Raw genomic sequence first — 57671 nt, forward strand, 5'->3', positions numbered from 1 at the left:
GCCACCACCGACTTGGTGCCCAGCAGCGACGACTGCGAAATGTATTCGTTCATCCAGGCGCCGCCCTGCTTGTTGCCGCGTGCGTACATGTCGGCCAGGAAGATTGCCAGTTGCTTGCCATCGGCATCGAACACGTCGAACACGCGCACGTCCGGGTTGTACACCGGCAGGTCCTTGCGTTCCTTGAAGGTGATGCCGTAGAGCTTGGTCGCGGCAAAGAACACGCCGTTGATCAGCACGTTGTCGAGTTCGAAGTACGGCTTGAGCTGGCTCTCGTCGAAGGCGAAGCGCTGGGCGCGCACCTTGTCGGTGTAATAGGCCCAGTCGCCGGCGCTGATCTTGAAATTCTGCTTGTCGGCATCGACCACCGCTTGCAGGTCCGCTGCTTCCTTCCTGGCGTTGTTGACCGCTGGCGTGGCCAGTTCGGTCAGCAGCTTGTTGACGGCAGCGGTGTCGTGCGCGGTCTGGTCTTCCAGCGAGTAGGCGGCGAAGTTTTCGTAGCCGAGCAAGGTGGCTTTTTCGGCGCGCGCCTTGGCAATTTGCAGCACCAGCTGGCGGTTGTCGAACTGGCTGCCGTGGCTGCCGCGCTCGAGCGAGACGGCCATCAGCTTCTCGCGCACCTTGCGCTTGGTCAGCACGGCCAGCGGTGGCTGGCCGGTGGTGTTGACCAGTGCGACGACGAACTTGCCGTCCTTGCCCTGCGCCGTGGCCGCTGCAGCGGCAGCGTCGATCTCGGCCGCGCTCATGCCGTCGAGTTCTTCGCGGGTATCGACCACCAGCGCCGAGGCGTTGATTTCCTTGAGCACGTTCTGGGTGAAATTGGTTTGCAGCGTGGCCAGCTTGCCGTTGAGCTCCTTGAGCTTTTCCTTGTCGGCAGCGGACAGCTTGGCGCCGGCGCGCACGAAGTCGGTGTTGTAGCGCTCGAGCAAATGCTTCGATTCGGCATCGAGTTTCAAGGTATCGCGCTTGTCATACAGCGCTTTGACGCGCGCATACAGTTTTGGATTCAGGTAGATGGCGTCCTGGTGGGCGGCCAGCTTGGGCGACATTTCGCTGTCGATCGCGTCGAGCTTGTCGTTGGTGTTGGCGCCTTGCAAGTTGCCGAACGTGGTTTGCACGCGGGTAAGCAGCGCACCCGATTTTTCCATCGCCACGATGGTGTTGTCGAACGTGGCGGGCGCCTTGTTGTTGGCGATCGCGGTGATTTCCTTCAGGTGAATCTTCATGCCCTCGGCATACGCCGGCAGGAAGTGCTCATCCTTGATCTTGTCGAAGGCCGGGTACTGGAACGGCAAGGTGCTGGCGGTGGCGAGCGGATTGCCTGCCAGTGGCGCGGTAGCAGGAGCAGCTGCCAGGACGGGTTGCGCAAAGGCGATGCCAAGCGCGGCGGCAACAAGCAACAGGTGAGGACGGGCCATGTCGGTTTCTTTCATTAAACGCCAAGGGAATGCCGGCACGGTGGGGATCGCCCACCAATGCGCAGCGCACAAGCGTTCGATCATAGCAGGGCGGCAAGGAGAACGTCACGGTCAAAAATTGCTGCAGTGCAGTTGATCGGAACGCGAAGCAAATTCCCGAATAAAGATTAGCGCATGAAAATTTTTTTCAAACAAAGCTGACGCGCTGACGCAACACGGATGTGAAAAAGTCGGCGTGGGTAGCGCTCTCATGCGGCGACTTGGCAGACGGCTCCGAAATTGAATTTAGTTTTGGGTATGGCTCGTGGTTTCTTCGTATCGGCCCTTGCACTCGGTGACGAGGAGGACATTGCGACAAACAATATTCACTTCCATTCTCCTTATTAATTTATTCCGGCAACACCGACATAGCACAGAGGAGCGCAGCGCACAGGGCCCAACAGTTGAGGTACCTCATGCGTGTGTTATTGACCATCGGATCTTTAAAAATCACCATGAATTGCTACTTCTTTGATTTTGCTTAGGAGGTTACGCCGTGAATGATTTACTCGAAGACATAAAACCCAGCGGTTATTTCTGCAACCACCGCCAACATGGCCACGCAATATTGGATCACCTGGTGATCGTCGCAATGACAGCAGTGGCTGCGCTCGCTCTCTACACAGTAACGACACAAGTCGTCTTTCATCAGCCATCCGACCTGAGACACGGCGCCGTTAGCTCCATGGGCGACAAGACGACATGCAGGCCTGATGAATCGCTGTCGCCAATACCAGCCTCCACCCCGAGTTGCACCAACTGAGCGAACAGCTCGGCATCCCGTGCGCCTGCATGGCGCTGTTCTCAACCCTCACCAGGAGTAAGACATGTTTGGATTTCTGAAAAAAGCCAAGTCTGCCAACACGGCGCCCGCGCTACCGCCGCTCACCGCTGCCCAGTTGCGACCGCGCATCAAGCATGTCAACTACATCAAGACCCTGCGCGAGGCGGGCGTGCCGCCGGACCAGATTCCCGACCATGCGCCACTATGCGGCGACCTGCTCGTCACTTATGCTTTCGATTTGCCCGACAGCTTCATCATGGCCACGGCCCCGCTGCTCGAGAGCGCCGGCATCGCGCGTGAAGACGCGCCGCGCCTGGCGCGCGAGAACCTGGGCAGCACCTTGCCAAGGGTGTCGTTCCAGACCAGCGACGGTTACGGGATGGCCATGACCGGTGGCGAGCTGGAGGCGTCGCTGCTGGTGCTGAACGGATTGTGGAAAGTCGTGCAGGAAGATATCAGCGGCGAATTGCTGGTGACCGTGCCGCGCCGTAACCGCCTGCTGATGTGCGACAGCGCTCACGGCCACGCGGTCGATGCGTTGCGGGCGCAGACGCTGAAATTTTCGCGCGAAACCCAGGACCAGCATTGCCTGTCCAACCAGGTCATGGTGCGGCGTGACGGTGCATGGTCGCTGTTCGATGCTCATTAGGGTGGACGGCAGGTTGTCGAAATTTTCGACAATAGGACGCAAACTTTTCCGCTTTGGTTTTCAATTACATTCGAACATACTTCGTTTCAGCAGCGCAGAACACAGCGCAGTCCAGCAAACTAACCAATCGAATTTATTGAATATCTTAGGAGAATATATTATGCCAACCGCCATCGCCCAACCAGGTCAAACGCTGCTGAACCCAACCAACCACGCCCTGATCATGATCGATCACCAGTCGCAGATGGCGTTTGCCACCAAGTCGATCGACATGGTTCAGTTGCGCAACAACGTGGCGCTGGTGGCCAAGGCTGCCAAGGAATTCAAGGTGCCGACGATCCTGACCACGGTGGCGGAAAAATCGTTCTCCGGTCCGATCTTCAACGAAATCAAGGCAGTGTTCCCGGATGAAGTGGCGATCGACCGCACCAGCATGAACACCTGGGAAGACCCGCGCATCGCCGACCGCGTCAACGCCATCGGCAAATCGAAAATCGTGCTGGCCGGTCTTTGGACCTCGGTGTGCATCGTCGGCCCGGCACTGTCGGCGCTGGACCAGGGTTTCGACGTGTACGTGATCACCGATGCGTCGGGCGACGTCTCCGACGAAGCGCACGAGCGCGCTGTCGAACGCATGGTGCAGCTCGGTGCCCGTCCGATGACCTCGCTGCAGTACCTGCTGGAACTGCAACGCGACTGGGCTCGCGGCGAGACCTACGACGAAACCGTCAAAACCTCGATCGCCAACGGCGGCGCGTACGGCCTGGGCCTGATCTACGCCAAGACCATGTTCAACGCCTCCGAAGGCCACTGATCGGGTGAGCCGGCCGCCGCACTCAGGAGCGCATCTGCGCCTCGATGCGGCGGTCCGGCAGAAACCAGACCCCGGCGCAGATGATGTACAACGCGTATGCCGCGTACACATGCACGTAGGCCAGCGGAATGGCCAGCAGGTACAGCACCACCGATACCGCGCCCTTGTATTCCTTGCCAACCGCGTTGGCAAGGATATGGTCGCTGGGATTGCAGGAAATCAGGCATTTTTCAAGGATGTAGTAGGCCACCGCCGCAAACGACAGCACCACGCCATACAGCGCCACCGGCAACGGCGCCATCACGTTCTCGCCCACCCAGGTAGTGGTAAACGGAATCAGCGACAGCCAGAACAGCAAATGCAGATTGGCCCACAACACATTGCCGTTGACACGCGCCGAGGCGTGGAGCATGTGGTGGTGGTTGTTCCAATAAATTCCCACGTACACAAAACTGAGCACGTAGCCGAGGAACACCGGCGTCAGTTCCACCAACGCCGCCAGGCTGGCCCCGTGCGGCACCTTCAGCTCGAGCACCATGATGGTGATGATGATGGCGATCACGCCATCGCTGAACGCTTCCAGTCGATTCTTGCCCATGTATTTACCTTTAAGCCACGATGCCGCATTCTAGCGCCGAAAGTGGCGGGCGATCCTCTGTGTAAAGGCAGAGCTTTTGCCTCGATGAGCGATCGGCAAGGTTATTGCTGTCTATCCGGCGCCAGGGTCATGCCACGCCCCTGCTGCTTGGCCTGGTACATGGCGCCATCGGCGCGTTGCAGCATGGCTTCGATGGTGTCGGCGTCGGACAGGCGCATGGCGATACCAGCGCTGTACGATAACTCGAAACCGAGCTTGCTGGGCGCGTGCAGGCGCAGCCAGTCGCGCAGGCGCTGGTCATAGGCCTGCACTGCTGCGATATCGGCGCGGTTGAGCAACACGCAGAATTCCTCGCCGCCATAGCGACAACACAGGTCGCCGGCGCGGCTGACGGCGAGCATGGCCTTGGAAAATTTTTGCAGCGCCAGGTCGCCCACGGCATGGCCACGGGTGTCGTTGATCTGCTTGAAATAATCGAGGTCGAGCATCAGTACGCCCATCGGCTGGCGGTAGCGCACGCTCATGGCGCGGTCGATGCCGGCCTGCTCCAGCCAGGCGCGGCGGTTGAGGGCGCCGGTGAGTCCATCGACGGTGGCCAGGCGCTCGAGCTCACGGGCGGTCTCGTCGCGGTGGGCCAGCAGCACCGCCGCCAGCGACAACATCACCGTGATGTTGGACACCAGTGAAAACACCATGTTGACCATGTGCGGCGCAAAAAAATGGGGAAACTGCTCGGTATAGAACGCGCCCAGCACGCCACGCCAGCCGGTCACGATCATCTGCGCCAGCAGCGAAATCACCAGCAGCCAGCGCCAGCGGCCCACGCGCACTTGCGGGCGCCGGCACAGCGACACCACTACCATGGCGATCTGCAGCGCCAGCAGACCATTGGCCCAGCCCACCCGGAACGGATAATTGTTATAGCCGATGCAGTAACCTACCGTGAGCAGCGCCGCCACGGCCACCGACGCGCGCACCCGGGCCACGCGGCCGCACCACAAATCGAAGGCGGCCGCGTTAAAGACCATGCCGCCGGCGATGGCGGCCATCGACAAGGTGGACAGGGTGCGGTCGAGCAGGCTGAACGGGGTGACTACGCAAGCGATCAACAACAGGTTCCAGCCGGCCGTGTGCAAGCCCATCCCGGCCTGGGCATAGCGGGCGGCCCGGTTCACCTGCCCCATAAAATAGGGCAATGCGATCGCCATGATTGTCAAATTGAGTGTCATGGCGACGAGCAATGAAGAGATGTCTAACTGCATCGAGTCGGGCGGAGAAGGGGGCTGGGTGCGGGATTCGGCCCGCAGTATACCGCACCCAGGCGGCCTGAAGATCGTCGCGTGGACAATTACAACGTTTCGCCCTATGCTGGAAACTTGAACTTTTGTGACATGAGGGCAACATCGATGGAAAATTTCGCGGAACAGCTGGAAACCCTGACGCGCCAGGAACAGGAACTGCAATTTACCGCTTTCACCAGCGATACCGCGCTGGCGCTGGGCCTGAAAGTGATCGAGATCGTGCGCCAGCGCGGCAAGGTCGTCACCGTCAACATCACGGTCAACGGCAAGGTGCTGTTCCACCACGCCATGCAGGGCGCGGCAGCCGACCAGGCCGACTGGATCCGCAGGAAAAACAACGTGGTGGAACGGTTCGGCCGCTCCTCATTCTTTGTCGGCATCGACCACAAGCACCGTGGCGTGGCCTTCGATGAAATCAAGTACCTGCCACCGCAGGACTACGCCGCCCACGGCGGCGCGTTCCCGATCGTGATCAAGAACGTGGGCCTGATCGGCACGGTCACGGTCTCCGGCCTGCGCCAGGCCGACGACCACGCGATCGCGGTCGAAGCGCTGCGCGCAGTCCTGGCGTAGCTCGAACCTGAGTTCGGGGTCAGTGCCGACATTCGGACACGAGCTCGAGGATTAAAGGCAGAGGTCGTGTCCAAATGTCGGCACTGACCCTAATGCCCTCTGACCCTAATGCCCTGACCCTAATGCCGCTGCTAATGCCGCTAAGTTAAGCGGAAAGTCTTAATTTTGTTAGTCTGAAACGTCGTCCCCGCGCAGGCGGGGATCGTTGGCAATTCGACGAATTTCACAGAACTTAGATACCCGCCTTCGCAGCGGTCCGCCGATGCGGTATGACGGGTACGCAGAGCTTGACTTAACGGCATTAGGCACTGACCCCGAAGTTTTTTAGTAGTGCGGGGGCGGTTCGTGCGGCAGTTGGCCGCCGCCGTTTTGCGGTTGGGTGCGCACGTGCTGGATCAGGGCGGCGCATAGCTGTTCGAGCTTGTCGAGCTGCTGCTGTTGCTCGTAAATGCGCTCACCCAGCGATTCCACCAGGTGCTCCTGGTGGGCGATCTTGGTCTCGAGGTCGATGAAGCGGTCTTCGGTATTGCTCACGGCGGTACTCCAGTCTGGGAAGCGGGCATTCTACAGGCAACGGCTACGCGGCTGGCGGCGGCTTTGGGGTCGATAACAGTTCCTTCATGCGCGCCAGCCGTTCCTTCGGCGTGATCACTTCCGACTCCTGCGGCGCGGCCGTGCCTTCGTCGAGCGCCATTTCCTTGATGAACCGCGACGGGTCGCAGTGCACCTGCTCGCCGGCGCGCTTGCGCTTTTTGCACCAGGTAATTTGCAGCGTGCGCTGGGCGCGAGTGATGCCCACGTACATCAGGCGCCGTTCTTCCTGCACCCGCGCGGCAATGGTTTCGGCCGGCGCGTCCGGGTCGCCCTTGTGCGGCAGGATGCCCTCTTCCACGCCGACCAGAAACACGTGCGGATATTCCAAGCCCTTGGAGGCGTGCAGGGTGGACATGCGCACTGCGTCCGGGTCTTCGTCCTGCCCTTCGAGCATCGACATCAGCGCGACCATCTGCGTCAGTTCCAGCACGTTCTTTTCTTCGCCGTCGCGGTCCTTGCCACCGCGGCCGCGTTCCTTGAGCCAGTTGACGAATTCCATCACGTTCTGCCACTTCGACTGCGCGGCGCGCTCGTCGAACATGTCGTACAGGAAGGACTCGTAGTTGATTGCCTCGAGCATGTCGTCAAGCACTTGCGCGGCGTTGTCGCCGCTGCCGCTCGGGCCCGGGCGGCTGGCGCGCGCTTCGAGATTGTTGATGAAGTTGCAGAAGTCGCGCAAGGGTTTCAATTGCTTATCGGCCAGCAGGCCCTCGATGCCGCCCTTGAACACGGCTTCGAACAGCGAACACTGCCACTGGCCCGAGAACGTGCCCAGCGTTTCCAGCGTGGTCTGGCCCACGCCCCGGCGCGGCGTGGTCACGGCGCGGATGAAGGCCGGGTCGTCGTCGGTATTGGCCAGCAGGCGCAGGTAGCTGATGATGTCCTTGATTTCGGCCTTGTCGAAAAAGCTCTGGCCGCCCGAGATCGTGTACGGAATGCGCTCCTTGCGCAGCGCCTGCTCGATCACGCGCGCCTGGTGATTGCCGCGGTACAAAATCGCGTAGTCGGACCACTTGTTCTTGCGCTGGAAATGGTCGGCCGAAATCATCATGGTGATCTGGTCGGCTTCCTGGTCGTCATTGGCCATGCCCAGCACGTTGATCGGCTCACCCAGGCCGTGCTCGGACCATAACGATTTTTCGAACAGCTTCGGGTTGTTGCCGATCACCGAGTTGGCTGCCTGCAGGATGCGCGTGGTGGAGCGGTAATTCTGCTCGAGCTTGATCACCTCCAGGTCCGGGAAATCGGTCTGCAGGGTTTTCAGGTTTTCCACCGACGCCCCGCGCCAGGCGTAAATGGCCTGGTCGTCGTCGCCCACGGCGGTAAACATCGGCTTCTTGTTGATGCCGGTGACCAGCAGTTTGACCAGCTCGTACTGGCAGGTGTTGGTGTCCTGGTATTCGTCCATCAACAGGTAGCGCAGGCGCCGCTGCCACTTGTCACGGATCGGTTCGTTGTTGCGGAACAGTTCCACCGGCAGCCGGATCAGATCGTCGAAATCGACCGCCTGGTACGCCGACAGCGTGGCGACGTAACTGGCATAAATGCGCGCCGACTGCGCCTCGTCCTCGTCCCTGGCGTTTTGCAGCGCCGCCATCGGCTCGATCAGGCCATTCTTCCACAGCGAGATATCGGTCTGGATGCGGCGCACGATCTGCTTGTCGGTGGTAATGGCCAGGTCCTGCACCAGCGAGCCGCAGTCGTCGCTATCCATGATGGAAAAGCGGTCCTTCAACCCCACGCCGTTGGCTTCCTGGCGCAGGATTTTCACGCCCAGCGAGTGGAAGGTCGAGACCGTCAGTTGCTTGGCCTGCTTGGGCTGCTTGAGCAGCTTGGCGATGCGCTCCTGCATCTCGAGCGCGGCCTTGTTGGTGAAAGTCAGCGCGGCGATGGTGCGCGGGTCGTAGCCGCGGTCCTCGATCAGGTGGGCGATTTTCTGGGTGATCACCCGGGTCTTGCCCGAACCGGCGCCGGCCAGCACCAGGCAGGGGCCGTCCAGATAGGCAACGGCCGCACTTTGCGGGACGTTGAGACCGAATGAGGGTTTGGACATGAACGCTAACAGGTGGGGACGGAAGAGCCGCCTATTGTAGCAGCGCCTGCCTCTGACGATCGGCAGAGCGGTTGAAATTGCCGATTGCGTTACCATCTGGGGCTGAACGCGCACTGGCGCCAACTGCTACAGGCTTAGCCATGAAATTTGAACACCTTATCGAAATCAACGACCCGCTCAACCCGCTGCTCGACGCCTTGACGATCGAACAGCTGTGGAGCGGCCTGGTGCTGCGCGCCGAAGCGCCCAAGCTGTTCGTGCCGCAACTGGACGAAGCCATCATCGACGAGCGTACCGACGACAGTTTCCGCCGCCGCCTGCGCTACGGCCAGCTGGTGATCGAAGACCGCGTGCGCCTGGAGCCAATGCAGCGCGTGGTGTACGACGTGCCGGCGCAAAACGAGATCACCGCGTCCACGCTCACCATGAGCATCGAGCAGCCGACGGCGGACACGCTGTACGTGCGCTTCCAGTACGACGACGGCCACGATGCCGAAACCGATGCGGCCAACGCCATGTACGACGAGTTCAAGCGCTCGGCGTACAAGGAGGCCGATATCGATACCGTCGGCATGATCCGCGAGCTGGCGACCCAAGGCCGCCTCGGCGCCACGCTCAATTAAGAGCGCCGAACGGAACCTCCAGAGCCGCGTTGTGGCGCCTTGCCGTACAGTCGTGCTGTCTTCGGCGCTGCACCATGCTCTGAAGGCCCGTTAGGCCCTCTGGATCACGGCGCCGGCGTGCAGTCCACGCACGGATCGTCGTGCTTGGGCTCATTGGCCAGCTCGTGCGCCAGGTGGCGCAGCGCCGTGCGCACACCCTCTTCCACCACCGGATGGTAAAACGGCATGTCCAGCATCGCTGACACGCTCAGGCCCGCCTGTGCGGCCCAGGCCAGCAGGTGGCCGATGTGCTCGGCACGGGGGCCGATCATCTCGGCGCCCAGGAAGCGGCCGCTGCGGTACTCCGCGTACACGCGCAATAATCCCTTGTTCTGCAACATCACCCGGCTGCGGCCCTGGTTCTCGAACGACACCTGCGCCACGGCAAAGCGCCCAGGGTGCGATTCGCACAATTCTTTGTAGCTGGCGCCGGCCGTGGCGATCTGCGGGTCGGTAAACGCGATGCCCAGCGGCGTACGGCGCAGGCCCGGACGCACGTCCGGGTAGCGCGCCGCGTTGTCGCCGGCGATGCGGCCCTGGTCGGCCGCCTCAGGCAGCAGCGGGCGCTCGTCGTCGGCGTCGCCGCCGATGAAAATCGCGCTGTCGCCGCACTGCATGGTGTACTTGTTAAACACCGGCACGCCGTGGTGGTCGCGCACCAGGCCCGTGTGCTCCAGGCCCAGCTGGTCGAGGTTGGGTTTGCGGCCGATGGCCGACAGCAGGAAGTCGAAGTGTTCGGTACGGCTTTCACCGTTCTTGTGCTCGCTGGTGACGGTGACCTGTTCGCTGTGCTGCTCCACCTTGACGACCTTGGTATCGAAGCGCAGGTCGAGCTCGTCCTTGAGCACCTTGCGCGCCACGGTCAGCACTTCCGGGTCGCCCAATTGCGCCACGCTGCCGCCGCGCCCGAAAATCGTCACGCGCACGCCCAGCCGGTGCAGCGCCTGGCCCAGTTCCAGGCCAATCACGCCGGCGCCGGCAATGGCGATCGACGTCGGCAGGTCGTCCCAGTAAAACACGTCGTCACTGGTGATCACGCGCGAACCGGCGCGCCACTCCTCGGGCACGATCGGGCTCGAGCCGGTGGCGATGACCACCCGCTCGGTCTCGACGATGGTGTGCTCGTCGACCTGCAGCCTGGTCGGGCTGAGGAAACGGGCGTAGCCATGCAGCTTGTCCTCGGCCGGATAGTCGTCCACCGCTTCGGTGACGAAACCGACAAACCGGTCGCGCTCGTTGCGTACGCGCGCCATCACGGCGCGGCCGTCAATCTTCAATTCGCCCGCCTGCACGCCAAACGGCGCCGCCTCGCGCACTGCATGAGCGGCGTCGGCAGCCGAGATCAATAATTTGCTGGGCATGCAACCCACCCGGGCGCACGTGGTGCCGAACTGGTTACCTTCGATGAGCACGGTTTTCTTGCCGCCGCTGGACGCGGCGCGGTAGGCGGTCATGCCGGCGGTACCGCCGCCGATGACTGCAACTTCTGTCTTGATAGTTTTCATTATGTGGTTTGCCTTGGGGCTGTTCCGCTTGAAACACGGAAAGTTTGCTTCATGGAAAAATCAATTAGTATTGCTTATCGTTTTAAAATTTTATAAGTACAGCTTATGGGCAACCTCGATTATCGTGCACTGACCGTCCTGGACGCCGTCGTCAGCCAAGGCAGCTTTGAAAAAGCCGCCTTGGCGCTGGGCATCAGCCAGTCGGCCGTGTCGCAACGCATCAAGGCGCTGGAAGACGCGGCTGGCCGGCTGCTGGTCGTGCGCGGCCAGCCAGCCGTGGCCACCGGCCTCGGCCAGCGGCTGGTGTCGCACCACCGCAACGTCAAACTGATGGAAGCGGCGCTCGATATCGATCTCGGCAACAAGATTAGCATGCCAGAGGTGGGATTGGCGGTCGATGCGGCCAGCCTGGCCACCTGGTTGCCGCTCGGTTTGCAGCCGTTGCTGTCGCCGCCCCGTTGCCAGCTCAATATCGAACAGGCCGATCGTGCCAGGGCCCTGCATCTGGTGCGGGAGGGTAGCGTATTTGGCGCCGTTGCGGCGGCAGGCGCCGACGACCAGCCGGTGGGCGGCGGCGCTGCCCCCAGCGTCACGCCGCTGGGCGTGATGCGCTACGTATGCGTGGCCACGCCGGCGTTTGCCGGCCACTGGTTCGGCGACGGCTTCGGACTCGAAGCAGCGCAACTGGCGCCAGCCATGACTTTCGATGCCGACATGACCGCAGGCTTCCTGCGCGACGTGCTCGATTTGAAGGGCCCGTACCCGCACCACACCATGCCGCCCTCGGCCGCCAGCCTCGAATGCATTTACGGCAGCCTGGCCTACGGCCTGATGCCGCTGCCGCAAGTGGCGCGCGCGCTGGCCGAGGACCGACTGGTGGACCTGGCGCCGGGCCGCCACGTGGACGTGATGCTCAACTGGCATGCGTGGAAGCTCGATACGCCTTTTACCCGCATTCTGAGCGAGCAGTTAGTGGCCACGGCGCGGCGGGTGCTGCTGCAAGCTTAAATATCGAGCGGATCGACTTCCAGCGACCACTTCACCCGGCTGGTCTTCATCTCGCGCAGCATTTTCATCCACTCCTTCAAGAACGCCTGCAACTGCGGGCGTGACGGCGACTCGATCAGCAGCTGCGCGCGGTCGACGTTGTGCACGCGCGTCATCGTCATCGGGATCGGGTCGTTGATGGTGATGTTGGGGTGGGCCAGGCAGTCGCGCGCGATGGTCAGAAATTCCAGCGCGGTGGCCAGTTCGCGCGCTTCGGCGCGCAACAGCGCCTGGAACAGGTACGGTGGCAGCGCCGCCTGTTCGCGCTCTTCCAGCAGCGCGGTGGCGAAATGGTCGTAGTCGTGGTTGACCACCGCGCCATACAACGGGTGCTGCGGATAGCGGGTCTGGATCAGCACCTCGCTCTCGCTGCCGCCCTCGGTGCGGCCGGCGCGCCCGGCCCGTCCCGCCACCTGCATCAGCTGCGCGAACAGCCGCTCGCTGGCGCGGTAATCCTGCGAGAACAAGGCGGTGTCCGGGTTGAGGATGCCGACCAATGTCAGTTTTTTGAAGTCGTGGCCCTTGGCCACCATCTGCGTGCCGATCAGGATATCGACCTCGCCCCGGTGCACGGTGTCGAACGCTTCCTGCGCGCTGCCCTTCTTGCGGGTGGAGTCGGCGTCGATGCGCAGCACCCGCGCCTCCGGGAACAGCGCCTGCAAGCCCTCTTCCACGCGCTGGGTGCCGCGCCCCAGCGGTTGCAGGTCGACGTTGCCGCAGGTGGGGCAATGACGGGGGATGCGCAGCTCCAGGCTGCAATGGTGGCAGCGCAGCCGGTGCTCGGGCCGGTGCAGCACCATGAACGACGTGCAGCGCGTGCACTCGCTGATCCAGCCGCACGACTCGCAGCAGATCACCGGAGCATAGCCGCGGCGGTTGAGGAACAACAGCGACTGTTCGCCGCGCTCCATGCGCAGCTTGAGTGCGGCGATCAGCTGCGACGTCAGGCCGTCTTTCGGCTTGTCGCGCTCCATGTCCAGTAGTTTTACCTGGGGCAGCACGGCGTTCTTCACGGCCCGCTCGCGCAACTCGAGCTTGCGGTAGCGGCCTGACTGCGCGTGGTGCCAGCTTTCCAGCGACGGCGTGGCCGAGCCGAGCACGATCGGGATCTGCAACTGCCAAGCGCGCCACACGGCCAGGTCGCGCGCCGAGTAACGCAAGCCTTCCTGCTGCTTGTACGACGGGTCGTGCTCCTCGTCGATGACGATCAGTTTTAAATTGGGCAGCGAGGCCAGGATCGCCAGCCGGGTACCGAGCACGATGCGCGCGCGGCCCTGGTGGGCAGCGAGCCAGTGCAGCATGCGTTCGCCCTCCGACAGGCTGCTGTGCAGCGTGGCCAGCATCACGCCCGGGAACCGCGCACGGATATTGCCCTCCAGCTGGGGCGTGAGGTTGATCTCGGGGACCAGGATCAGGATTTGCGCATCCGGCTCGCGCGTGAGCACCTGGTCGCACGCCTGCAGATACACCTCGGTCTTGCCGCTGCCGGTCACGCCGTACAGCAGCGTGGGCGTAAAACCGCTGGCGCCGCCGATGGCGTCGGCTGCGGCTTGCTGCTGGGCGTTGAGCGGCGGCGGATTGGCGGGCGTGGCGTCGTGCGGCGCCTCGTTCTTGGCCAGCTTCCTGATCGCGCGGTCGAGCGCTACCGTGGTACCCACGCGCAGGTTCTTGGGCAGGCCCGGCAGCGCCACCTCGCCGAGCGGGCGCTGGTAGTAGTCGGCGGCAAAGCCCGCCAGCGCCAGCCATTGCGGCGACAACGGCGAGAGCTGGCTGCGCACCGCCAGCGCATCCTTGAGCTTGGCTTCCGGCACATCGGTCTCGTCGAGCACTTCCACGATCAGCCCGGTCACCTCACGGGAACCGAATTGCACCAGCGCCAATTGCCCGACCAGCGGCCGCGCCTCGGGTTCGCAATGCCAGCGATAGTCGAAAACTGTGTTGAGCGGCGTATCGAGCGCGATGCGCAAAATGCAATGAGGAAAGAGTGCAGTCATGGTGCCGGATTTTATGTGGATAACTTTGTGGACAAGGGAATCTTAACCTACAGAAAGTGGTGACATCACCCATGCAAGCGTGCAAAAACAGGTGAGATCGCTAATTTATTTCCCTTTAAAATCAATCACTTGTAAAATCCGTCATAGAGAGGACTTTAAAACCACTATTTATGCGCCGCTGTGCATAAGTAAAGTAATTAGCACGGAAAGCGCAGCATAAACACGCCCGGCTAGTGAGATTATCCCCAACCATGCGCTAAGTCGCGGTTTACTAAGGCCTTTTATTTTTTATCCACAGTTTATGTGGATAACTTTGTGGAGAATGGCAAAATAACGTGGTCAGCGATTGTGTGCAACCTGAGCTTTATGGTCAATCATGCCTTTCATGACACATATTTTCTGTTTATAAATCAATGACTTGCAATCGACTCCCCAGAGAGGCAAATGGCGGTGCCCGTTATTTTTGCAGTAAAAAAAATTGTGCATAAGTCGGTTTGCTTGCTCGGATGCACCAAGCAAAAAGGGCACGTCCCCAGAGGAAACGTGCCCTTCCCGGGAGAGAACCGTTAGCTGGCGCGCTGGGCCCGGCTATAGCTGTGGACAGCTTCCACCATCACCGACACGCTCTCCGGCGGGGTGAATTGTGAAATACCGTGGCCGAGGTTGAAGACGTGGCCATGGCCGTCCTGCGGCTTGCCAAAGGCGTCAAGTACTTTGTGCACTTCGGCAACAATCTGCTCCGGGTTGGCGAACAGGATGGCCGGGTCGAGGTTGCCCTGCAACGCTACCTTGTGGCCCACCGCAGCGCGCGCGCGGGTGAGGTTGGCGGTCCAGTCGAGGCCCAGGGCATCGGCGCCGATGTCGGCGATCTGCTCGATCCAGTGGCCGCCACCCTTGGTGAAGACGATGGCCGGAATCTTGACGCCGTCTTTTTCGCGCTTGAGCAAGGACACTACCTGGCGCATGTAATCGAGCGAGAAGGTCTGGTAGGCGCCGTCAGCCAATGCGCCGCCCCAAGAATCGAAAATCATCACGGCCTGGGCGCCGGCGTCGATCTGGGCGTTCAGGTAGGCCGCCACCGCCCGGGCGTTGGTGGACAGGATGTGGTGCATCAGGTCCGGACGGCTGTAGAGCATCTTTTTAATGGTGTGGAACTCCCGCGAGCCCTGGCCTTCGACCATGTAGCACGCCAGCGTCCACGGGCTGCCGGAGAAGCCGATCAGCGGCACCCGGCCATTCAACTCGGTGCGGATCTGCGTGACGGCCTTGAACACGTAGTCGAGCGAGTCGAGTTCGGGCGCGCGCAGCGCCAGCACTTCGGCCTCGGTCTTGAGCGGACGCTCGAACTTAGGGCCCTCGCCTTCCACGAAGTACAGGCCCAGGCCCATCGCGTCCGGCACGGTCAGAATGTCCGAGAACAGGATCGCCGCGTCCAGCGGAAAACGGTCCAGGGGCTGCAACGTCACTTCGGTGGCGTAGTCGGGATTGGTGGCCAGGCCCATGAACGAGCCGGCCTTCTGGCGCGTGGCGCGGTATTCCGGCAGGTAGCGCCCCGCCTGGCGCATCAGCCACACGGGGGTGTGGTCCGTCGGCTGGCGCAGCAGCGCGCGCAGGAAAGTATCGTTCTGGAGCGGGGCGAATTGTGGCATGGAGGTCATCAAATGGCGGCGAAAGGATTATTATCGCACTCCGGGTGCGCTTTCGCTGGAAGCTTGCCTCTTTGTTCACCCTTTTTGGAGAAGCCATGACCGCCACGCCCACCATCGCCCCCTACGGAACCTGGACCTCGACGATTACCGCCGAACGCGTAGCGGCCGGCGCCACGCCCATGTCCGGCCTGCAGGTGGGCGGCGCGGATGGCAACGACATCTTCTGGCTGGCCGGCCGCGCGGCAGAAAGCGGCCGCAACGCCCTGCTGCGCCACCACGGCGCCGAAACGCAGGAACTGACGCCAGCACCATTCAACGTGCGCACCCGCGTGCACGAATACGGCGGCGGCGCGTACTTGGTCGCCGGCAGCACCGTGTATTTTTCGCATTTTGTCGATAACCGCCTGTACCGCCTGGCCATCGATGAAGACAACGCCGCGCCAGTGGCGCTGTCGCAGGGCGGCAAGCACCGCTTTGCCGACTTCGTGCTCGATGCCGCCTATGAGCGCCTGATCGGCGTGCGCGAACTGCATGGCGACGACGAACACGCGCAGCCGGTCAACACCCTCTGCGCGGTGGGCTTCGACGGCGTTGAAACAGTATTGGTGGAAGGCGCCGACTTCTACTCGTCGCCGCGCCTCTCGCCCGATGGCCGCACGCTGGCATGGCTGGCCTGGGACCACCCGCGCATGCCGTGGCAGGGCACCACGCTGTGGCGCGCCGACGTCCAGCAGGACGGCACCCTGTCCGCGCCGGTAGAAGTGGCCGGCGGCGCCGAGGAATCGATCTGCCAGCCCGAATGGTCGCCGGACGGCCTGCTGCACTTCGTGTCGGACCGCAGCGGCTGGTGGAACCTGTACCGCCAGCGCTCGGTCGGCGAAAAAATCGAGGCGCTGTGCCCGATGGAGGCCGAATTCGGCGGTCCGCACTGGACCTTCGGTAACGCGATGTACGGCTTCCGCTCGGCCGGCGAAATCATCTGCACCTATATCGACAAGGGCGTCAGCCGCCTGGCGCGCCTGCTGCCGGCCAGCGGCAAACTCGAGCCGATCGCCAATCCGTACCAGGAAATCCGCGAACTGCGGGTGGCGCCCGGCTACGTGGCCATGCTGGCCGGCAGCCCGACCATCGCGCTGGAGCTGGCGCGCATCGACTTTACCGAAGAAGGCGTGGAAATCCTGGCGCAGTCGATCGACGACCTGCCCGACGAAGCCAACCTGTCGGTGCCGATCAACCTCGAATTCCCGAGCAACGGCCGCACCGCCTACGCCTTCTTCTACCCCCCGCGCAACGCCGACGTTGCCGCGCCCGACGGTGAAAAGCCGCCGGTGATCGTGATCAGCCACGGCGGCCCCACCGGCATGGCCGTCAATACCCTGAAGCTGGCGACGCAGTTCTGGACCAGCCGCGGCTTCGGCGTGCTCGATGTGAACTACGGCGGCAGCACCGGCTTCGGCCGCGCCTACCGCGACCTGCTGCGCGGCCAGTGGGGCATCGTGGACGTGCGAGACTGCGTGGCCGGCGCCCGCGCGCTGGTCGAGCGCGGCCTGGCCGACAACGACCGCCTGATCATCCGGGGCGGCAGCGCCGGCGGCTTGACCACGCTGTGTGCGCTGACGTTCCACGACGTGTTCAAGGTCGGCGCCAGTTATTACGGCGTGTCGGACCTGAAAGGGCTGGACCAGGACTCGCACAAGTTCGAATCGCACTACAATGCCTACCTGGTCGCGCCGCAGCCGCAGGCCGAGGCGCTGTACCAGGCCCGCTCGCCGATCAACCACACCGATAAACTCAAGCGCCCGATGATCTTCTTCCAGGGGCTGGACGACAAGGTGGTGCCGCCGCAGCAGTCCGAGATGATGGTGGACGCGCTGCGCGCGCGCGGCGTGCCGGTGGCGTACGTGCCGCTCGAAGGCGAAGGCCATGGCTTCCGCAAGGGCGAGAACATCGTGCGCACCCTGGCTGCGGAACTGTATTTTTACCAGCGCATGTTCGGCCTGCACGACGCAGCCGCGCCGGCGCCGGTTCACATCGATAATTTGCCCGACTGAGAGTCAATGACGTCAATCACCGACACCACCTTGCAGAGTGAATTCGATGCACTGGAATTCAATGAAAAAATGATCCTGGCGCTGCTGGCGCTGATCGGCGAGCCGGTGGGACGCACCGCCATCCTCGACCTGCTCAAGCACGCCCGCATCGAAAACGCCGACGGCAAGCGCTACACCGTGCTCACCCTCGACGACGCCATGCAAAAGCTCGACCGCCTGGCGTTCGTCAGCGTGGTGGTGGGACGCGGCCATGTATGCAATCCCAAGCTGCGCTGGCCTGCCATTCGCGCGGCCATCGGCACCCATGCACTCGACGACCTGTGCACGGCCTACGTGGAACTGGTGCCGCTGCGCCAGACCTGGGGCGGCTACGAGCCGCGCAGCTACCGCGCCGGCATGGCGCTGCTGCGCATGGGCCTCCTGCGCGGTCACACGCCGCAGCAGATCGCTCCCACCCTGGCGTTTTGCCTGAACAGCTACGAAGCGGCGCAACTGCATCCGATCGTGGAAATCTTCGGCCGTCCGTTCGAGCCGGGCATGCTGGCGCGCGTGCACCCGTTGATTCAGGACGATATCCTGGCCATGATGCTGCACAACGCCCAGTACGAACCGCACAGCGCCCCGAACATCCGCGAATTTTGCGCGCTGCACCTGCAACGCCGGCTGGCGGCAAAAGACGATATTGCACCCGAACTGCACCTGGCGCTGGCCGCCGACGCCATCCTCGGCGGCCGCATCGACGACGCCAAGCGCCACCTCGAACGCACCGGCGGCACCACCAGCCAGTACCTGGCCAGCACCGTGGTGCTGTTGCAGGGAGCGGGCAGCGCGGCACTGGCCGGTTTTGACGCGGCCCTGAAAGCGGTGCGCCGCGAGACCGGCAAGCGCAAGCAGCTGTTCGACGGTTTCGGCAGCTACCTGTACCTGGCCGCGCTGCTGCGCAGTGCCGACCCCAAGCACCAGAAAAGCGCGCAAACCTACCTCGAGATCGCGGTACGCATGCCACAAAACCGGGGCAGCGCGATCTTCCAGCAACTCGACATGCTGCGCCAGGTCCGTGCCGGCACCATGACCGCCGACGCCATCGGCAGCCTGGCGTGGGACCCGGACCTGCAAACCCAATTGTTCCAGTGCCTGCTGTTCTACTGGCTGTCGGCGCCGCAGCTCGGTGAGCGCAAGCTGCAGTTGCAGGAACTGTTCGAGCAGTCCGACCGCGCCGGCTTCCATTTCATTGCGGCGCAGGCAGCCACCCTGCTCGGCCACCAGGGCAACGTGGCGATGGCCGAGCGTGGCGCAGCCCTGCGTACGCGCCTGGCGCTGCCCGACCTGTCCGCCTGGTTCGAACGGCAGGAAGGCTGGCAGCGCCAGCTCACGGCGTTGATCAACCTGCAGCAGCCCGAGGGCGCAGCAGTCGCTGGCGCCGGCAAGGCCTCGCGCCTGGTGTGGCTGCTCGAGTACCAGCCGCGCTGGGGCGTGACGGAAGTGACACCGGTCGAACAAAAGCGCGACGCCCGCGGTATCTGGAGCAAGGGCCGCGCGGCCAGCCTCAAGCGGCTGCGCTTCGAGACCGAGGCGTTCGACTTCCTCACGCCGCAGGACGTGCGCGCCACCGAGTCGATCACGGTCTCGCATCGCGGCTATACGTCGAGCGGCATGGCGTATGAAGTCAACCCGCAGCGCGCAGTGGCCGCGCTGGTGGGCCACCCGCTGCTGTACTGGGCCGATGCACCCGACATGCGGGTGGAAATGCTGGCCGGCGAACCGGAACTGCTGATCCGCAAGAGCGCGGGCAACCTGGAAATCCGCCTGCATCCGCCGATTCCCGACGACAGCGCCACCGTGATCGTCACCAAGGAGACGCCCACGCGCCTGCGCGTGGTGACGATCCAGGACGAGCACCGCCGCATCGGCGCCATCGTCGGCGATGCCCTGAACGTGCCGGCCCACGCCGAAGAACAGGTGCTGCACGCGATCCGCTCGATTTCGTCGCTGGTGACGGTGCAGTCGGACATCGGCGGCGCCGCGCCCGACATGGAGCAGGTGGAAGCGGACATGCGCCTGCACGTGCACCTGCTGCCGTACCAGCACGGCCTCAAGATGCAGATCCTGGTGCGCCCTCTCCCCAACGGCGCCTATTACGCCCCCGGCGACGGCGCCGACAGCGTGATTGCGGACGCCGGCGGCAGACCGATGCAGGCGCGGCGCCAGCTGGTCGATGAACGCGACGCCGAACGTGCACTGATCGCCAAGTGCCCGATACTGGAATCGGCCGAACAGGAACACGGCGAATGGCTGCTGGGGCAACCGGCCCTGTGTTTGCAACTGCTGACCGAATTGCAGGAACTGCCGCCGGACTCCATCGTCATCGCCTGGCCCGAGGGCGAAAAATTCCGCGTCACGGCCAAGGTGGAGACCAAGCAGGTGCGCCTGGCCATCAAGAGCAACAAGGACTGGTTTGCCGCCAGCGGCCAGGTGCAGATCGACGAAGACAAGGTGATGGACTTGCGCACCCTGCTCGAACTGGTCCAGAAAAGCAAAAGCCGCTTCGTGGAACTGGGCGAAAACCGCTTCCTGGCGCTGGCCGACGAACTGCACCGGCGCCTGCGCGAAGTCTCGGCCTACGGCGAGCTGACCGAAGACGGCGTGCGCCTACACCCGCTGGCGTCGTTCGCGCTGGAAGAACTGGCCGATGACGTGGGCGGCGTGAAGGCCGACAAGCTGTGGAAAGAGCACCTGGCGCGCATGGCCGAGCAGACCACGTTCGAGCCGGTGCTGCCCACCACCTTGCAGGCCGACCTGCGCGACTACCAGGTCGACGGCTTCAACTGGCTGGCGCGCCTGGCCCACTGGGGCGTGGGCGCCTGCCTGGCCGACGACATGGGCCTCGGCAAAACCCTGCAGGCGCTGGCGCTGATCCTCTCGCGCGCGCCGGACGGCCCCACCCTGGTGATCGCGCCCACGTCCGTGTGCCTGAACTGGGTGAGCGAGGCGGCGCGCTTTGCGCCCACGCTCAACGTCAAGATGTTCGGTGCCGGCGACCGCGCCGACACGCTGGCCACCTTGCAGCCGTACGACCTGGTCGTGGCCAGCTATGGCCTGCTGCAACTGGAGGCGGCGCTGTTTGCGGGCGTCAAGTGGCGCACCATCGTGCTCGACGAAGCGCAGGCGATCAAGAACGGCGCCACCAAGCGCTCGCAGGCGGTGATGGCGCTGAACGGCGAGTTCCGCATGGCGTGCACCGGCACACCGCTGGAAAACCACCTGGGCGAGTTGTGGAACCTGTTCCGCTTCATCAACCCGGGCCTCTTGGGCAGCATCGAGCAGTTCAACCTGCGCTTTGCCGCGCCGATCGAAAAGCCGCAGGACCACCGCGCCGAAGTGGGCGCGCGCAACCGCCTGCGCCGGCTGATCCAGCCGTTCATGCTGCGCCGGACCAAGTCGCAGGTACTGACCGAACTGCCGCCGCGCACGGAGATCACCTTGGAAGTGGACCTGTCGGCGGAAGAGACGGCGCTGTACGAGTCGCTGCGCCGCACGGCGCTGGAAACGCTGGCAGCGGTCGAGGGGCCGGCCGAGAAAAAATCGATCCAGATCCTGGCCGAGATCATGAAGCTGCGCCGCGCCTGCTGCAATCCCAATTTGGTGTCACCGGAACTGGGCATCGCCAGCAGCAAGCTGGCCGCCTTCGCGCACCTGTTGCAAGGCTTGCTCGAGAATCGTCACAAGGTGCTGGTGTTCAGCCAGTTCGTCGATCACCTGGCGCTGATCCGCGCCCACCTGGACGCCAACCAGATCGGCTACCAGTACCTGGACGGCTCCACGCCGATGAACGAGCGCAAGAAGCGGGTGGACGCGTTCCAGGCCGGCATCGGCGACGTGTTCCTCATCAGCCTGAAAGCCGGTGGCGTGGGCATCAACCTCACCGCCGCCGATTACGTGATCCACATGGACCCGTGGTGGAACCCGGCAGTGGAAGACCAGGCCTCGGACCGCGCCCACCGCATGGGCCAGCTGCGGCCGGTGACGATTTACCGGCTGGTGGCGCGCCACACCATCGAGGAAGGCATCGTCGATCTGCACCAGCACAAGCGCGACCTGGCCGACAGCCTGCTCGAAGGCAGCGATGTCTCGGGCCGCATGTCGGCCGGCGAAATGCTGAGCATGCTGCACGAGGGTCTGCAACGATAGTGCACTAAAGCCGAGAACTTCCGGCAGCGGGTATCGTCAAACCGGGAACGGCGCCGCCGGCGCCGCTCACCAGGAGATCGATATGAGCACGATTGCAGAAGTCATGAGCCGCGATGTGACCAGCGTGGCGCCCGACAGCACCATCCGCGAAGCGGCCGAACTGATGGACGACCTCGACGTGGGCGCCCTGCCCGTCACCGAGGGCAGGCGCCTGGTCGGCATGGTCACCGACCGCGACATCACCGTGCGCGCCACGGCCGCCGGCCTGGGGCCGGAAGAAACCGCCGTCAGCGAAGTGATGACCGAAGATATCTGCCACTGTTTCGAGGACCAGGACGTGGAAGACGTGATGCAGGACATGCGCGACATCCAGATCCGCCGGGTGCCGGTGGTCAGTCGTGACGACCATTCCCTGATCGGCATCGTCGCGCTGGCCGACCTGGCCGACATCGGCGCCGACACCGACCCGGAGGAGACCGCCGCTACGCTGCGCGACATTTCCTCCCCCGAGCCGCTCAGCGACGGCGGTGCGCGCACCTGAGGGGCCATCATCATCACCAGCGGCCAGCCCATGCAGTTGCTCCTGCGGGGCAGGTCGCGGAATATGTCGTCTTGTAACGAACGCTCTCAAGCGGGCGGATTAATGATAATCTCCCACGCTTCGACTCGGCTCGCGTGCGGGCCTTGTCACTTTCACACAAGGCTGCATACGATGATCAAGACAAAACTCGCGCTGGCGATGGTAATGGCGGCACTCGCCTTTGCACCGGCCAGTGCCGCGACCCAGAAAAAGTCCGCAAAAACTACAAAAAACACCAAGAAAAGCACCGCCAAGAACACCGCCAAAACGGCTGCCAAGGCCGCCCCCGCAGCGGTGCTGGCCGAGCGCTGGCCGGACCGCCAGTTCGACTCGCTGAGCAACCAGTTCCTTAACGCCCAGTGGCGCATCGATTCGGAAAGCGCGATCTACGCCGGCAAGTACGATACCGCCGCCACCCTGTTCGTGCCTGACCAGGCCGGCATTGCCAGCGAACTGGCCTTTATCGACGAATGGCTCGAGCGCTTCGGCAAGGTCAACGTCAAGCAATTGTCCGCCAAGCAGCGCACCGACCTGCAACTGCTGCAAAACAAGCTCGAAGGCGACCGCTGGCGCCTGACCTCGCTGCGCGAATACGAGTGGAACCCGGCCAGCTACAACGTGGCCGGCCCGCTCGACCTGATCCTCAACACCGAATACGCGGCCCGGCCGCAGCGCCTGCGCACCCTGCTCAAGCGCATCACCAGCATTCCCGCCTACTACGACGCGGCGCGCGCCAACATCGTCAACCCCACGCGCGAGCACACGCGCCTGGCGATCAAGCAGGCGCCCGGCGTGATGGCCGTGCTGGTGGAAGTGAACAAGGCGGCGCAGGCGTCGATCCTGAACGCGGCCGAGAAGCAGCAATTCACGCTGCGCGTGGATGCGGCGCTGGCGGCGGTGAACAACTACGTCACCTACCTGACCGAGCGCGAAAAGCTGATGGATACCAAGGGCCGGCGCAGCTTCCGCATCGGCAAGGAGCTGTACGAGAAAAAATTCGCCTACGATATCCAGTCGGGCAGCACCGCCGAGCAAACCTATCAAAAAGCGCTGGCCGCGCGGGAAGACCTGCTGGCCAATATGGACCGCCTGTCCGACGAGATGTGGGACAAGTATTTACCCGGCGTGGCAAAGCCGGCCGACCGCTATGCCAAGATCGGCATGATGATCGACAGACTGTCCGAGCGCCACGTCGCGCGCGAGAATTTCGTCACCGAAATCAAGCGCCAGATTCCCGAGTTGCAGGCCTGGGTGATCAAGCACGATCTGCTCACGCTCGACCCGAACAAGCAGCTCGAAGTACGCGCCACCCCGGCCTACCAGGCCGGCGTGGCAGGCGCCAGCATCGACGCGCCGGGTCCGTACCGGCCGCAGGACCGCACCTACTACAACGTCACCCCGCTCGACGGCGCCACGCCCGAGGCGGCCGAGAGCAGCCTGCGCGAATATAACCACTGGATCCTGCAGATCCTTAACATCCACGAAGCGATTCCCGGCCATTACGCGCAGCTCATCTACGCCAACAAGTCGCCGTCGATCGTCAAGTCGATCTTCGGCAACGGCGCCATGGTGGAAGGGTGGGCCGTGTACGGCGAGCGCATGATGCTCGAATCAGGCTATGGCGACAACGCGCCGGAGATGTGGCTGATGTACTCGAAGTGGAACCTGCGCAGCGTGACCAACACCATCCTCGACTACAGCGTGCACGTGCTGGGCATGACCGAGGAACAGGCAATCGACCTGCTCACGCGCCAGGCCTTCCAGACCCGCACCGAGGCCACCGAGAAGTGGCACCGGGTGCAGGTGTCGTCGGTGCAGCTGACCAGCTATTTCAGCGGCTACAGCGAGATCATGGCGCTGCGCGAAGAGCGCAAGCAGGCGCTGGGCGGCAACTTCAATCTGAAACAGTTCCACGAACAGTTCCTCAGCTACGGCAGCGCGCCGGTGCGGGTGATCCGGGAATTGATGATCAATAAGTAAGTGTCGGCGAACAATAAAAACGGCTCAAATGGCCGGATTTGGCCAGATGCGGTCGGTAAAGTGATGCGCGGAGCAGCAAGATGGCGTCGCGAATAATCATCAAAGTACTCAAGGGAACGTATGGGAACCTACGGCGCTGGTTTATTTCACGACGATACGGCGAGTGACGTGCGAGAAGACTTTCTCAATCGACTCCGGGAGGGACATTCTGCGGAGGAGGCGTCGAAGGCGCTCTTGTGTGCGTGGTCCTCGTCCATTGACGATACCGACGACGGCCCGGTGTTCTGGGTGGCACTTGCGGCCACACAATGTGAGTATGGATGCTTGCAGTCGGAAGTTTTACACCACGCGTTGGCGGTAATCGACCGCGACTCTGACCTGGGTAGGTGGTCAGGCAAGCTTCTTGAAAAACGGCGCGGAATCTTGGCAGAACTGCGGACAAAGTTACTCGGGCCGCAGCCTAAAGCCCGTCGCCCGAGAAAGATTAAAAAGGCTGAGCCAGTACCCAGCCATGAAGTCGCATCCCCAGATGGACGCGGCAAGGCAGTGGCATTCAGTATGCCCGGCGCGGCATTTATGCAAGTCTATCTAGAGCGGGAGGTCCGCGAGTCGCGCGGCGGGGGCAGCGTGTTCGTCGCTTATTGTGCTTTCGATGACGTGGAAATGGAGTGGATGTCGGGGCCGACGTTGCACATTTCCTATCCAGCCGGTGCTGTGGTACAGCAGCAATCCAGCCAGCACTTTTACTTTGGCGAGATAATTCCTATCGTTTACCGGTTGAAGGAATAAGAAAACGACACCGATACACGCCGACTGTTGCTGGCCAATGCCTCCACTCTTAACCAACTGCTGCTTCGGGCGACAACGGCGTGTCGGGTCAGGCCATGATTTTTTCGCAATGGCAACATGCTATGCTAGCCCGACCGGCCAAGAACGGCCAGAAGCACATCGACCTATCACATGAGCAATTGATGATGACTACGGATTTCCAATTTTCTTATGTTGATAATTGGCTCATCGCCCCTGGTGCTTTCTGGGCCCATGTGCCGGTAGTTGGCAAGCCCGGAACGTTTGAACCACCGGCACCCACTGAGGTTCTTCATAAAGGTTACGCACTGCTACAGGTTGAATTCCAGTCGGCTACACTTGTCTTCAGCTCTGCAGCTCAGTTAGAGCATTACATTGATATATTGGCTCGAAAGTTACTGCCGACTACCCGTCAGCTGTCTGTGCAAAGAACCAGTGATGCTGGACCAAATGGGCACTGGCTGAGCAGACTACCAAGTAATTTGAAGACTCCAAGGACGCGTTCAGAGTTGGTTCGTACGTTAAGGGCGGCCCGAGACTTCGCTTCCTCAAGCGCTCCGGGCGGATGGTTTCCCAGATGAGTCGCGGACACCTATCGGCCAAGAGCAGCCACACGTCCTCAATATTAGGAAGGATTGGAGATGAAGTTCGATTGGCATGGTGGAGAAATTTCGCGTACAACGGAAATCGATTCTGATTACAAAAATACGCAAAACGTTCGGCGTTTTCTTTCCCAGCAATGTGGGCCAGATTTCAAGTTTGACCGCGAACTGATGGCGTGGGTGCGCAACGGCATTGCGAAGAACATGGGCGACGTGGCGGACGAATGGATGCGTCGTGTAAGGCGCGGCTGAGTTCGGCCACTACCGGACATTCGAATTATGGGGGGGGAGTTGAAAAGATTTACTTTGGATTGCGAATCTGTCCAAGCGGACGGGGACTTCTGGGACCTCTACTGTGAAGTCGTTCGCCCTGAAGATGAGGGATATTTTGGACGGAACTTAGATGCGTTTTGGGACGCGGTTTCGGCAGGTGGGCCCGGTTGGCCTGGCGAATGCCAAATTGACTTGGTAAATTCAAGCGGATTTGCAAGAAAAAATCCTCGACTGTTCAAGGGGCTGCAACGCATAGCCCAAGAATTAGGCGAGAATGCTAACGTGAGAATCGTGATTCCAGCGGCACTGTGATGTGTTCGATGTGCACCTTTCGACAAAAAGCGGACCCTGCCCGCAATCTCTTTCAACCTGGATATCGTGACCGAGCATGGCAGACCTAAGATGAATACAAATAGACCTGCGTGGTTCGACGGAATCAGCTGCGAAGGGGGCCCTGTCATCGTTGCAAACCTCGATGATTTCTTGCAGTGGCGTGGCAGCGAACGGTTCGACCCGTCGGACGCAACAGAAGTGCACTACTGGTCCCCATTCACCGCTGAGTTGCCACAACAGTGGCAGCCCAATGGACCATCTGGGCACCAGTACATCTCTTGCGCCAACCCGGTCCAGACACGTGAAACGCTGATGGCCTTTTTGACTGAACGCTGGCCGGGCACAACGGTGGACCGTAGCAATAGCGGTTGGCGTGCTGTTCGTCCAGATGGGAGAGCCCTGAACGCTTCGCTGTCGCCGGATAGCGAATATGACCGAGCTATCCGCGATCTGGGCGCTGACGGCGTTCACATTTATAGTCAAGGCGCATCTGGCTATCTTTGGAGTGCTTGTCCCGGTATGGTGCGCATTGATATCGACGAGACACGGCGCTGTCTGTTGCTATCCCAAGTCGAGTACGCCGACGATGAGACTGATGTGCAAGTCGCCTACACGCACGCACGTAGCGCGCCATACAATCACATGCAGCCGAGCCAGCAATATCAGATTACTGAAGGGTCCGTCGTCGTGGCGTGGGCACCTAATAGTGCACGTGATTGGTCCAGGTCGAGAAGCTCCATGGAAACAACGTGTGCACTTCCGGGGACGCTGCTTGATTTGTCTATAGACGGTAGCGGAGCATTGCTGTGGCTCGAACCAGGCCTTTATCAATCGACTTTGCAATATCACGAGGAAGGCAGCTGGGCAGTGTCGTGGTGCCGACTGCAGCGTCTTGATCGGTAAGTTAAATCGACTTGTAGTCAATGGGTGAGGGTCCGCTTTGGGGAAAGCAGCCATTTGAATAACACGAAAATCTTGGCCCCTTACGTTATCCCAAACTGACTCATGGCCAAAACACCCACGCAAAAGCCCCGCAGTGGCGACACTGCGGGGCTTTATTTTATCCGGCGATATTACGATTGCTTTTCTTCGGGGGCAGTCGACATCTTGACGAACATCGGCGCGACCAGCAGCCCCAGTTCAAACAGCAGCCACATCGGAATAGCCAGCGAGAACATCGACATCGCGTCCGGCGGCGTGACCACGGCAGCGATGACGAAAGCGCCCACGATGGCGTACGGACGGATTTCCTTGAGCTTGGCCACCGACACCAGCCCGGTGCGCACCAGGATCACCACCACTACCGGCACCTCGAAGGTGGCGCCGAAGGCCAGGCACATCGACATCACGAAGTCGAGGTAGTTCTCGATATCGGGCGTGACCGCGATCGACGTGGGCGAAAACTGGGCAATGAAGTGGAACACGCGGCCGAACACGAAGAAATAGCAGAACGCCACGCCGGCCATGAACAGCAGCGACGACGAAATGACCAGCGGCGCCACCAGGCGCTTTTCGTGCATGTACAGGCCCGGCGCGACGAACGCCCACATCTGGTACAACACCCACGGCAGCGCGATGATGATACCGAGCACGATGGTCACCTTCATCGGCACCAGGAACGGCGAGGTCACGCCGGTGGCGATCATCTTGGAACCGACCGGCAGCGATTTGATCATCGGCTGGGCGATGAAGTCGTAGATTTGCGCGGGGCCGGGCCAGAACATCAGTGCGGCAACTACTACCACCACGCCGATGGCAGCCTTGACCAGCCGGTTGCGCAGTTCGACCAGATGGGAGATGAAGGTCTCTTCGCCTGTGTTTGGGGTAGTCATCAGTAAAACGAGTTCTGGATGTTGCCGCGTGGGCGGAACCGGGCAACGCGCGCGGCGCCGGACGTGACGTGCAGCTTGCCGCCGTGGCGTTGCTTGTACCAGCCCGGCACGGCCGAGTTGCGCACCAGCTTCTTGCGGCGGAACTCACGCGCCTTGCGCGCCAGGTCATCGCTGCTCACGGTGGAAAACGAGGTAGAGGCCGAGGAAATGTCTTCCATGGCGGGCGTGTCGTGCCAGGCGTTTTGCACCTCGCTGAGGTTTTCCGCGATGGAGTTTTCAACGTCGCTCTTGATGCTGTGCGCGGCGTCCTGCACTTCCTTTTGCAGGTTGCGCAGCTCTTCGAGCTCGATTTCGCGCGTGACTTCGGACTTGACGTTGTTGAGGTAACGCTGGGCGCGACCATACAGGTTGCCGGCCATGCGTGCCACCTTGGGCAGCTTTTCAGGGCCGATGACGATCAGCGCAATCACGCCGATCACCGCCATTTTGGTAAGACCGAGATCGATCATAGGACAGAAGCGTCAGCTCGCGCGGCCCCGCTGGGGGGCCGCTGCGGCTTACAGCTTGTTTTTCTCTTTGACGTCGACGTCGATGGTGCTCGGGGTGGCCGGCGGTGCAGGCGGGGCGACCGGCTTGTCCTCGTCGCTACCCTTGACGCCATCCTTGAAGCCTTTGACGGCCTTGCCGATGTCACCACCCATATTGCCCAGCTTTTTAGTGCCGAAGATCAAAATCACCACCACCAGAACAATCGCCCAGTGTATCCAGCTCATCGAACCCATCTTATTCCCCTTGGCGGCGCAGTGCGCCGGTTAACCTGTTGATCCAAAATGCAGCGACAGTATACGTCAAGCTTCGCGTGTCATGTGTATGTCATGCAGCAAGCCTTGTGACCAGTTATCAAGCTGACAGGTGTTAGCGTTCGCCACGCCATGGGTGGGCGCCGCCGATCACGTGCATATGCAGATGGTACACCTCTTGTCCACCGTCAGGCCCACTGTTGATGACGGTCTTGAAGCCGGCCACCGGCTGACCTTGCTCATCATAACTGACCGCGCAACCGAATTCCCCTGCAAGACGGGGGGCCAGCGCCAGCATTTTGCCCAGCAGTGGCGCATCGTCCACGGTGCAGTCGGACAAGGTGGAAAAATGCTTTTTCGGGATCACCAGCAAGTGCACCGGTGCGTGCGGGTTGATGTCCTTGAATGCGTACAGGTCGTCGTCTTCGTAGACGGCGGTGGAAGGGATTTTCTTTTCAGCGATCTTGCAAAACAGGCAGTTTTCCACGGGGGCTCCTCAATCCTTGCGCGAGTTTTTCTCTTCGATACCCGAAACACCTTCACGGCGCGCCAGTTCGTCCAGCACTTGCTGCGGCTTCAGGTCGAATTGCGCCAGCAACACCAGCGTATGGAACCACAGGTCGGCCACCTCGTACAACACCTTGTCAGCTTCGCCAGAGACGCGCGCGTCCTTGGCTGCCATCACGGTCTCGGTGGCTTCTTCGCCGATTTTTTTCAGGATGGCGTCGTCGCCCTTGGCGTACAGCTTGGAGACGTACGACGTGGCGGGGTCGCCGCCGTTGGCCAGCTTGCGCGATTCCATCAGCTCGGCCAGGCGGTCCAGGATAGTGCTCATAAACTTAACTCGTTTTCGGTTTGGTATAGATGTCGCCCGGATCTTTTAATACCGGCTCGGCGTTGTGCCAGTCGCCGCCCTCGGCGTCGCCTTCAAACTTCTGGTAGAAGCACGAATGGCGGCCGGTATGGCAGGCGATGCCGCCGGCCTGCTCGATCTTGAGCAGCACCACGTCTTCGTCGCAGTCGAGGCGAATTTCCAGCACCTTTTGCGTATGGCCGGACTCTTCGCCCTTGTGCCACAACTTCTTGCGCGAGCGGCTCCAGTACACGGCTTCACCGAGCTCGACCGTTTTGGCCAGCGCATCGCGGTTCATCCAGGCGAACATCAGGACGTCGTTGCTGCCAGCCTCCTGGGCGATCACGGGCACCAGGCCGTTTTCGTCCCAGTGGATTTTTTTCAGCCATTTGGCCTTGGCAAGGCTGTTCGGGGGGGTGGACATGTGGTTTCCGCTATTTGCTTAATCGAGGCGCATCGGAATGCCCTGCTCTGCCATGAAGCGCTTGGCTTCCTGCACCGTGTGCTGGCCGTAGTGGAAAATGCTCGCTGCCAGCACCGCGTCGGCCTTGCCCAGCTTGACGCCGTCGGCCAGGTCTTGCAGGCCGCCCACGCCACCCGAGGCGATCACGGGAATGCCGATGGCGTCGGACACGCCGCGCGTCAAACCCAGGTCGAAGCCGGACTTGGTGCCGTCACGGTCCATGCTGGTGAGCAGGATTTCGCCGGCGCCCAGTTTTTCCATCTTGACCGCCCACTCGATGGCGTCGATGCCGGTGGCCTTGCGCCCGCCATGGGTAAATACTTCCCACTTGCCGGGCGCGACCTGCTTGGCGTCGATGGCCACCACGATGCACTGCGAGCCGTGTTTTTGCGAGGCGTCGAACACCAGCTGCGGATTCGACACGGCCGACGAGTTCATGCTGACCTTGTCCGCGCCGGCGTTGAGTAGGCGCCGTACATCGGCCACCTCGCGCACGCCGCCACCGACGGTGAGCGGAATGAATACCTGCGAGGCCACGGCCTCGATGATGTGCAAAATCAGGCCGCGGTTGTCGCTGGTAGCGGTGATGTCGAGGAAGGTCAGTTCGTCGGCGCCCTGCTCGTCGTAGCGACGGGCGATTTCCACCGGGTCGCCGGCGTCGCGCAGCTCGGTGAAGTTGACGCCCTTGACCACGCGGCCATCGGTCACGTCCAGGCAGGGAATGATGCGTTTGGCAAGCATGTAATCAGTCTTCCGGGTAATCCGGCAGGTCGCCGCTGAGTTCGTCGGCACGCAGTTGCGCCGAGGCCAGGTCGATCGTGCCTTCGTAAATCGAACGGCCGCAGATCACGCCTTCGATGCCTTCGTCCTGCACCGCGCACAGGGCTTCGACGTCGCCGATATTGTGCAGGCCGCCCGAAGCGATGACCGGGATCTTGACCGCTTGCGCCAGCTTGACGGTGGCTTCGATATTGACGCCACCCATCATGCCGTCGCGGCCGATGTCGGTGTAGATGATCGATTCGACGCCATAGGCTTCGAATTTCTTGGCCAGGTCGATCACTTCGTGGCCGCTCATCTTGCTCCAGCCGTCGGTCGCGACCTTGCCATCCTTGGCGTCGAGGCCGACGATGATGTGGCCGGGGAAGGCGCCGCAGGCGTCGTGCAGGAAGCCCGGCTCTTTGACCGCAGCGGTGCCGATGATGACGTAGGTGATGCCGGCGTCGAGGTAGCGCTCGATGGTGTCGAGGTCGCGGATGCCGCCGCCCAGTTGCACCGGGATTTCGTCGATATCGTTTTCTTCGGCGAATTCCTGCACCACTTTCAGGATGGCCTTGACCGCGCCTTCATTCTTCGGCTTGCCGGCAAAGGCGCCGTTCAGGTCCACCAGGTGCAGGCGGCGCGCGCCTTGCTTGAGCCAGTGCAGGGCCATGTCGGCCGGGTTGTCCGAGAAAACGGTGGCAAGTTCCATATCGCCTTGCTTGAGGCGAACGCAGTGACCGTCTTTGAGGTCGATGGCAGGAATGAGCAGCATGATAGGTCTGGGGTCTAGGGAAGTTGGGGTTAAGGGTTCCAGCGGACGAAATTACGGTACAGCTGCAGACCGGCCGCGGCGCTCTTCTCCGGGTGGAACTGCGTGGCAAAAATATTATCACGGGCGACCGCGCAGCTGAACGGCGCGCCATACGTGGTCAGGCCCACGGTATGCTCGCTTTGCTCGGGCTGGGCGTAGTAGCTGTGGACAAAGTAAAAATAGCTATTGTCCGCAATGCCATCCCACATAGCATGAGACGCGTTTTGCTGCACTTGGTTCCAGCCCATTTGCGGCACCTTGAAGCGCGAGCCGTCCTGCTGCAACTGGCCGTCGAGCTGGAAGCGCACGACCTTGCCGGGCAACAGGCCCAGGCCGGCGGCGTCGCCTTCTTCACTGCCGTCGAACAGCATCTGCTCGCCGATGCACACGCCCATCAAAGGCTTGCTGCGCGCCGCTTCCAGCAACGCGTCCTGCACACCGGACTCGCGCAGGCTGCGCATGCAGTCGGGCATGGCGCCCTGGCCGGGCAGCACGATGCGGTCCGCGCTCTGGATATCGGCCACTGCGCCCGAGATCAGCACGTTGGCGTCCGGGGCAACCGCGCGCAGCGCCTGCGCGACCGAACGCAGATTACCCATGCCGTAATCAACTACTACGATTTTTTTCATGATAGTTCTTACAGAGTGCCCTTGGTCGACGGGATGGTGCCGGCGGCGCGTGGATCGAGTTCGGACGCCATGCGCAGCGCGCGGCCGAAAGCCTTGAACACGGTCTCGCACTGGTGGTGGGCGTTGGTGCCGCGCAGGTTGTCGATGTGCAGGGTGACCAGCGCATGGTTGACAAAGCCGCGGAAAAATTCCAGCGTCAGGTCGACGTCGAAGGTGCCGATCATGGCGCGCGTAAACGGGATGTGGTACTCGATGCCTGGCCGGCCCGAGAAGTCCAGTACCACGCGCGACAGCGCTTCGTCGAGCGGCACGTACGAGTGGCCGTAGCGGACGATGCCCTTGCGGTCGCCAATGGCCTTGGCCACGGCCATGCCCAGCGTGATGCCCACGTCTTCCACCGTGTGGTGGTTGTCGATGTGGATGTCGCCGGTCGCTTCCACTTCCAGGTCGAACAGGCCATGGCGGGCGATCTGGTCGAGCATGTGGTCGAGGAAGGGCACGCCGGTATTGAGCTTTTGCTGGCCGGTGCCGTCGAGGTTGATGGAGACGCGGACTTGCGTCTCGTTGGTATTGCGGGTGATTTCTGCGGTGCGGTTCATGAGGGGGCTCGCGAGGTTACTCAGGCTGCCAGCGATGCGGCGAAGGCATCGAGGAAGGTGGCGTTTTCTGCCGGGGTACTGACCGTGATGCGCAAACAATTGGTCAGCACAGTATGCATTTTACTCACATTTTTAATTAATACCTTGTGAGACAGTAGTTTCACGTTGGCATCGTCGGCATTGGGCACCCGGATCAAGATAAAATTCGCCGCCGACGGGAAAACCTCCACGCCGGGAAATTTTGCCAATGCAGCCATCAGATCGGCGCGTGCGGCGCGCAACGCGGTCGCTTGCTGGTTCAGCACCTCCACGTGGTCGAGCGCGAATTCGGCCGCCGTCTGCGTCAATACGTTGATGTTGTAAGGAGGCCGCACTTTGTCGAACTGCGCGAGCAGCTTGGGGGCCGCCGACATGTAGCCGAGCCGAATGCCGGCCAGTCCCAGCTTCGATACGGTGCGCATCACGACCAGGTTGTCGAACTGCGGCAGGCGGTCCATGAAGGTCTGCTGGGCAAACGGCTCGTACGCCTCATCGACCACGGCCAGGCCAAAACCGTCGAGCGCCTTGATGATGGCGACGATGTCGCTCTCGGCAAACAGGTTGCCGGTGGGGTTGTTCGGGTACGACAGGAACACCAGCGCCGGCTTGTGCTGTTCGATGGCCGCCAGCATGGCCGGCAGGTCGAGCGTGAGGTCGGCTTTCACCGGCACGCCCACGTAGTCCATACCCGCGTACTGCGCCGAGCGTGCGTACATCACGAACGACGGCGTAGGCGACAGCACCACCGCGCGGCGCTCCTGCTGCGCGCAGGCCATGCACAGGATAGCGATCAGTTCATCGGAACCGTTACCGAGCATGACGTCGTAGCCGGCCGGTACGCCCAGCGTGTCGCGCACCTTTTGCCTGGTCGTGGCGTAGGAAGCCACCGGGTAGCGGTTCAGGGTGGCGGCAGCCAGGCGCGCGCCCAGTTCCTGCAACAGGTGCTCGGGCAGGTGGTACGGGTTTTCCATCGCATCGAGCTTGATGAAGCCACTCGCGTCGGCCACGTGGTAGCCATGCATGGCTGCCACGTCCGGGCGGATGGTATTGGCTACGAGGGTGTCGATGGCGGACATCTGGATGGGGCTCCTGTCTAGACTGCGGTTGAAAGTCGTTTGGCGGCCGGCTTGGGTTTGGCGGCGGCGATTTTTTTGGGTGTGGCTTTGGGTGGTGCTTTGGGTGCGGCCTTGGCGGCGGGTTTCCTCGGCGCCGGCTTTTTTTTCACCACCGGCGGCAAGTCCAGCGCCGCCAGGCGTTCATCGATGATGGCGCAGTAATCGGGATTGAGTTCGAAGCCGACGAAGCTGCGCCCGCAGCGCTTGGCGGCGATTGCGGTCGTGCCGCTGCCCATGAACAGGTCGAGCACCACGCCGTCGGGCGGGCACGAAGCCTTGACCATGCGCTCGATGATTTCCAGCGGCTTCTGGGTCGGGTGGTCGGCGCGCTCGGGATGCTCGCGGTGCAGGCGCGACACACTCCACAAATCCTTGGGGTTGTAGCCCACTTCGAGCCACTTGGCGCCGATGAAGATCGAGCGCGAACGCGCCTTTTTCGTTTCGGCGTCGTACGCGATGCGCACGGCGTCGAGGTCGAAATAATAGTCCTTGCGGCGCACGAAAAAGCCGATGGTGTCGTGCACCGACGAAAAGCTGCGCACGCTGCCGCCCATCGACGGCACGCGGCGGTCCCAGATAATCTCGTTCATCATCGTCATGCGCTTTTTCAGCAGCACGAAGATCTCGGGCGAGAAGCGCCACGTCAAAAAGATGTACAGGCTGCCGTTGGGCTTGAGCTTGGGCAGCGCGGCGTCGATCCACTGCTCGGTCCAGCGCAGGTAGTCGTCGACCGTCTGCTGGTCGGAGGCATTGCCGTAATCCTTGCCCAGGTTGTACGGCGGGTCGGTCAGAATCAGGTCGATGGAACCGTCGGGGATGCGCGCCAGCCCGGACAGAGCATCCTCGCAGAAGACCTGGTTGAGCCACTGGTCGGTCATTGGGCTTTCAACCTCAATTCGGCGCTGCGGGCGTGCGCCTGCAAGCCTTCGCCATAGGCCAGTTCGGCCGCGATCTTGCCCAGGGTCTGGGCGCCCGCTTCGCTCACGTGGATGATCGACGAGCGCTTCTGGAAGTCGTACACGCCCAGCGGCGACGAGAAGCGCGCAGTGCGCGACGTGGGCAGCACGTGGTTCGGGCCGCAGCAGTAGTCGCCCAGCGACTCCGACGAGAAGCGGCCCAGGAACATGGCGCCCGCGTGGCGGATTTTATCGGCCCACTGCTGCGGGTCTTCGGCCGAGATTTCCAGGTGCTCGGCCGCGATGCTGTTGGCGATCGCGCACGCTTCCTCCATGTCGCGCACCTTGACCAGCGCACCACGGTCGGTGAGCGAGGTGCGAATCGTGTCCTGGCGCGGCATGGTCGGCAGCAGTTTTTCGATGCTCGCTGCCACCCGGGCGATGTAGTCGGCGTCCGGGCACAGCATGATCGCCTGCGCCAGTTCGTCGTGCTCGGCCTGCGAGAACAGGTCCATCGCCACCCAGTCCGGGTCGGTGGTGCCGTCGCAGATCACCAGGATTTCCGACGGACCGGCAATCATGTCGATGCCGACGATGCCGAACACGCGACGCTTGGCGGCAGCGACATACGCGTTGCCAGGACCGACGATCTTGTCGACCGGCTGTATCGTCTCGGTGCCGTGCGCCAGGGCAGCCACCGCCTGCGCGCCGCCGATGGTGATCACGCGCGTCACGCCGGCAATGGCGGCGGCAGCGAGCACCATCTGGTTCTTCACGCCGTCCGGCGTGGGCACGACCATGATGATTTCCTGCACGCCCGCGACGTGGGCGGGAATGGCGTTCATCAGCACCGACGACGGGTACGCCGCCTTGCCGCCCGGAACGTAGATGCCCACGCGGTCCAGTGGCGTGACTTTCTGGCCGAGGACGGTGCCGTCAGGCTCGGTGTAGGTAAAGCCGTTGAGTTCCTGCTTTTGCCGTTCGTGGAACACGCGGATGCGCTGCGCAGCCACGTTCAGGGCGTCGCGCTGGGCGGCAGGGATCGACCCCAGCGCTGCCTGCAGTTCGTCCTGGCCGATGTCGAAGGCGGCCATGCTGGCGGCGCCGCCGTTGGGAATGCGGTCGAAGCGGTTGGTGTATTCGAGCACGGCGGCGTCGCCGCGCGCCTTGACGTCGGCCAGGATGCCGGCGACGGCGCGCTCGATCGCCTCATCGGTGCCTGCTTCAAATGCCAGCAAGGTGTCCAGGGACTTTTTGAAATCGGCTTGGGTGGAATCGAGCTTGGTAATTTGAATCGACATGATGGCTTCCAGATTGTTATTTTTTGGCCGCGCGCTCGAACGCTTCGAGGATCGGCTGCAAACGCTGTCGCTTGAGCTTTAACGCCGCCTGGTTGACGATCAGGCGCGACGAGATATCCATGATCGCTTCCACTTCCACCAGGTCGTTGGCGCGCAGCGTGTTGCCGGTGCTGACCACGTCCACGATGGCGTCGGACAGGCCGACCAGCGGCGCCAGTTCCATCGAACCATACAGCTTGATCAGATCGACGTGCACGCCCTTCTTGGCGAAGTGCTCGCGCGCGGTCTGCACGAACTTGGTGGCCACGCGCAGGCGCGCGCCCTGGCGCACGGCGGTCTCGTAGTCGAAACCGTTTTTCACCGCCACCGACATGCGGCAGGCGGCGATATTGAGGTCGATCGGCTGGTACAGGCCTTCGCCGCCATGCTCGAGCAGCACATCCTTGCCGGCCACGCCGAAGTCCGCCGCACCGTGCTGCACATAGGTCGGCACGTCGGTGGCGCGCACGATCAGCACGCGCACGCCGGGGTCGTTGGTGGCCAAAATCAGCTTGCGCGAGGTTTCCGGATTTTCGGTGACGGTAATGCCGGCCGCTTCCAGCAGTGGCAGGGTGTCGTCGAAAATGCGGCCCTTGGACAGGGCGAGGATCAGTTGCTGGTTGTCTTGAAATGCACTCATGGTACTTCCAGAATTAGTTATCATCCGATCCGTCATTCCCGCTAAAGCGGGAATCCATACTTCGGATGCTCAGCATGAACTCCCGCTTTCGCGGGAGTGACGGTGCTTGGTGCACGGGTGTCAATGACGACAGTGGCTGCATAGCGCCTTACTTGATGCGCCGAATATTGGCACCCACCGCCGACAGTTTCACTTCCATCTGGTCGTAACCACGATCGAGGTGATAGATGCGGTCGATCAGCGTCTCGCCTCGGGCGGCCATGGCGGCGATCACCAGCGATGCGGACGCACGCAAGTCGGTCGCCATCACCGGCGCGCCAACCAACTGCTCGACGCCCTTGATGAAGGCGGTGTTGCCGTCGGTCTCGATGGCCGCGCCCAGGCGGTTCATCTCCTGCACGTGCATGAAGCGGTTTTCGAAAATGGTTTCGGTCACACGGCTGGCGCCATCGGCCACCGTGTTGACCGCCATGAACTGCGCCTGCATGTCGGTGGGAAAGCCCGGATATTCGGTGGTGCGGAACGTGACCGGGTGCGGGCGCTGGTCCATGCGCGCACGGATCCAGGTGTCGCCGATGGTCAGCTGCAGGCCCATTTCGCGCAGCTTGTCGAGCGCGGCGTCCATGATGTCCACGCGCGTGTTGCGGATCGAGATATCGCCGCCGGTGGCAGCGACCGCGCACAGGAAGGTCGCCGCTTCGATGCGGTCGGAGATCACCGCGTGCTTGGCGCCATGCAGCTCGGCCACGCCCTGGATCACCAGGCGGTTGCTGCCGATACCTTCGATCTTGGCGCCCATGGCCACCAGCAGGTTGGCGAGATCCGTCACTTCCGGCTCGCAGGCGGCGTTTTCCAGCACGGTCTCGCCGTCGGCCAGCGTCGCTGCCATCAAGAGGTTCTCGGTGCCGGTGACGGTGATCATGTCGGTGACGATGCGCGCGCCCTTGAGTTTGGCGCACTTGGCGTAGATGTAGCCGGCCTCGATGGTGATCTCGGCGCCCATCGCCTGCAGGCCCTTGATGTGCTGATCGACCGGACGCGAACCGATGGCGCAGCCACCCGGCAGCGACACCTTGGCCTGGCCGAAGCGCGCCAGCAGGGGACCCAGCACCAGGATCGACGCGCGCATGGTTTTCACCAGTTCATACGGCGCTTCGAGCTTGTCGATGGCGCTGCCGTTGAGGGTGACCTTGTCGTTGTCCTGGCTGACCTTCAAGCCGGTCTGGCCCAGCAGTTTCAGGATCGTGGCCACGTCGTGCAGGTGCGGCACGTTGGACAACTCGACGTCGCCGGACGTCAGCAGGCCGGCGCACAAAATCGGCAGCGCGGCGTTCTTGGCGCCGGAAATCGTGATGTCGCCGTGCAGGCGATTACCGCCTTGAATGAGGAGCTTGTCCATGCTTAGCCTTGGTATTCTTCGGGAGTGAGGGTTTTCATCGACAGCGCGTGGATTTCTTCGCGCATGCGGTCGCCCAGCGCGGCGTACACCAGCTGGTGACGCTGGATCGGTCGCTTGCCGGCAAACGCCGGCGAGACGATGATGGCCTGGAAGTGCTGGCCGTCGCCGTCCACTTCGAGGTGCGTGCATTCGAGGCCGGCCGAGATATAGCCGTGGATCAGTTCTGGAGTGGTAGCCATGATGGGGTCCTGTGTTAAATCTGTTATCTGTATTTGACGCATAGTGTTGCGCTCAGTGCCGCTGCCAGTAGCTGCTGCGCAGCATGCGCAGCGCCGCCAGCGACAGCACCACCAGGAAGCCCGAAACAATGGCCAGGCTGGCCCAGGGGTTGGTGTCGGACTGGCCGAAGAAACCGTAGCGGAAGCCGTCGATCATGTAGAAGAACGGGTTCAGGTGCGACACAGTGAACCAGAACGGCGGCAGCGAATTAATCGAGTAGAACACGCCCGACAGGAACGTCAGCGGCATGATCAAAAAGTTCTGGAACGCGGCCAGCTGGTCGAATTTTTCGGCCCAGATGCCGGCGATCAGGCCCATGGTGCCGAGGATGGCGGCGCCCAGCAGCGCAAAGGCGGCAATCCACAGCGGCGCCGAAAAGCTCATGTGGGCAAACCACGCGGTCACCGCAAACACGCCCAGGCCCACGGCCAGGCCGCGCACCATGGCCGCAATCACGTACGCCGAGAAGATCTCCCAGTGCGACAGGGGCGTGAGCAGCACGAACACCAGGTTGCCGGTGATTTTCGACTGGATCAGCGACGACGACGAATTGGCAAAGGCGTTTTGCAGCACGCTCATCATCACCAGGCCGGGAATCAGGAACGACGTGTAGCTCACGCCTTCGTACACCTGCACCCGGCCCTCCAATACGTGGCCGAAGATCAGCAGGTACAGCATGGCGGTCAGGATCGGTGCTGCCACGGTTTGGGTGGCGACCTTCCAGAAGCGCAGCGTCTCTTTGTAGACCAGGGTGCGGAAGCCGCTCGAGATAAAATTCATAACGTGCCCTTGTCCATGATTTGCAGGAATATGTCTTCGAGGTCGGCCTGTTGCAGCTGCATCTCGTCGATCACGGCGCCCGACTCGCGCAAGCGCGCCAGGATACCTTCCACTTCCGCATACTCGTTGATGCGCAGGCTGTACTTGCGGCCATGGTCGGAAGTCTCTGCGTGCGTGACCAGGTGGCGCAGCTCGTCCGGCAGGTCGCCGGCCGTCATGTTGACGATCAGCTGCGAACCGGAAATGCGGCGGATCAGCGCGGCCATCGAGTCGAGCGCGACGATCTTGCCGCTCTTGAGCATGGCCACGCGCTTGCACATGGCCTGCGCTTCTTCCAGGTAGTGGGTGGTGAGGACCACGGTGTGGCCTTCGCGGTTCAGGCGCGAGATGAACTTCCACAGCGTCTGGCGCAGTTCCACGTCCACGCCGGCGGTCGGTTCGTCGAGCACGATCACGGGCGGCTTGTGCACCAGCGCCTGCGCCACCAGCACGCGGCGCTTCATGCCGCCCGACAGCGCGCGCATATTGGTGTCGGCCTTGTTGGTCAGGTCGAGGTTGTGCATCACCTCGTCGATCCAGGGGTCGTTATTGGGCAGACCGAAGTAGCCCGACTGCAGGCGCAGCGTTTCGCGCACGGTGAAGAACGGGTCGAACACCAGTTCCTGCGGCACCACGCCGAGCTTGCGGCGCGCCTCGCGGAAGTCGCCGGTGACGTCGTGGCCGTGGATGGTGACCGTGCCGGCATCGGGCCGGATCAGGCCGGCGATGATGGAAATCAGGGTGGTCTTGCCGGCGCCGTTGGGGCCCAGCAGGCCGAAAAACTCGCCCTCCTCGATGGTGAGCGACACGCCGCCCAGCGCCTGGAGCGACTTGTAGCGCTTTTCGACATTCGTTATTTGGATCGCTGACATTCTAGACTTTACGTTGTGCGGCGGCAGGGCCGGCGCTGAGTGCCCGCCACGGGCCAAAACGGCGCGCGGCGGTGGTACAGGGCGCCACAGCACTGTGGCTGCGGCAACGTTCAATTATAGGGGAAATCTGAGTCGGTCGAACCGGACCGGCGGTATTACAAGGGCAACACAGGGGTACGACGGGGCGGAGCGGGGGTCAATGATGGTGGTGCTGGTCGGCAGGCGCGACGGCCGGGGCGACGGAGGTGCAATCTTGTTCTTCTTCCTGACCGGGGAACACCAGGCCGCATACCCCATAGAGCTTGGTCAGGTTTTTCAGCGACGCAGGCAGGTTGTGCAACATCAGCTGCACCCCGGCTTCGCGCGCGGCGCGCTGCCAGGACAGCAGCACCGACACGGCCACCGAATCGACCGAGGTAACGTTGCTCAAATCAAACGCCTGCTGGCCAGCCTTGATGGCGGCCAGGCCGCGCTCTTGCGCCGCAGTGGCGTTGAGCACGGTCAGGGACGTGAGCGATTGCAGGTTGTCGGTCGATTCGGCGGTCATGGCGTGTACTTGGTTACTTACTTAGCTGGCGTGGCGGGATTGGCTTTGAGGGGCTTGCTGGCCAGCGACTTGTTCTTGTCGGCCAGGGTCTTGATCAGGCCATCGATGCCACCCTTGTTGATCTCGGACGTGAACGTACCTTTGTAGGTTTCAACCAGCCAGGCGCCCATGACGTTGATGTCATAGATTTTCCAGCTGTCGCCAGCCTTGGCCACGCGGTAGTTCAGCAGGACCGGATCGCCACGGGTCATGTTCACTTGCGAACGCACTTCGACGTCGGTGTCGGCCGCATCGGCGCGCATCGGCTTGAAGGTGATGGTTTCGTTCTTGATCTGCGACAGCGCGCCCGAGTACGTGTACACCAGCAGCGTGCGGAACTGTTCCGACAGCGCTTTCTGTTGCTCAGGGGTGGCCTGGCGCCAGAAGCGGCCGGCCGCCAGCGCGGTCATGCGGTTCGAATCGACGTACGGCAGGATCTTGGTTTCGACCAGGGCCATGATTTTTTGCTGGTTGCCGGACTGGATGTCCTTGTCGGCCTTGGCAGTGTTGATCACGTCTTCGCTGATGCGCTTGACCAGCGCGTCAGGCGCCTCGGCCGCTTGCGCGGTCGCGGTAAAGCCCATCGTTGCCACAGCGGCGACTGCTAACAGTTTTTTAATCAGGTTCATCGTTTATCTACCTTTGGTGAGTTCTTCGGGTCACCGGCTGGCTCAGTTCGCAGCCGGTGTACCGGAGTTTAACGCGTTGGGGGCGGATTCCGCTGACACGGTTGGCGAAGTTTCCACTGGAGCAACAGTTGCGACTGCGGTGGCAGGGGCAACGGCGGCGGTTTCAGCGGTGGTCGCGGGTGCAACAGGTGCGACAGGTGCTGCATCAGCTTGCGGCGGCGTCGTGGGCGCGGCGGCCGGCGCCGGCTCGGCAGCAGGCGCTGGCGTCACTGGCGTAGCCGGCACAGCTTGCGGATCGGCAGCTGGCTTGGCGCCGTCGTCTTCACCGTAAGGATCGTCGTTCTGCTTTTTCTTGCGCGGATTGCCGTCAGGGAAGACCTGGCTTTCGCGGCGTTGCAGGTAGCCGTCGCGCAGGAACACGTAGCGGTCGAGCGCAGCGTCTTCGAACAGCGAACCGGCGTCGAGCAGGCTGGCGCGGGTGTCGATCAGGTTGATGCCGGTGCCGATGTTGCGCACATTGGTCGGATCCTTGTAGCGCCAGATATTGCCAGCGAAGTCGGCCGGCAGCGCCACGGTGTCACGCACGGTGGACGGTCCCAGGATCGGCAACACCAGGTAAGGGCCCGATTCCAGGCCCCACACGCCCAGGGTCTGGCCGAAGTCTTCCTTGTGCTTCTCCAGGCCTGCCGGGGTGGCGATGTCGAACAGGCCCAGGATACCGAGCGTGGAGTTCAGCGCGAAGCGGGTGATATCGGTCATGCCGTCGCCGCCCTTGCCTTGCAGCAGGTTGTTGACGCCGCTCCAGGCATCGGAGATGTTGCCGAAGAAGTTGCCCACGCCGGTTTGCACGAACGACGGCGTAACGTCGCGGTAGACGGTGGCCACCGGTTTCAACGCATAGGTATCGACCTTGTCGTTGAAGGTGAACATGGCGCGGTTATAGCTTTCGTACGGGTCGCGCGGGTTGGGACCGGCGCAGCCAGCCAGCATCATCGCGGTACCCAGCACCAGCGCGGCGGTGCGCAGCGAGGTTTTATTGGTCTTCATTGATTATTCCTTTTTACCGTCGGCAGCCTTGCTGTAGATGAACTGATTGATCAGGTCTTCCAGCACGGCAGCCGATTGGGTCCTTGCGATTTTGTCTCCGGCAACCAGGTTTTTCTCGTCGCCGCCAGCTTCGATGCCTACATATTGCTCACCCAACAGGCCTGCCGTCAGAATCTTCGCCGAGCTGTCTTTCGGGAAGTTATAGCCTTCATCCATGTTCAAGGTCACCAGCGCCTGGTACGTCTTGTCGTCGAAACTGATGTCGCCCACGCGGCCGATGACCACGCCCGACGCCTTGACGGCCGCTTGCGGACGCAGGCTGCCGATGTTGTCGAACTTGGCGGTAATCGCGTAGGTTTTACCGAAGGACAAAGAGCCGGTATTACTTGCTTTTAACACCAGAAACATCAGTGCGGCCACGCCGATGACGATAAACAGGCCGACCCAGACATCCAGAGATTTGCGTTGCATAACTATCCTCGTTTAATTCCGTTTTATCTTACAACTATTTGCTGAACATCAGCGCCGTCAACATGAAGTCCAGCCACCAGACCATCAGCGACGAGATCACGACCGTGCGGGTGGTGGCGCGGGCCACGTCTTCCGGGGTCGGACGCGCCTGGTAACCCTGGTACAGCGCGATGAAAGTGATGGCCACGCCGAACACGATGCTCTTGACGAAGCCGTTGAGCACGTCCTTGAACAGGTCCACGCCGCCCTGCATCTGCGACCAGAAAGCGCCCTCGTCGACGCCGATCAGCTGCACGCCGACCAGGTAACCGCCCATCACGCCGACTGCACTGAATACCGACGCCAGCAGCGGCACCGAGATCACGCCGGCCCAGAAACGCGGCGCCAGCACGCGCTGGATCGGATTGACTGCCATCATTTCCATGGCCGACAGTTGCTCACCCGCCTTCATCAGGCCGATTTCGGCCGTCAGCGAGGTACCGGCGCGGCCGGCAAACAGCAGCGCGGTGATCACCGGTCCCAGTTCGCGCGTCAGGCCGAGTGCCACCAGCAGGCCCAGCGATTGCTCGGCGCCGTACTTATTGAGCGTGTAGTAACCCTGCAAGCCCAGCACCATGCCGACGAACAGGCCGGACAGGGTAATGATGACCATCGAGTAGTTACCAATGAAGTGCAGCTGCTCGACCAGCAGGTGCGGCCGGCGGAAAATCAGGCCCGGCGACAGGCGCAGGATTTCAAAAAAGGTACGCGCAGCGAAGCCGATGCCCTCGACGAAATCGCGCAGCGGCGCGCCGAGTTTCGACAACAAATTTCTTACACTCATGCTTTGACTCCCAGGCCAAGGTCGTCGGCCAGGGATTTGCCGGGATAGTGGAACGGCACCGGTCCATCCGCTTCCGCGTTGACGAACTGGTGCACATACGGGTCGGTGGAGGCCATCATGTCGGCCGGCGTGCCGTGCGCGACGATTTTGCCCTGCGACAGGAAATACACGTAGTCGGCAATCGCGAAGCACTCCTTGACGTCGTGCGACACCAGCACCGAGGTCGAACCGAGGGCGGTATTCAGATTGCGGATCAGGTTGGCGGTCACGCCCATCGAGATCGGGTCGAGGCCGGCAAACGGCTCGTCGTACATGATCAGTTCGGGGTCGAGCGCGATCGAGCGCGCCAGCGCCACGCGGCGCGCCATGCCGCCGGAGATTTCTCCGGGCTTCAAGGCAGCGGCATTGCGCAGGCCCACGGCGTGCAGCTTCATCAGCACCAGGTTGCGGATCAGTTCTTCCGGCAGGTCGGTGTGCTCGCGCAACGGGAAGGCGACGTTTTCGTACACGGTGAGGTCGGTAAACAGCGCGCCATGCTGGAACAGCATGCCCATCTTGCGGCGCAGAAGGTACAAGCCGGCGGTATTGAGCTTGTGCACCACTTGGCCTTGCACCTTGACCTGGCCCTTGCGCGGGATGAGCTGGCCACCGATCAGGCGCAACACCGTGGTCTTGCCGCTACCCGAACCGCCCATGACTGCGATCACTTTTCCACGTGGGAAATCCATGCTCAGCCCGGACAGGATGGCTCGCTTTCCATACGAGAAATGTAAATCGCGAATTTCGACTAGATTGGACACGACGGAACTCTTTATTTTTTGATGCCGTATTGTAGTGCAGAAAGGTCAATCCTTGCTGGAAGCACCTCCGTTCGACGCAAAGGGACGGACGATGTACCGCCGATAATACAACACTACTGAATCCAAAGTCAGCAATTTACATGAGGCATGCTTTGTTACATGGTGCGGCGCATCATCGGCGGCTATAAAAAAACCGGGAGGCACGGGGATTGCCCGCCCGCTCCCGGGTTGAAATCGAGGCCTTGCGGCCGTGATCAGCGTGGCAGTTCGGAGCTGCCCATCAGGAATTCATCGACTGCGCGCGCGCACTGGCGGCCTTCGCGGATCGCCCACACCACCAGCGACTGGCCGCGGCGCACGTCGCCTGCAGCAAATACCTTGGCCGACGACGTCTTGTAACAGCCTTCGCCGTCGGTGGTGGCCTTGGCGTTGCCGCGTGCATCTTTTTCCACGCCGAAGGCGTCGAGGATATTGGCGACCGGCGAGACAAAACCCATGGCCAGGAACACCAGGTCGGACTTCATCTCGAATTCCGAGTTCGGCACTTCGGCCATCTTGCCGTCTTTCCACTCGACGCGGCAGGCGATCAGGCGCTCGACCTTGCCGCCCTTGCCTTCGAGGCGCTTGGTGGCCACGGCCCAGTCGCGCTCGCAACCTTCGTCGTGCGACGACGAAGTACGCAGCTTGGTCGGCCAGTACGGCCAGACCAGCGGCTTGTTTTCCTGCTCCGGCGGCATCGGCATCAGTTCGAACTGGGTGACCGAGGCGGCGCCCTGGCGGTTCGAGGTGCCGACGCAGTCGGAACCGGTATCGCCGCCGCCGATCACGACCACGTGCTTGCCGGTAGCCTTGATCTGATCCTTGACCTTGTCACCGGCATTGATCTTGTTTTGCTGGGGCAGGAAGTCCATGGCGAAATGCACGCCCTTGAGCTCTCGGCCCGGCACCGGCAGGTCGCGCGGCTGCTCGGCACCGCCGGCCAGGACCACGGCGTCGAATTCTTTTTCCAGGTCTTCAGGGAAAATGGTTTCCTTGGCCCAGTTGTTGACGTTGGCCGGGAAATCCTTGCCGATCAACACGCTGGTGCGGAACACCACGCCTTCGGCCTCCATCTGCTTGATGCGGCGGTCGATGTGCGACTTTTCCATCTTGAAGTCCGGGATGCCATAACGCAGCAGGCCGCCGGCGCGGTCCGATTTTTCGAACACGGTGACCGCGTGGCCGGCACGCGCCAGCTGCTGGGCAGCAGCCAGGCCGGCAGGACCGGAACCGACGACGGCAACCTTCTTGCCGGTCTGGTGCGCCGCAGGCAGCGGCACGACCCAGCCGTGTTCCCAGCCTTCGTCGATGATCTTGTGCTCGATCGACTTGATGCCGACCGGATCTTCGCTGATGCCCAGGGTACAGGCCGATTCGCACGGCGCCGGGCAGATGCGGCCGGTGAACTCGGGGAAGTTGTTGGTCGAATGCAGCGTGTCCAGCGCTTCACGGTAGTTGCCGCGATAGACCAGGTCATTCCAGTCGGGGATGATGTTGTTGACCGGGCAGCCGTTGTTGCAGAACGGGATGCCGCAATCCATGCAGCGCGCGCCCTGCACCTTGGCTTGCTCGTTGGTCAGGGGAATGACGAACTCGGCGTAGTTTTTCAAACGCGTCGCAGCTGGCAGATAGCCTTCTTCCTGACGCTGGAATTCCATGAAACCGGTGATTTTACCCACGATTAAATCCTCTTTATTCTGTTGTGCCCCGGAACCGCCGCTCCGTCATTCCCGCGCAGGCGGGAATCCATAGAAAGCTGGCGCTGAGCAACCGTTCTATGGATCCCCGCCTTTGCGGGGATGACGACTTTTCGGCTAACGATCCGTTGAGCTATCGAAATTAATGGCTACCGGTTTAAGCTGCCACCGGCTGCACCACCGCCGTCGCGTTCGCCACGTCTTCCGCCATCTCGGCCAGCACGCGCTTGTATTCGCTCGGGAATACCTTGACGAACTTGCTGCGGCTGTCGGCCCAGTTGTCGAGCAACAGGCGGGCACGGGTGCTGCCGGTGTGCTTGAAGTGGCGCTCGATCAAGCGCTTCAGGATCGCTTCGTCCGACTCGCGGCCCAGGTCCTTGTGCAGCACGTGGTAGGTCGCCGTGTCGGCCGACTGTTCCTTGCTGCTCAGCACGCGCTCCAGGGTCACCATTGCCGTGTTGCAACGCGATTCGAAGTCGCCGTCCGGGTCGTACACGTAGGCGATACCGCCCGACATGCCGGCTGCAAAGTTGCGGCCGGTGGCGCCCAGCACCACCACGGTGCCGCCGGTCATGTATTCGCAACCGTGGTCGCCGGTGCCTTCGACAATGGCCGTGGCGCCCGAGTTGCGCACCGCGAAACGCTCACCGGCCACGCCGTTGAAGAACGCTTCGCCGCTGATCGCGCCGTACAACACGGTATTGCCGACGATGATGTTGTTGACCGCCCAGCCACGGAACTCGGTGTTCGGACGCACGATGATGCGGCCGCCCGACAAGCCCTTGCCCACGTAGTCATTACCTTCACCGACCAGGTCGATGGTGATGCCGTGCGCCAGGAACGCGCACGCCGACTGGCCGGCCGTGCCTTGCAGCTGGATGTGGATGGTGTCGTCCGGCAAGCCGGCGTGGCCGTAACGCTTGGCCACTTCGCCCGACAGCATGGTGCCGACCGTGCGGTTGACGTTGCGCACCGGCGAGATGAACGACACGCGCTCGCCTTTTTCCAGCGCGCCCTTCGCTTGCGCAATCAGCTTGTGATCGAGCGCCTTGTCCAGGCCATGATCCTGGTCCATGGTGTGGAAGATCGATTGACCGTTCTGCACTTCCGGCTGGTGGAAGATGTTGGTGAAGTCCAGGCCCTTGGCCTTCCAGTGCGAGATCGCTTTCGATTTGTCGAGCAGGTCGACGCGGCCGATCAGTTCGTCGTAGGTGCGGATGCCCAGCTGCGCCATCAGTTGACGCGCTTCTTCGGCGACGAAGAAGAAGTAGTTGACCACGTATTCCGGCTTGCCCGAGAACTTGGCGCGCAGGACCGGGTCTTGCGTGGCCACGCCCACCGGGCAGGTGTTCAGGTGGCATTTGCGCATCATGATGCAGCCTTCGACCACCAGCGGCGCCGTGGCAAAGCCGATTTCGTCGGCGCCGAGCATGGCGGCAATCACCACGTCGCGGCCGGTACGCATCTGGCCATCGGCCTGCACCCGTATCCGCGACCGCAAGCCGTTCAGCACCAGGGTCTGCTGCGTTTCCGCCAGGCCCAGTTCCCACGGCGTGCCGGCGTGTTTCACCGACGACAGTGGCGAAGCACCGGTACCGCCGTCGTGGCCGGCCACCACCACGTGGTCGGCCTTGGCTTTCGTGACGCCGGCGGCGACGGTGCCGATACCGACTTCCGAGACCAGCTTGACCGAGATCGAGGCGCGCGGGTTGGCGTTTTTCAGATCGTGGATCAGCTGCGCCAGGTCTTCGATCGAGTAGATGTCGTGGTGCGGCGGCGGGGAAATCAGGCCCACGCCCGGCACCGAGAAGCGCAAGGTGGCGATGTATTCCGACACTTTATGGCCTGGCAGCTGGCCGCCCTCGCCCGGCTTGGCGCCTTGCGCCATCTTGATCTGGATCTGGTCGGCCGAGTTCAGGTAAGCGGCAGTCACGCCGAAACGGCCCGACGCCACCTGCTTGATGCGCGAACGCAGCGAGTCGCCTTCCTGCAAGGCGATGTCCACCACCATCTGTTCCTTGCCCATGACCGAGGCCATGGTCTCGCCCTGCTTGATCTTGATGCCTTTCAATTCCTGGGTATAGCGCGATGGATCTTCGCCGCCTTCGCCGGTGTTGCTCTTGCCGCCGATGCGGTTCATGGCCACCGCCAGCGTGGCGTGCGCTTCGGTCGAGATCGAACCCATCGACATGGCGCCGGTCGCGAAGCGCTTGACGATTTCCTTGGCCGGCTCCACTTCGTCGAGCGCAATCGCCTTGCTTGGATCGATCTTGAACTCGAACATGCCGCGCAGGGTCAGGTGACGACGGCTCTGGTCGTTGATGATTTGCGCGTATTCCTTGTAGCTCGAGAAGTTGTTGGCGCGCGTCGAGTGCTGCAGCTTGGCGATCGCGTCCGGCGTCCACAGGTGGTCTTCGCCACGCACGCGGAACGCGTATTCGCCGCCCGCATCGAGGTTGTTGGCCAGCACAGGATCGTTGCCAAAGGCCAGTGCATGCAGGCGCAGCGCTTCTTCCGCCACTTCGAACACGCCGATGCCTTCCACGTTCGACGACGTGCCCTTGAAGTACTTGTTTACCAGCGACTTGTTCAGGCCCACCGCTTCGAAGATCTGCGCGCCGCAGTACGACATATAAGTGGAGATGCCCATCTTCGACATCACCTTCATCAAGCCCTTGCCCACGGCCTTGGTGAAGTTGTAGATCGCTTTTTCGCCCGACAGGTCGCCCGGCATGCCGTGCGCCAGCTCGATCAGGGTTTCCATCGCCAGGTACGGGTGGATCGCTTCGGCGCCGTAGCCGGCCAGCAGCGCGAAGTGGTGGGTTTCACGGGCCGAGCCGGTCTCCACCACCAGGCCGGTGGACGCGCGCAAGCCCTTGCTCACCAGGTGCTGGTGGATGGTCGACGTTGCCAGCAGCGCGGGAATCGCCACGCGGTCCGGACCGATGGTGCGGTCCGATACCACCAGGATGTTGTGGCCCGATTTGACGGCATCGACCGCTTCCGCGCACAGCGAGGCCAGGCAGGCCTCGATGCCTTCCTTGCCCCACGACAGCGGGTAGCAGATGCTCAGCTCGTAGGACTTGAACTTGCCGCCCGTGTGCAGGCTGATGTTGCGCAGGCGCTCCATGTCGTCGAAGCCCAGAATCGGCTGCGACACTTCGAGGCGCATCGGCGGGTTGACGTTGTTGGTGTCGAGCAGGTTGGGCTTGGGACCGATGAACGACACCAGCGACATCACCATCGCTTCGCGGATCGGATCGATCGGCGGGTTGGTCACCTGCGCGAACAGCTGCTTGAAGTAGTTATATAACGGCTTCAGTTTGTTGGACATCACCGCCAGCGGCGAGTCGTTGCCCATCGAACCGGTCGCTTCCTCGCCGGCGGCAGCCATCGGCGCCATCAGGAATTTCAGGTCTTCCTGGGTGTAGCCGAATGCCTGCTGGCGGTCCAGCAGAGACGGCACGGCTTTTTCGCCCTGTGCCGGCGCAGCGGTCACGGTCGTGCCCGCACCGTACTTGGCGCGGTTGTGCGCCAGCTGGCTTTCGCTGAGCTTGATTTCGTTGAGCTTGATGCGCACCGCGTTGATCCACGCCTTGTACGGCTTGGCGTTGGCGTAGGTGTCTTTCAGTTCCTTGTCGTCGATGATGCGGCCCGCTTCGAGGTCGATCAGGAACATCTTGCCCGGTTGCAAACGCCATTTCTGGATGATCTTCGACTCGGGAATCGGCAGCACGCCCGATTCCGACGCCATCACCACCAGGTCGTCGTCGGTGACGATGTAGCGGGCCGGACGCAAACCGTTGCGGTCCAGGGTGCCGCCGATGTAACGGCCGTCGGTGAAGGCCATGGCGGCCGGGCCGTCCCACGGTTCCATCATGGCGGCGTGATATTCGTAGAACGCGCGGCGATTGTCGTCCATCGTGCCGTGATTTTCCCACGCTTCCGGGATCATCATCATCATGGCCTGGGCCAGTGGATAACCTGCCATCAACAGCAGTTCGAGCGCGTTGTCGAAGCAGGCGGTGTCGGACTGGCCTTCGTAAATCAACGGGAACAGCTTCTGCAGGTCGTCGCCCAGTACGGCCGACTTCATCACGCCTTCGCGCGCGCGCATCCAGTTGAAGTTGCCCTTGACGGTGTTGATCTCGCCGTTGTGGGCGATCAGGCGGTACGGGTGGGCCAGCGGCCACTCGGGGAAGGTGTTGGTGGAGAAACGCTGGTGCACCAGCGCCAGCGCGGACACGCAACGCGCATCCTGCAGGTCTTTATAGTACACGCCCACCTGGTCGGCCAGCAGCAAGCCCTTGTACACGATGGTACGGGCCGACATCGAGGTGACGAAGAATTCCTTACCGTGGATCAGGTTCAGCGCCTGGATCGCGTGGCCCGACGATTTGCGGATCACGTACAGTTTGCGCTCGAGCGCGTCGGTGACCATGATGTCGGCGCCACGGCCGATGAAGATCTGGCGGATCACCGGCTCTTTATCACGCACGGTCGGCGACATCGGCATGTCGATATCGACCGGCACGTTGCGCCAGCCCAGCAAGACCTGGCCTTCGGCGCGCACTGCGCGCTCGATTTCCTGTTCGCAAGCGATGCGCGAGGCGTTTTCCTTCGGCAGGAACACCATGCCCACGCCGTACTCGCCCGGAGGCGGCAGTTCCACGCCCTGCTTGGCCATCTCGTCGCGGTAGTACTGGTCCGGGATCTGGATCAGGATGCCGGCGCCGTCGCCCATCAGCGGGTCGGCCCCGACCGCACCGCGGTGGTCGATGTTTTTCAGGATCATCAGGCCCTGCTCGACGATGGAGTGACTCTTGTTACCCTTGATGTGGGCGACGAATCCGACGCCGCAGGCATCGTGTTCATTGGATGGATCGTACAGACCTTGGGCTTTCATGGTGCTCTCCACTGGCAGATTGGCTATGAGAATGGAGAGTAGAACAATCCCACACAAAAAACAATGACAATAATTAGGGTCGGAGTCGAATTAAAATATTGAATATGCCTAGAATTTTTTATTAGGGACAGAGTGGTTTGGGTGCGAAAAAAGCCGCAGCAGCGAAATATACTGCGGCGGCTTTGACGGATTTATGCGTTTTCTTGCTTGATCTTGAATGGCCGTCCGCGCTTGGCGGGTAGCACCCGGCGCTTGACCTTGTTTTGCAAAACAGTCTTGAACTGGTCCGAGCCCAGCGGCCAGCCCTTGAGCAGGGCATTGCTGATGCGGGTGATATCGTCGCTGGAGATCACCAGTTCGAACAAGGCAACGTAGGCAGCCTCGCGCTCGAACGGCGTGTTGCCCAGCTCCCAGAACTTCGGATGATCGATGATCAGCCCGTCCGGGCGGATGCCGGCGTGGTGACAATAGCTCGACCAGCGGTAGTCCTCGTGGCGCACCGCCAGGCCGCTCCGGACCGGGTTCGATTCGATGTACCGGCTGCACAACATGAAATAGGCATCGGCGTCGATCAACGAGGTCTTGTAGCGTCCGTTCCACAAGGTACCGCTGCGGCTGTATTTCTGGTTGAAGTACGGCACGTAGTAGCGGCCCACCCACTGCATCATCTGGCCCAAGCCCTCCTCATCGGTGGGCGTGACCAGCAAATGCAGGTGGTTGGGCATCAGTACATAGGCGTGGACCTGCACCTTGTAGGTCTTGGCGGCTGCGCGCAGCCAGCCGAGAAAAGCCAGGTAGTCGTCATCGTCGTGGAACACCGGTTGTTCGTTGTTGCCGGTCTGGATGACGTGGTGCGGCTGGTGGGGAACGATGAGGCGGGGCAAGCGGGCCATGATCATTGCGTAAAATTTGGCCACGCGACGCTGCATCGTCATTCCCGCGAAGGCGGGAATCTAATTCGCATGCGTGGCGTCGGCGCCCGAAAACTGGATTCCCGCCTGCGCGGGAATGACGGAGCTAAAGCTGACGAAGCAAGATACCACTGTGGCCCTGTAAAATCGAGCGAATGGGCAAATCTGCTTCCGCCCTGCCTTTATTTATTTCAAAGTCAGGACAAATTGAAACTGGCGGAGAGGCTGTAACCCTCGCCGTAGGCGCTGCGCAGCGGCAGGTCCTGGCCCAGGCCGGTGCGGGCCTTCTTGCGCAGGCGGTACACCAGCATGTCCACCCGGCGCCCGGCGTCGGGATCGTCGCCGCCGATGCCGGCCACGATCACCTGGCGCGGCACGGGCCGGGTGTTAATCGTGAGCAGGTGCAGGAAGTTGCATTCCTTTTCGGTCAGCGTGATCGCCGTGCCTTGCAGTTCCAGTTGGCGGGCGCTCACTTTCAGGGTCCACTTGCTCGGTGTCGGTGCAGTTTCCTGCGGTCCCACGCGGCGGTCGAGCGCCTCGATGTGGGCGGCCAGCTCCGGGAACTTGATCGGCTTGGTCAGATAATGGTCGGCGCCCAGGCGCAGGCCGAGGATGCGGTTGTCGAACGCCACGCGCCCGGTCAGGACCAGCAAACCGATCTGCGGATACAGCTGGCGCATGCGCGGGATGACGTTAAAACCGTCTTCGTCGGGGAGGCCGAGATCGAGTACGACCACGCCCACGTTGCCGTGGCTCAGTGCGGTCCACATATCGCTGGCGTTATTGGTGATGTGCACCTCGTGTTGAAGTTCAGTCAGGAACTCCGCCATTTCCTCGGCGTAGTCCAGATTGTCTTCCACGATCAGTATTTGCGTCATTGATGCGCCATTCGATGTTTTACGGACAAACTGCCCAGTGTAAACTTGCTATTCAGTAGAGCATCAGCGGGCCGCGAGCCCGTCACCTACATCGGGGGATTATCACTGTTGCTACCCACTCGCGCAAGGCTTTTCCCCGGCTTGGCCGTCACCGGCAGCCAAAAGCGAAATTCCGCGCCGCTTTCAGAAACATTTCTGACCGTAATGGTGCCTCCGTGGACATCGGCGATCGACCGCGCCATGTACAGCCCCAGGCCGGAACCGGCGACACCGGCGGCATTGCTGCCACGGGTGCCACGGCCGAAGATGGTCTCCAGTTCAGCTTCCAGCACGCCGGCGCCGTGGTCGCGCACCAGGAATTCGACGCCGCCTTCGACTGCCATCTTGCCGGTCAGTTCCAGCGGCGCGTCGGCCGGCGTGTATTTAATGGCATTGTCGAGCAGGATCTCCAGGCACAGGCGAATGCCGGCCGGGTCGCACCGCATCCACTGCGGCAGCGCTTCGATGTGCAAATCCACCCGGGCGCGGCGCGTACGCGCCACTTCGGCAGTCGCTTCGAGCAGGTTGGCCGGCGAAATCTCGTCCGGTTGGCGGGCGCGGCCGATGCTGGCCATGCGCTCGGGCGACAGGTACTCGTCGAGCATGGCCAGCATGCGGTCCACCGCCGCCTGGATCTTGCGGTAGCGCTTGCGCGTGCCTTCGTCGTGGTGGGTGCCGGTCATTTCCAGGCGCTGGACGGCGCCGTCGATGGTGGACAGCGGCGTGCGGAACTCGTGCGACAGCATCGAGGCGAATTTTTTCTGCTGGTCGGCCAGCGCGCGCCGCTCGGTCAAATCGCGCACCACGCCCAGTACCGAGACCGGCACGCCGTCGGCGTCCAGCATCAGCGTCGATTCGATTTCCACCGGCACGGTGTGGCCGTCGGCATGGGGCAGTTTGGTTTCGCGCACCAGGCGGCGGCGGCTGAGGTCGCCGGATTCGTAGCGGTCGAGCCGGGGCGCCAGTTCCTGCGCCAGGTCCCAGGCCAGGGCCCGGGCGGTGTCCAGCGTGTAGCCGAACTGGGTTTCGGCGGCATGGCTCAGCCATTCGAGTTCGCCGCTGGCGCAGTCGATCATCCAGCTCACTTCGCCACTGTGGTCGAGCAGCTGGCGGTAGCGCGCTGCCTCCTGCTGCGACTGGCGCAGCGCACTTTCCAACTCAGCCACGGTCGCCATGATCGATTACTCGACCAGCGGGGCGAAGATTTGTTGCAGGTCTTCTTGCGTGAGTGCCATTTTTTGCGACTCCCCTTCTGCCAGGATCGATTGCGCGAGATCCGATTTTTTCTGTTGCAGGATCTGGATCTTTTCTTCCAGCGTGCCCTTGGCGATCAGTTTATACACGAACACCGGCTTGTCCTGGCCGATGCGCCAGGCGCGGTCGGTGGCCTGGTTTTCCGCTGCCGGGTTCCACCATGGATCGTAGTGGATCACGGTGTCGGCCGCAGTCAGGTTCAGGCCCACGCCGCCCGCCTTCAGGCTGATCAGGAAAATCGGCACCGCGCCCTGCTGGAACGCCGCCACTTGCGCGCTGCGGTCCTTGGTGTCGCCGGTGAGCAGCGCGTACGGAATGTCGCGCGCTTCGAGTTCCTGTTCGATCAGTTCCAGCATGCTGGTAAATTGCGAGAATACAAGGATCTTACGCTTTTCTTCCAGCAAGTCTTCAACCATTTGCATCAGGTCGATCAGCTTGGCCGAGCCGGCCGTCTGTTTTTTCGACGACAGCGATTTCACCAGCCGTGGATCGCAGCACACTTGGCGCAGCTTGAGCAGCGCTTCGAGAATGACGATCTGGCTGCGCGCCACGCCCTTGCGGTCGATTTCGTCGCGCACTTTCTGGTCCATGGCAAGGCGCACGGTTTCGTACAGGTCGCGCTGGGCGCCGGTCAGTTCCACGCGGCGCACCATCTCGGTCTTCGGCGGCAGTTCCTTGGCCACGTTGTCCTTGGTCCGGCGCAGCAGGAACGGCTTGATGCGGCGATTGAGCAGCGAGCGGCGCAGCGGATCGTCCTGGCGTTCGATCGGATGGCGGAACACGGTATTGAACCCCTTCTCGTCACCGAGCAGGCCCGGCAGCAGGAAGTGGAATTGCGACCACAGTTCGCCGAGGTGGTTTTCCAGCGGCGTGCCCGACAGGCACAGGCGGTGACGCGCGCGCAGCAGGCCGGCGCTCTGGGCCGCCTTGCTGCGGGTGTTCTTGATGTAATGCGATTCGTCCAGGATCACCAGGTGGAAATCGTGCTCGCGCAATTTTTCCTCGTCGCGCGGCAACAGCGCATACGTGGTGAGCACCAGGTCGGCGCCGTCGATCTGGTCGAACTGCGCCATGCGGTCCTTGCCTTGCAACAGCAGCACTTTCAGGTCGGGAGCGAACCGCGCCGCCTCTTCCTGCCAGTTGCCCATCAGGCTGGTCGGGGCGATCACCAAGGCCGGTGCGGTCAGGCGCCCGGCTTCCTTTTCCACCAGGATGTGGGCCAGCGTTTGCACGGTTTTACCGAGGCCCATGTCATCGGCCAGGATGCCGCCGAAGTTGTATTCGCGAAGGAACTGCATCCACGACAAACCATCGGTTTGATAGTCGCGCAGGGTGGCTCGCAGGCCGGCCGGGGTGGCGATGCGCTTGACGGCGCCGAACTGGTTCAAGCGTGAGCCCATGTCGCGCAGCTCTTCGCCGCCGGTCCATTGCATCTCGACGTTGCGGGACAGTTCGTCGAGGCGGGCGGCGTCGAGGGTGGCCATGCGCAGCGAGGTCTTGATCTTGTCGTTGAAATACAACTCGCCCAGGGTGCCCAGGATGGGCTTGATGCGCGCCCACGGCAGCGCCACCCGTGAGCCGTCCGGCAAGGTGGCCAGCATCTGGTCGTCGTCGCCGTGGTGGGCGATGGCCTTGGGGGTGAAGTCGAGCGGCGCGCTGCGGATCAGTTGCACCAGCACCGGCAGCAGCGGCACCCGTTCCTGGTCCACCAGGATGCCGAGCTCGAGGTTGAACCAGGTGTTGCCGCCGTCGGCTTCGTCAGCCGTGACGTCGGCGTACCAGGCGCCGGCGTCGCGCAGGTCGTAGCGGTACTTGGCGGTCTTTTCCAGTTTCCAGCCCGCTTCTTTCAATTCGGCAATGCCCTCGCGGGCAAAGCGGATCCAGGCGGCCTGGTTGGGCAGCAGCAAACCGCCCTTGAGGCTGCTGAGCGGCAGCGTGGTCGGGGCAGTAAATGTGCGCTCGGACAGCAGGGCCAAGGCAGAGGCTTCGGCCGCCACATCGCGCTCGATGATTTCGGTAACGTCACCCTTCTGGCGCACCACGCGCTGCGACGGATCGAACGACACCCGTTCGCCGTCGTAGTCGAACGACAGCACGGCAAAGTCGTGCCAGCGCTGCAGCGAACCGTCGGCCAGCATGGCGGCGTCGAGCGTGAGCACCGGGCGTGGCTTGACGTCGTCGCGCAGGCGCTGCGGCAGCGGTTGCGGCAGCGGCATCAACTGCTGCAAGCCGTGGGCCAGCAGCAATTGCGAGACGCGCATCTTGTCGTGGTTGGTCAGCAGCGGCGCTTGCGCCACCAGCGCCTGCAGGTCGGCCAGCGGGATCGCGGCGCCGCCCTGGTTCAGTTGCAGCACGCCGCACGACAGGTTGTCGATATACCACGGTGGATCGGTGGGCAACATGTAGTCGACCTGGTCGGCGCCGGCTTGCCCCGCATGGCGCGCGCCCGGCGCCGGCTGCACGGCCCAGCCCAAGCGTAATCCTTTGCCCTCTTCGCGCCAGGCCAGGTTGGCTTCGCGCAGCACGCCGCCCTTCAGTGGATAGACCAGGCCGTTACCGACGTCGGCCCAGGAGTTGGCCCACAACAGTTTATCCTGCTCGGCCAGCATTTGCAGCAGCGCCGCGCCGATCTTGCCGCGTGGTTCGGTGGCCGAACCGGTCTGCGAATTTTGCCCGCTGCGCATCGCCACGAAAAAGCGCACCAGGTCCTCGTCGCCCGCGACCAGGAAGTTGGGCGGCGCCGACAGCAGCGAGAAAATTTCACTGACCGGCGTGGCAGCCGCGACGTCGCCATTGGACCGCAACCGCGCCTTGTACAGGCACAGCGCCACGTGACGGCCACCGCTGGTGGGCGCGAGCACGTAGATCAGGCGGTACTGGGTTTGCTTGGGGTCGGCGTCAACCGGCGGCGGCGTGAGCTTGGCCTTGGGATGCGCTGCGGCGTCCACC

At 62.3% G+C, this 57671-nt stretch carries 51 protein-coding genes (2 of these 51 cut by a window edge); 13 read left to right on the plus strand and 38 right to left on the minus strand.

Translation table 11 applies throughout. The annotated features are described in order from the left end of the window. Positions 1–1418 carry the 5' portion of a M3 family metallopeptidase gene (locus J2X54_RS00475; protein WP_310176563.1) on the minus strand. It extends 718 nt beyond the left edge of the window, so 1418 of the gene's 2136 nt are visible here — the first part of the coding sequence; the start codon lies at positions 1416–1418; its stop codon lies off the left edge, out of view. An 866-nt stretch (positions 1419–2284) separates the two neighbouring features. Between J2X54_RS00475 and J2X54_RS00480 the strand changes: the two genes are divergently transcribed. Together J2X54_RS00480 and J2X54_RS00485 are read left to right on the plus strand one after the other, a co-directional pair. Further along, entirely contained in the window at positions 2285–2890 is a 606-nt protein-coding gene (locus J2X54_RS00480) for a DUF1444 domain-containing protein (protein ID WP_310176565.1), read from the plus strand. Positions 2891–3050: 160 nt separating this feature from the next. Continuing rightward, entirely contained in the window at positions 3051–3704 is a 654-nt protein-coding gene (locus J2X54_RS00485) for a hydrolase (protein WP_070249823.1), read from the plus strand. A gap of 22 nt (positions 3705–3726) precedes the next feature. Here the strand turns inward: J2X54_RS00485 and J2X54_RS00490 are convergent, their stop codons facing one another. After that, the gene (locus J2X54_RS00490) at positions 3727–4302 is read right to left on the minus strand and encodes a TMEM175 family protein (protein ID WP_310176568.1); all 576 of its coding nucleotides are present in this window, start codon (positions 4300–4302) and stop codon (positions 3727–3729) included. 101 nt (positions 4303–4403) lie between these two features. Then, positions 4404–5510, minus strand: a complete 1107-nt coding sequence (locus J2X54_RS00495) for a GGDEF domain-containing protein (protein ID WP_310176570.1) — start codon at positions 5508–5510, stop codon at positions 4404–4406. A gap of 198 nt (positions 5511–5708) precedes the next feature. Between J2X54_RS00495 and J2X54_RS00500 the strand changes: the two genes are divergently transcribed. Beyond that, positions 5709–6176: a heme-degrading domain-containing protein gene (locus tag J2X54_RS00500; protein WP_310176572.1), complete on the plus strand. Its 468-nt coding sequence runs from the start codon at positions 5709–5711 to the stop codon at positions 6174–6176. 324 nt (positions 6177–6500) lie between these two features. On the opposite strand, the gene J2X54_RS00505 is transcribed toward J2X54_RS00500, so the two are convergent. Further along, positions 6501–6710, minus strand: a complete 210-nt coding sequence (locus tag J2X54_RS00505) for a SlyX family protein (protein ID WP_070249831.1) — start codon at positions 6708–6710, stop codon at positions 6501–6503. A gap of 43 nt (positions 6711–6753) precedes the next feature. Beyond that, complete coding sequence (locus J2X54_RS00510) at positions 6754–8823, minus strand: UvrD-helicase domain-containing protein (protein ID WP_310176575.1); 2070 nt, start codon at positions 8821–8823, stop codon at positions 6754–6756. A gap of 140 nt (positions 8824–8963) precedes the next feature. On the opposite strand from J2X54_RS00510, the gene J2X54_RS00515 reads away from it, so the two are divergent. Next, positions 8964–9446 carry an SRPBCC family protein gene (locus J2X54_RS00515; RefSeq protein WP_070249835.1) on the plus strand — a complete coding sequence of 161 codons (483 nt, stop codon included), beginning with the start codon at positions 8964–8966 and terminating at the stop codon, positions 9444–9446. Positions 9447–9550: 104 nt separating this feature from the next. On the opposite strand, the gene J2X54_RS00520 is transcribed toward J2X54_RS00515, so the two are convergent. Further along, on the minus strand, positions 9551–10990 hold the full coding sequence (locus tag J2X54_RS00520; RefSeq protein WP_310176579.1) for a dihydrolipoyl dehydrogenase: 1440 nt from the start codon (positions 10988–10990) through the stop codon (positions 9551–9553). Between the two features lie 105 nt (positions 10991–11095). On the opposite strand from J2X54_RS00520, the gene J2X54_RS00525 reads away from it, so the two are divergent. Continuing rightward, positions 11096–11998 (plus strand): ArgP/LysG family DNA-binding transcriptional regulator, encoded by a 903-nt coding sequence (locus J2X54_RS00525; protein WP_310176582.1) that lies wholly within the window; start codon positions 11096–11098, stop codon positions 11996–11998. Here the strand turns inward: J2X54_RS00525 and J2X54_RS00530 are convergent. Next, a complete protein-coding gene (locus J2X54_RS00530; RefSeq protein ID WP_310176584.1) occupies positions 11995–14031 on the minus strand; it encodes a primosomal protein N' in 2037 nt (678 codons plus the stop codon). The genes J2X54_RS00525 and J2X54_RS00530 overlap by 4 nt on opposite strands. 566 nt (positions 14032–14597) lie before the next feature. Further along, a complete protein-coding gene (gene hemE / locus J2X54_RS00535; protein WP_310176585.1) occupies positions 14598–15680 on the minus strand; it encodes a uroporphyrinogen decarboxylase in 1083 nt (360 codons plus the stop codon). 95 nt (positions 15681–15775) lie between these two features. On the opposite strand from hemE, the gene J2X54_RS00540 reads away from it, so the two are divergent. The 8 genes from J2X54_RS00540 (at position 15776) to J2X54_RS00570 (ending at position 27397) form a co-directional block, all read left to right on the plus strand. After that, positions 15776–17731, plus strand: a complete 1956-nt coding sequence (locus J2X54_RS00540; protein WP_310176587.1) for a S9 family peptidase — start codon at positions 15776–15778, stop codon at positions 17729–17731. Between the two features lie 6 nt (positions 17732–17737). After that, positions 17738–21919, plus strand: a complete 4182-nt coding sequence (locus J2X54_RS00545; protein WP_404990868.1) for a DEAD/DEAH box helicase — start codon at positions 17738–17740, stop codon at positions 21917–21919. 82 nt (positions 21920–22001) lie between these two features. Continuing rightward, positions 22002–22460, plus strand: a complete 459-nt coding sequence (locus tag J2X54_RS00550; protein WP_070249845.1) for a CBS domain-containing protein — start codon at positions 22002–22004, stop codon at positions 22458–22460. A gap of 171 nt (positions 22461–22631) precedes the next feature. After that, the gene (locus tag J2X54_RS00555) at positions 22632–24479 is read left to right on the plus strand and encodes a DUF885 domain-containing protein (protein ID WP_310176591.1); all 1848 of its coding nucleotides are present in this window, start codon (positions 22632–22634) and stop codon (positions 24477–24479) included. Between the two features lie 120 nt (positions 24480–24599). Continuing rightward, positions 24600–25268 carry a hypothetical protein gene (locus J2X54_RS00560; protein ID WP_310176593.1) on the plus strand — a complete coding sequence of 223 codons (669 nt, stop codon included), beginning with the start codon at positions 24600–24602 and terminating at the stop codon, positions 25266–25268. Between the two features lie 659 nt (positions 25269–25927). After that, positions 25928–26140 (plus strand): DUF6434 domain-containing protein, encoded by a 213-nt coding sequence (locus J2X54_RS00565; protein ID WP_310176595.1) that lies wholly within the window; start codon positions 25928–25930, stop codon positions 26138–26140. Between the two features lie 27 nt (positions 26141–26167). Continuing rightward, complete coding sequence (locus J2X54_RS25705) at positions 26168–26473, plus strand: barstar family protein (protein WP_404990869.1); 306 nt, start codon at positions 26168–26170, stop codon at positions 26471–26473. Positions 26474–26563: 90 nt separating this feature from the next. Then, positions 26564–27397: a hypothetical protein gene (locus J2X54_RS00570; protein ID WP_310176597.1), complete on the plus strand. Its 834-nt coding sequence runs from the start codon at positions 26564–26566 to the stop codon at positions 27395–27397. 170 nt (positions 27398–27567) lie between these two features. On the opposite strand, the gene tatC is transcribed toward J2X54_RS00570, so the two are convergent. The 30 genes from tatC to J2X54_RS00720 form a co-directional block, all read right to left on the minus strand. Next, the gene (gene tatC / locus J2X54_RS00575; RefSeq protein ID WP_310176598.1) at positions 27568–28326 is read right to left on the minus strand and encodes a twin-arginine translocase subunit TatC; all 759 of its coding nucleotides are present in this window, start codon (positions 28324–28326) and stop codon (positions 27568–27570) included. After that, positions 28326–28835: a Sec-independent protein translocase protein TatB gene (gene tatB / locus J2X54_RS00580; protein ID WP_070249855.1), complete on the minus strand. Its 510-nt coding sequence runs from the start codon at positions 28833–28835 to the stop codon at positions 28326–28328. The genes tatC and tatB overlap by 1 nt, the downstream gene beginning before the upstream one ends. Before the next feature lie 48 nt (positions 28836–28883). After that, the gene (gene tatA, locus J2X54_RS00585) at positions 28884–29108 is read right to left on the minus strand and encodes a Sec-independent protein translocase subunit TatA (RefSeq protein WP_070249857.1); all 225 of its coding nucleotides are present in this window, start codon (positions 29106–29108) and stop codon (positions 28884–28886) included. 133 nt (positions 29109–29241) lie between these two features. Then, complete coding sequence (locus tag J2X54_RS00590; protein ID WP_070249859.1) at positions 29242–29613, minus strand: histidine triad nucleotide-binding protein; 372 nt, start codon at positions 29611–29613, stop codon at positions 29242–29244. Between the two features lie 9 nt (positions 29614–29622). Next, positions 29623–29961 (minus strand): phosphoribosyl-ATP diphosphatase, encoded by a 339-nt coding sequence (locus J2X54_RS00595; RefSeq protein WP_070249861.1) that lies wholly within the window; start codon positions 29959–29961, stop codon positions 29623–29625. Between the two features lie 4 nt (positions 29962–29965). Beyond that, positions 29966–30403, minus strand: coding sequence for a phosphoribosyl-AMP cyclohydrolase (hisI, locus tag J2X54_RS00600; protein WP_310176604.1), 438 nt, complete (start codon positions 30401–30403; stop codon positions 29966–29968). 18 nt (positions 30404–30421) lie between these two features. Further along, on the minus strand, positions 30422–31183 hold the full coding sequence (hisF, locus tag J2X54_RS00605) for an imidazole glycerol phosphate synthase subunit HisF (protein WP_310176607.1): 762 nt from the start codon (positions 31181–31183) through the stop codon (positions 30422–30424). Between the two features lie 4 nt (positions 31184–31187). Then, positions 31188–31976: a 1-(5-phosphoribosyl)-5-[(5-phosphoribosylamino)methylideneamino]imidazole-4-carboxamide isomerase gene (gene hisA, locus J2X54_RS00610; protein ID WP_310176609.1), complete on the minus strand. Its 789-nt coding sequence runs from the start codon at positions 31974–31976 to the stop codon at positions 31188–31190. A 29-nt stretch (positions 31977–32005) separates the two neighbouring features. Then, positions 32006–32644 carry an imidazole glycerol phosphate synthase subunit HisH gene (gene hisH / locus J2X54_RS00615; RefSeq protein ID WP_310176612.1) on the minus strand — a complete coding sequence of 213 codons (639 nt, stop codon included), beginning with the start codon at positions 32642–32644 and terminating at the stop codon, positions 32006–32008. Positions 32645–32652: 8 nt separating this feature from the next. After that, positions 32653–33243 carry an imidazoleglycerol-phosphate dehydratase HisB gene (gene hisB, locus J2X54_RS00620; protein ID WP_019924123.1) on the minus strand — a complete coding sequence of 197 codons (591 nt, stop codon included), beginning with the start codon at positions 33241–33243 and terminating at the stop codon, positions 32653–32655. Positions 33244–33263: 20 nt separating this feature from the next. After that, positions 33264–34358 (minus strand): histidinol-phosphate transaminase, encoded by a 1095-nt coding sequence (gene hisC, locus J2X54_RS00625; RefSeq protein ID WP_310176615.1) that lies wholly within the window; start codon positions 34356–34358, stop codon positions 33264–33266. Between the two features lie 17 nt (positions 34359–34375). Further along, on the minus strand, positions 34376–35275 hold the full coding sequence (locus J2X54_RS00630; protein WP_310176618.1) for a site-specific DNA-methyltransferase: 900 nt from the start codon (positions 35273–35275) through the stop codon (positions 34376–34378). Next, positions 35272–36594 (minus strand): histidinol dehydrogenase, encoded by a 1323-nt coding sequence (gene hisD, locus J2X54_RS00635; RefSeq protein ID WP_310176620.1) that lies wholly within the window; start codon positions 36592–36594, stop codon positions 35272–35274. The genes J2X54_RS00630 and hisD overlap by 4 nt, the downstream gene beginning before the upstream one ends. Before the next feature lie 16 nt (positions 36595–36610). Next, on the minus strand, positions 36611–37273 hold the full coding sequence (hisG, locus tag J2X54_RS00640) for an ATP phosphoribosyltransferase (RefSeq protein ID WP_070249875.1): 663 nt from the start codon (positions 37271–37273) through the stop codon (positions 36611–36613). A 148-nt stretch (positions 37274–37421) separates the two neighbouring features. After that, the gene (gene murA / locus J2X54_RS00645; protein WP_310176623.1) at positions 37422–38672 is read right to left on the minus strand and encodes a UDP-N-acetylglucosamine 1-carboxyvinyltransferase; all 1251 of its coding nucleotides are present in this window, start codon (positions 38670–38672) and stop codon (positions 37422–37424) included. A gap of 2 nt (positions 38673–38674) precedes the next feature. Further along, a complete protein-coding gene (locus J2X54_RS00650) occupies positions 38675–38911 on the minus strand; it encodes a BolA family protein (RefSeq protein WP_019924129.1) in 237 nt (78 codons plus the stop codon). 52 nt (positions 38912–38963) lie between these two features. Then, on the minus strand, positions 38964–39731 hold the full coding sequence (locus J2X54_RS00655) for an ABC transporter permease (RefSeq protein ID WP_070249879.1): 768 nt from the start codon (positions 39729–39731) through the stop codon (positions 38964–38966). Continuing rightward, positions 39728–40642 carry an ABC transporter ATP-binding protein gene (locus J2X54_RS00660; protein ID WP_070249881.1) on the minus strand — a complete coding sequence of 305 codons (915 nt, stop codon included), beginning with the start codon at positions 40640–40642 and terminating at the stop codon, positions 39728–39730. Before J2X54_RS00660 ends, J2X54_RS00655 begins: the two co-directional genes overlap by 4 nt. 196 nt (positions 40643–40838) lie before the next feature. Continuing rightward, positions 40839–41189, minus strand: coding sequence for an STAS domain-containing protein (locus tag J2X54_RS00665; protein ID WP_310176631.1), 351 nt, complete (start codon positions 41187–41189; stop codon positions 40839–40841). Positions 41190–41206: 17 nt separating this feature from the next. After that, positions 41207–41857, minus strand: a complete 651-nt coding sequence (locus J2X54_RS00670; protein ID WP_070249885.1) for a phospholipid-binding protein MlaC — start codon at positions 41855–41857, stop codon at positions 41207–41209. A 42-nt stretch (positions 41858–41899) separates the two neighbouring features. Beyond that, on the minus strand, positions 41900–42904 hold the full coding sequence (locus tag J2X54_RS00675) for a VacJ family lipoprotein (RefSeq protein WP_070249887.1): 1005 nt from the start codon (positions 42902–42904) through the stop codon (positions 41900–41902). A gap of 3 nt (positions 42905–42907) precedes the next feature. Next, positions 42908–43375, minus strand: coding sequence for an outer membrane lipid asymmetry maintenance protein MlaD (gene mlaD, locus J2X54_RS00680; protein WP_070249889.1), 468 nt, complete (start codon positions 43373–43375; stop codon positions 42908–42910). A gap of 34 nt (positions 43376–43409) precedes the next feature. Beyond that, positions 43410–44198 (minus strand): lipid asymmetry maintenance ABC transporter permease subunit MlaE, encoded by a 789-nt coding sequence (gene mlaE, locus J2X54_RS00685; protein WP_026637700.1) that lies wholly within the window; start codon positions 44196–44198, stop codon positions 43410–43412. After that, positions 44195–44998 carry an ABC transporter ATP-binding protein gene (locus J2X54_RS00690; RefSeq protein WP_071651670.1) on the minus strand — a complete coding sequence of 268 codons (804 nt, stop codon included), beginning with the start codon at positions 44996–44998 and terminating at the stop codon, positions 44195–44197. Before J2X54_RS00690 ends, mlaE begins: the two co-directional genes overlap by 4 nt. A gap of 254 nt (positions 44999–45252) precedes the next feature. Beyond that, positions 45253–46716, minus strand: a complete 1464-nt coding sequence (locus J2X54_RS00695) for a glutamate synthase subunit beta (protein ID WP_310176643.1) — start codon at positions 46714–46716, stop codon at positions 45253–45255. Between the two features lie 175 nt (positions 46717–46891). Then, positions 46892–51640: a glutamate synthase-related protein gene (locus J2X54_RS00700; RefSeq protein ID WP_310176645.1), complete on the minus strand. Its 4749-nt coding sequence runs from the start codon at positions 51638–51640 to the stop codon at positions 46892–46894. Between the two features lie 191 nt (positions 51641–51831). Beyond that, positions 51832–52533 (minus strand): transposase, encoded by a 702-nt coding sequence (locus J2X54_RS00705; RefSeq protein ID WP_310176648.1) that lies wholly within the window; start codon positions 52531–52533, stop codon positions 51832–51834. 215 nt (positions 52534–52748) lie between these two features. After that, positions 52749–53429 carry a response regulator transcription factor gene (locus J2X54_RS00710; protein ID WP_070249897.1) on the minus strand — a complete coding sequence of 227 codons (681 nt, stop codon included), beginning with the start codon at positions 53427–53429 and terminating at the stop codon, positions 52749–52751. A gap of 86 nt (positions 53430–53515) precedes the next feature. After that, positions 53516–54643 (minus strand): PAS domain-containing sensor histidine kinase, encoded by a 1128-nt coding sequence (locus J2X54_RS00715; protein ID WP_310176653.1) that lies wholly within the window; start codon positions 54641–54643, stop codon positions 53516–53518. Positions 54644–54649: 6 nt separating this feature from the next. After that, positions 54650–57671, minus strand: partial view of a DEAD/DEAH box helicase gene (locus tag J2X54_RS00720; protein ID WP_310176656.1) — the 3' portion only. Its footprint extends 122 nt past the window's final position; the window shows 3022 of its 3144 coding nt (coding positions 123–3144); its start codon lies beyond the right edge, outside the window — the gene reads right to left on this strand; it ends in the stop codon at positions 54650–54652.

It is taken from the genome of Duganella sp. 3397, from assembly GCF_031456625.1.
Classification (GTDB): domain Bacteria; phylum Pseudomonadota; class Gammaproteobacteria; order Burkholderiales; family Burkholderiaceae_D; genus Rugamonas; species Rugamonas phyllosphaerae.

Coding starts and splice junctions, on each gene's coding strand:
- J2X54_RS00565 (WP_310176595.1), top strand. CDS start 25,928: ATGAAGTTCGATTGGCATGGTGGAGAAATTTCGCGTACAACGGAAATC.
- J2X54_RS00530 (WP_310176584.1), bottom strand. CDS start 14,031: ATGACTGCACTCTTTCCTCATTGCATTTTGCGCATCGCGCTCGATACG.
- J2X54_RS00515 (WP_070249835.1), top strand. CDS start 8,964: ATGAAATTTGAACACCTTATCGAAATCAACGACCCGCTCAACCCGCTG.
- J2X54_RS00510 (WP_310176575.1), bottom strand. CDS start 8,823: ATGTCCAAACCCTCATTCGGTCTCAACGTCCCGCAAAGTGCGGCCGTT.
- J2X54_RS00700 (WP_310176645.1), bottom strand. CDS start 51,640: ATGAAAGCCCAAGGTCTGTACGATCCATCCAATGAACACGATGCCTGC.
- J2X54_RS00665 (WP_310176631.1), bottom strand. CDS start 41,189: ATGACCGCCGAATCGACCGACAACCTGCAATCGCTCACGTCCCTGACC.
- J2X54_RS00570 (WP_310176597.1), top strand. CDS start 26,564: ATGAATACAAATAGACCTGCGTGGTTCGACGGAATCAGCTGCGAAGGG.
- J2X54_RS00655 (WP_070249879.1), bottom strand. CDS start 39,731: ATGAATTTTATCTCGAGCGGCTTCCGCACCCTGGTCTACAAAGAGACG.
- J2X54_RS00660 (WP_070249881.1), bottom strand. CDS start 40,642: ATGTCAGCGATCCAAATAACGAATGTCGAAAAGCGCTACAAGTCGCTC.
- J2X54_RS00545 (WP_404990868.1), top strand. CDS start 17,738: ATGACGTCAATCACCGACACCACCTTGCAGAGTGAATTCGATGCACTG.
- J2X54_RS00705 (WP_310176648.1), bottom strand. CDS start 52,533: ATGGCCCGCTTGCCCCGCCTCATCGTTCCCCACCAGCCGCACCACGTC.
- J2X54_RS00595 (WP_070249861.1), bottom strand. CDS start 29,961: ATGAGCACTATCCTGGACCGCCTGGCCGAGCTGATGGAATCGCGCAAG.
- J2X54_RS00650 (WP_019924129.1), bottom strand. CDS start 38,911: ATGGCTACCACTCCAGAACTGATCCACGGCTATATCTCGGCCGGCCTC.
- J2X54_RS00710 (WP_070249897.1), bottom strand. CDS start 53,429: ATGACGCAAATACTGATCGTGGAAGACAATCTGGACTACGCCGAGGAA.
- J2X54_RS25705 (WP_404990869.1), top strand. CDS start 26,168: ATGGGGGGGGAGTTGAAAAGATTTACTTTGGATTGCGAATCTGTCCAA.
- tatC (WP_310176598.1), bottom strand. CDS start 28,326: ATGACTACCCCAAACACAGGCGAAGAGACCTTCATCTCCCATCTGGTC.
- J2X54_RS00490 (WP_310176568.1), bottom strand. CDS start 4,302: ATGGGCAAGAATCGACTGGAAGCGTTCAGCGATGGCGTGATCGCCATC.
- mlaD (WP_070249889.1), bottom strand. CDS start 43,375: ATGCAACGCAAATCTCTGGATGTCTGGGTCGGCCTGTTTATCGTCATC.
- hisF (WP_310176607.1), bottom strand. CDS start 31,183: ATGCTTGCCAAACGCATCATTCCCTGCCTGGACGTGACCGATGGCCGC.
- hisI (WP_310176604.1), bottom strand. CDS start 30,403: ATGTCCACCCCCCCGAACAGCCTTGCCAAGGCCAAATGGCTGAAAAAA.
- J2X54_RS00500 (WP_310176572.1), top strand. CDS start 5,709: ATGGAAAATTTCGCGGAACAGCTGGAAACCCTGACGCGCCAGGAACAG.
- J2X54_RS00560 (WP_310176593.1), top strand. CDS start 24,600: ATGGGAACCTACGGCGCTGGTTTATTTCACGACGATACGGCGAGTGAC.
- hisG (WP_070249875.1), bottom strand. CDS start 37,273: ATGAGTGCATTTCAAGACAACCAGCAACTGATCCTCGCCCTGTCCAAG.
- murA (WP_310176623.1), bottom strand. CDS start 38,672: ATGGACAAGCTCCTCATTCAAGGCGGTAATCGCCTGCACGGCGACATC.
- J2X54_RS00670 (WP_070249885.1), bottom strand. CDS start 41,857: ATGAACCTGATTAAAAAACTGTTAGCAGTCGCCGCTGTGGCAACGATG.
- J2X54_RS00675 (WP_070249887.1), bottom strand. CDS start 42,904: ATGAAGACCAATAAAACCTCGCTGCGCACCGCCGCGCTGGTGCTGGGT.
- hisH (WP_310176612.1), bottom strand. CDS start 32,644: ATGAAAAAAATCGTAGTAGTTGATTACGGCATGGGTAATCTGCGTTCG.
- J2X54_RS00715 (WP_310176653.1), bottom strand. CDS start 54,643: ATGGCGACCGTGGCTGAGTTGGAAAGTGCGCTGCGCCAGTCGCAGCAG.
- J2X54_RS00540 (WP_310176587.1), top strand. CDS start 15,776: ATGACCGCCACGCCCACCATCGCCCCCTACGGAACCTGGACCTCGACG.
- hisD (WP_310176620.1), bottom strand. CDS start 36,594: ATGTCGATTCAAATTACCAAGCTCGATTCCACCCAAGCCGATTTCAAA.
- J2X54_RS00480 (WP_310176565.1), top strand. CDS start 2,285: ATGTTTGGATTTCTGAAAAAAGCCAAGTCTGCCAACACGGCGCCCGCG.
- J2X54_RS00630 (WP_310176618.1), bottom strand. CDS start 35,275: ATGACCGACCAGTGGCTCAACCAGGTCTTCTGCGAGGATGCTCTGTCC.
- J2X54_RS00525 (WP_310176582.1), top strand. CDS start 11,096: ATGGGCAACCTCGATTATCGTGCACTGACCGTCCTGGACGCCGTCGTC.
- J2X54_RS00495 (WP_310176570.1), bottom strand. CDS start 5,510: ATGGCGATCGCATTGCCCTATTTTATGGGGCAGGTGAACCGGGCCGCC.
- tatB (WP_070249855.1), bottom strand. CDS start 28,835: ATGATCGATCTCGGTCTTACCAAAATGGCGGTGATCGGCGTGATTGCG.
- J2X54_RS00485 (WP_070249823.1), top strand. CDS start 3,051: ATGCCAACCGCCATCGCCCAACCAGGTCAAACGCTGCTGAACCCAACC.
- mlaE (WP_026637700.1), bottom strand. CDS start 44,198: ATGAGTGTAAGAAATTTGTTGTCGAAACTCGGCGCGCCGCTGCGCGAT.
- J2X54_RS00520 (WP_310176579.1), bottom strand. CDS start 10,990: ATGAAAACTATCAAGACAGAAGTTGCAGTCATCGGCGGCGGTACCGCC.
- J2X54_RS00555 (WP_310176591.1), top strand. CDS start 22,632: ATGATCAAGACAAAACTCGCGCTGGCGATGGTAATGGCGGCACTCGCC.
- tatA (WP_070249857.1), bottom strand. CDS start 29,108: ATGGGTTCGATGAGCTGGATACACTGGGCGATTGTTCTGGTGGTGGTG.
- J2X54_RS00550 (WP_070249845.1), top strand. CDS start 22,002: ATGAGCACGATTGCAGAAGTCATGAGCCGCGATGTGACCAGCGTGGCG.
- hemE (WP_310176585.1), bottom strand. CDS start 15,680: ATGCCACAATTCGCCCCGCTCCAGAACGATACTTTCCTGCGCGCGCTG.
- hisC (WP_310176615.1), bottom strand. CDS start 34,358: ATGTCCGCCATCGACACCCTCGTAGCCAATACCATCCGCCCGGACGTG.
- hisA (WP_310176609.1), bottom strand. CDS start 31,976: ATGCTGCTCATTCCTGCCATCGACCTCAAAGACGGTCACTGCGTTCGC.
- hisB (WP_019924123.1), bottom strand. CDS start 33,243: ATGAACCGCACCGCAGAAATCACCCGCAATACCAACGAGACGCAAGTC.